Here is a 57,671-nt window from a genome sequence, read left to right as displayed (position 1 = left end):
CGAAAGCGAGGTTTCCGGGCTGAACAGCATGGTCATCAATTTCCTGGAATTCACGAGAAGCTCAGGGAAGACGCGGACCAAGGAAAAGCTCGCCACCATGCTGGAGAACACGCTGCGACTGATGCAGTCGGAGATTTCGGAAAAGCAGGTGGATATAAAACTGTCGCCTATGGAGGATCTGCCTGAAATTTTTGTGGACAAGCGCGCCATCAAGCAGGTGCTTTTCAATCTGATCCGCAACGCGGTACAGGCGGTGGCGCCAGCGGCGGGCGGGCAAATTGACATTGATGCGGTCGTCGATCTCAAAACCGTGCGGATCAGTATCAAGGACAACGGCGCTGGAATGGATGAAAATCAGCTCGAGAAATTGTTCCAGCCGTTTAACACGACGCGGGAGGAAGGCACGGGACTCGGGCTGTTCATTGCTTACAATATCATCCGGGAACATGGCGGAAGGATACACGCAAACAGTGAGCCAGGACGGGGCACGGAATTCGTGGTCGTCCTGCCGCTGGAAGAAGGGGCTGACGTATGAAGATCTTGATTTTGGATGATGAAAAAGGCATCAGGATGTCTCTGAAAATAAGTTTGTCCGCCATGGGCTACACCGTGTTTGAAGCGGAAGACGGCGAGGCTGCCCTTGAGCTGATTTCCAAAGAGGCACTTGAAATTGCTATCCTGGATATCAATCTTCCGGGCATCAGCGGCCTGGAGGTCCTGAAGCACTTGAGGCGCGTTCAGCCGGAGTGCCGCGTGATTATGATGACCTATCTTAGCGAGGTGAAGCTGGCCGTTCAGGCTATGAAGCTGGGGGCGTTTGATTATTTCACAAAACCGTTTGCCCTGAAGGAGATGAATGCTCTGGTCCAAAGCATGGCGCAGTATGTGGTTTCGGAAAGCGCCAATTTCAAGGACAAGTCTATAGCCGATGGTCACGAAAGCCAACTCATCGGCAACTCCGAGGCCATACGCAAAATCAGAGAAATCATAGCCAAAATCAGAACCCTCCAGCATCACACATGCATTCTAATTTCCGGCGAAAGCGGCACCGGCAAAGAAATCGTCGCCAGGGCAATCCAGGGTGGCGGCAGCGACAAACCTTTTATTGCCATCAACTGTTCAGCCATCCCTTCAACCCTTCAGGAAAGCGAGTTCTTTGGCTACGAAAAGGGCGCGTTTTCAGAGGCAAAAGCCCAAAAGAAGGGCTTAATTGAATACGCAGATGGCGGGGTCTTATTCCTGGACGAGATTGGCGACATGGATCCTGGCCTGCAGGCTAAGCTGTTAAGAGTCCTTCAGGAGAAGAAGTTCAGGCGCCTGGGCGGTGTGACAGAACTTTCCTTTGACGCCACCGTGGTCGCCGCGACGAACCGAAATCTTATGGATGACATCGAAGCAGGCAGGTTCCGGAAGGACTTGTTTTACAGGCTTAACGTCGTTCCAATCGAGCTGCCGCCGCTGCGGGAACGGCAAGGGGACATCCCCCTTCTGGTCATGCACTTTGTGGGGCAGTTCAATCAGCGCCTGGGCATGAAAGTCACTGGCGTAAGTGCCGTCGCCATGTCGGGCCTTATGGCCTATGACTGGCCGGGCAATGTCAGGGAGCTCAAAAATATGATTGAGCGGATTATGATCTTCATGGATTCGGGCGAAATCGAGCTGGCGGATTTGCCCTCTGAAATTTTGGAGACCTCAGACGTTAAAGAGGATGAGGATGGTTTGATTGACGCCGCCAGCCGTTCTGTCATCATGAAAACCCTGTCGAATACAAACTGGAATATTTCTCAAGCCGCTAAGGCCCTGGGGATTTCCAGGCTGACCCTCAGGCGGCGCATAGAGCGGTATGGCTTAATTAATCCGAATAAAAGTGGTAAAGATTGAATCCGGGTGGTTCAAACTTTACCACTTTTTTTAATGACGTTTGGTGGTTGGGGACAGGGACATATGGTTGGGGACAGGGACATATGGTGGGGGACTGGGCCGCACCAAAATTCCTGTTCTTGCCCCATAGATGCCACTGGTTCCCCGCGATTCAATTTCAAACTGCCCAAAGCCTTCAAAAAGCTGCCCAAAAGCAAGTACTCTGCCGATGGTTGCCCTCAGGAACAAAAAATCAACGCCCGCACACGCGACCTATCCTGCGATGTGTTAAATGTTTGGCACAAGAATTGCTTTATTTCTTGAACAAGTGAGCTGTCTGAAGCGAGGTGAGGTTCAAGCAGACCACGCAGAAGGCGGCAGCGTCAGAAATTTTGAGACAGGGGGAAGTTTTCATGAATCAAGCACTTGAAGGCATAAAAGTTTTGGATTTGACGAGGGTATTGGCTGGACCGTACTGCACCATGGTACTGGCGGATATGGGCGCAGAAGTCATTAAGGTCGAGGAGCCGGGCAAAGGCGATGACTCAAGACACTTTGGACCTTATGTGAACGGCGAGAGCGCTTACTTTATGAGTATCAACAGAAACAAGCACAGCGTGACCATGAACTTAAAGCACGAGCTTGCCAAGAAGGAATTTCTGAAGCTCGTCGCACAGGTCGATGTTGTGACAGAAAATTTCAAGCCAGGGACTATGGAGAAGCTGGGCCTTGGCTACGAAGAGCTTAAAAAGGTCAATCCACGACTTATTTATGCTGCCACCTCCGGTTTTGGGCACTCAGGCCCTTACAGCAAACGTCCTGCCTATGACGGCGTCGTTCAGGCTATGGGCGGGATCATGAGCATCACAGGGCAAAAGGGCGGGAAGCCTACCCGCGTTGGTCCTTCCGTGGGAGATATCATGGCGGGTCTGTTTACGGCGATTGGAATTTTAGGCGCGATTCGGTACAGAGACCAACACGGCGTCGGTCAAAAGGTGGATGTCGCCATGCTGGACTGTCAGGTGGCGGTGCTTGAAAACGCGATATCACGTTATTTCGTCAATGGGGTGTCTCCGAAGCCGGAGGGCAATCGACATGCATCGATTGTACCTTTTGAGCCATTTGACACCCATGATGGTGAGATCATGATCGCCGTAGGCAATGATAACATCTGGAAAAGCTTCTGCGCTCAAATAGGCCGTCCTGAGCTGGTTGATCATGAGCTCTTTTCTACCAATCCTCTGAGATCCAAGAACTATGATGCTCTCAGGCCTGTGATCGCAGAGGCGGTCGCACAAAAGTCCACTGCGCAGTGGCAGGAAATCTTTGACGCAAACGGCGTTCCAAACGGCCCTATCAATACCATAGAAATGGTCGTCGCGGATCCGCAGGTCAACCACCGGGAAATGATTGTCGAAGTGTCGCATCCTGTGGCAGAGAAGGTTAAAATTCCAGGGGTGCCTATTAAGATGAGCGAGACTCAGGGCACTGTGCGGAGGGCAGCGCCAGTCCTTGGGGCGGATACGGCAGAAATCCTAAAGAGAATGAATGGCCTCACAGATCAGGAAATTGAAATGCTTTTCAGTGAAGGCGCTGTATAAAACGTCAGGTAAAAACGTCAAAAGAAAGGGGTAAATTATGGAGATATTTGGTCTTGGTATTGTCGCTTTTTGCATGTTCGTGGGCTCGTTTATTGGCAGGTTCCTGGGAGACGTCCTTGGCGTCAAGGGGGATGTGGGCGGCGTAGGCTTCGCGATGCTGCTGCTGGTCGTGGTCAGCAATTATTTGGAGTCGAAAAACAAAGGTTTTTCAAAGAAAACAGAAAATGGAATCCTGCTTTTAGCGGCGCTCTATATCCCGATTGTCATAGCAATGGCAGCCATACAGGATGTGGTGTCGGCCTTTGCCGGAGGTTTTGTTGCGTTTGCGGCGGGCGGACTCGCGACTATCGGCGCAATGTTTTTGGTGCCTTTGATTTCAAAGCTGGACAAAGAAAATGGAAAAGCTGGTGCTAATGCTAAAAACGAACGCGTCGAGCCGCAATTCGACAGCGGGAACTAACAGGAGGTCAACATGGAAATTATAACGAAACTCTTTACGTCTTATGGACTCGTGGCGGCGTTTGGATCCGTCGCGCTGATTATGCTGGTTTCTTACAAATTCGCTGATTTGATTGGGCAAAAGCGCATGGGGTCTGCAATTGCGATTGTCGTCGCGCTGACCTTCGCTTATTTCTCCGGACGCTTCACAGGTGGATCCAAGGGGGTTTCTGATGTGGGGCTGTTTGCGGGCTTTGGGCTTCTCGGCGGCGGGATGCTGAGGGACTATGCCATTATTTCGACGGCCTATGGCGTCAAGCTTGAGAATCTCAAGAAAGCGGGTCTGTCGGGCGGCATTGCGCTCCTGATTGGCGTGGCGTTTTCGTTCATGGTCGGGGCGCTGGTGGCAGTGGCCTTTGGATTCAGGGATCCGGTGGACATCACGACTATTGGTGGTGGCGCCGTGACCTTTATCGTTGGTCCGGTGACGGGCACTGCCCTTGGCGCGAGCACGGGCGCGGTGGCGCTCTCTATTGCCGCTGGCGTCGTGAAGTCAGTCATTGCAATGATTTTAACCCCAATTATTGCGCCTATGATCGGTTTAAATTCTCCCACAGCAGCCATGGTCTACGGGGGCTTAATTGGCACGACAAGTGGTGTCGCCGGCGGTCTCGCGGCAACGGACGAAAGGCTCGTGCCTTATGGCGCCATGACGGCAACGTTTTACACCGGTCTCGGAAGCTTGCTGGTACCCTCTGTTGGATTCATGATTGTACGTGCATTAATGGCTTGATAAAATAAGTGAGTCTAACGACTGAAAAGGTAGAAATCCCCGCGTCCGCTTCACGGATGCGGGGATTTCTTTGCTATAAAGAGGTCGGCCACCCAGCATAGTTTGGTAGGGGACAGGGACGCGTGGCGGGGGACAGGGCCGGACCACGCGGCCCAGTCCCACGCCATGTGTCCCAGTCCCACACCACGTGTCCCTGTCCCTCACCAAAAACCCCCGCGAAATACTTTACATCTTTTTGGCGGCGTGTTACCGTCAGTATAAGGAAACAAACACTATGAGCAAACAAAAAGTCCCAAGCCTGAAACGGAGGGATTAAAATGCCGGACTATTCATCCATTGAGGCGGCGCGCTTATCAGCGGAAATCATGAAGCTGACCCGGGATTCCCTCATGGTTTCGCTTAGATTTATGGATATGGCGTTGTGTCAGTTGGTACCTATGCCCTTTGAGATGGAAGGGATCGCCTCAGACGGCGCGCATTTCTATTACAACACAGGTTATGTGCTGAATACCTATATGAAGGATCAGGAAACCCTGTCCAGAGACTACCTCCACAGTGTGCTCCACTGGGTATTCAACCACCCCTTTGTTGGCAGCGGCATTGAGCGGGAACGGTGGAACCTCGCCTGTGACATCACCGTTGAGAACCTGATGCTGGAGCTCGGTGTACATAAGAAACCGGATCCCAATGAAGCGGACAAGCTAAGGCACCTTGATGCTCTGAAAAAAGAGCTTAAGACCATGACCGCAGAGGTCATTTACAGGCATTTATCAGATCAGGCGCTTGAACGCGACGAACTGGCTGTATTAAGGCGCCTGTTTCACAGAGACCAGCACCAGACCTGGTATTTGGAGAGTCCCAAGGATCAGGACAGTCAGGACCATTCAGAGGACGACCTGGATGAAAACCGCCACCGTGAGCGGCATAAAGACCAAGCTCCAGGCGAGAACGATACCAGACCTGAACCTGCCCAAAATGACGACAGACAATCCTCTGAACTTGAACAACCAAAAAAGATGCCTATGCCAAGAACCTCAGAGTCAGACCATCAGGAAGCCTATGACAACTGGAAAAAAATCAGCGACAGGATTAAAATGGACATAGAGAGCTTTTCGAAGGCCTGGGGCGACCAGCCGAGCAGCCTGACCCACAATCTGAACGCGCTGCATAGGGAAACCTATGACTACAACGCCTTTCTGAGGCGCTTCGCGGTGCTGGGAGAGGAAATGCAGGTCAATGAGGATGAATATGATTACATCTATTATACTTATGGCCTCAAGCTCTACGAGAAAGTACCGCTGATTGAGCCGCTGGAATATAAAGAGACCCGCAGAGTCAGGGAATTTGTGATCGCCATCGACACCTCGGGCTCCTGCTCGGGCTCCGTGGTGCAGGCTTTCCTGAATAAGACCTATAATCTTCTCAAGCAGAGTGAAAGCTTTTTTTCAAAGATCAACCTCCACATAATACAATGCGACGACCGGCTTCAGAAGGATTCCAAGATCACCTCCCAGGTGGAGTTTGACCAGTTTCTCAAGGACCTTGAGCTTCTGGGTGAGGGGGGCACGGACTTCCGTCCGGTATTCAGATATGTGGATGAGCTTATAGAAGCTGGTGAGTTTGAGAACCTGAAGGGCCTGATTTACTTTACGGATGGCTTTGGCACTTATCCCAAGCGGCGTCCTGTTTATGATACCGCCTTCGTCTTTTTGGGGGATGAAATTACCAGTCAAGTCGACGTCCCACCTTGGGCCATCAAGCTGGTGCTGCCGCCGGAGTCCTTCGCGACATAAGCGAAAAAAAGGGGGCGTCTCCCAAAAGCGGGGCCCAAGGTTATGCGTCGGACAGCTGACCATAGCCCAGACAATCGGACTAAGGACTACCTCGGCGCCATGCCCTTCCACCAATTCGAGCAATTTTTTGGTTTGTCCCTGTCCCCCACCACGCGTCCCTGTCCCGCACCACGCGTCCCTGTCCCGCACCAGAAGTCCCTGTCCCCCACCAGAAGTCCCTGTCCCCCACCAACAACGCATCTCCAGTACAAGGAGTGACCCCCATGAACATAAAAGACGCCAAGACCCAGGTCAAAAATGCGGTCTTCGCCTATCTTTCCAAAGATGAGTTCGATGACTACAAAATTCCCATTGAAAAGCAGCGCCCCATTTTTCTCTATGGCGTTCCAGGAATAGGCAAGACCGCCATCATGGAGCAGGTCGCCCAGGAGCTGAACCTTGGCCTCGTGTCCTATTCCATGACCCACCACACCCGCCAGAGCGCCCTGGGGCTGCCCTTCATTTCCCGCAAGACCTACGGCGGTGTGGAGGTTGACGTCTCCGAGTACACCATGAGTGAGATCATAGCCAGCATTTACGACACCATGGAGGCCTCTGGCGTTCGCGAGGGGATCCTCTTTCTGGATGAGCTCAACTGCGTCTCTGAGACATTGGCCCCGGCTATGCTTCAATTTCTTCAGTTCAAGATCTTTGGAAGACATAAGGTGCCCGATGGCTGGATCATCGTCACCGCCGGAAATCCCCCGGAATACAACAAATCCGTCCGGGAATTCGACATTGTCACCATGGACCGGATCAAAAAAATTGACGTCGAGCCCAACCTTAAAGTCTGGAAGGAATACGCCTACCAGCAACAGGTTCACGGCGCCATCCTCTCCTACCTGGAGCTGAAAAATCACAACTTTTACTCCGTCGAAACGACGATAGACGGCAAAGCCTTCGTCACCGCCAGGGGCTGGGAGGATCTCTCCAAGATGATCCAGCTCTATGAGGGCGCAGGCATCCCTGTAGACGAAAACCTGATCATCCAGTACCTCCAAAACGACAAGATTGCCAAGGACTTCGCCGTCTACTACGACCTTTACAACAAATACAAATCTGACTATCAAATCCGCGAAATCCTTGAGGGCACCGCTTCTGAAACCCTTCTGGAACGGGCGGCCGCCGCGCGGTTTGACGAGCGCCTGTCACTGCTTGGACTCCTCATAGACGCCGTGACGGTGGAGATGCGGGATGCGGTGCAGGCAGAAATGGTGGTATCGGAGTTGGTCAAGCTTCTGAAAGACATAAAGCACCAGCTTCTTGGAACCCTCGGCACCACTGCTTCAGCGGTTACCCGGGCTCAGGGAAAAGCGGCCAAACTGGTGGAAGCCGTCATACAGAGCCAACATCAGGCCATCTATAAAGAAAAGATGACAGGCGCTGTCTCCCAGGAGCGCAAAGCGATCCACCTCAAAATCATCCAGGCCCTTGAGAGCTACAAAGCAAGAGTCGCGCTTGAGGGGGCCCGCAGTCCAGAGGATGAATTTGCAGCCATCAAAGCCGGTTTCGATCAGGATGTGTCTGGACTCAAAGCCAGGGTCACCGAGGTCCAGAGCAATCTCGACCACATGTTCGCATTTGTGGACGAAGCCTACGGCGCCGGAAACGAGATTTTGATCCTCGTCACGGAACTCACCGCCAATTGCCACAGCGCCAGATTCATAGGCCAATTTGGCTGCGACGCTTATTTTAAACACAACAAGGCGCTCCTGTTCTACGAACGTCAGCAGGACATTGTGCAGCGCATCGAAGCCCTTGACGCGGACATCGGGAGGTGAACCCATGGAAAACGCCGGCTTTCACGTGGATCTGGCCCAGGGCCTTTTAATCCGCTACAAGGGCCACGAGCCCCACGTCGTGGTCCCGGAGGGCATTCGCATCATAGATGAGTACGCCTTTGCCAATCATAAAGACCTGCTCAGCGTCGAGCTGCCCTCTACGGTGACGGAAATTCGCAGCTGGTCCTTCGATCGCTGTGAGCGCCTTGGAAGTATTAAGCTCCCTGAGGGTCTGGAGCGCATAGGCAACAACGCCTTTTACGCCTGCTACAACCTCTCCGCCATGGCCTTGCCCGCCACCCTCAAGTACCTTGGCGAAAGCGCGTTCTGGGGCTGCATCAATTTGCACAGCGTCTCGCTGCCGGCGGGCCTCCAGGAGATCAGCCACTGCACCTTCAAAATGTGCCTGAAGCTAAAGGAAGTCGAAATTCCAGAAAGCGTCAAAAGCATTGGCCGATGGTCATTTTCCGACTGCGAAGCCCTTCAAACCCTCACACTGCCCCAAAGTCTCGAGGGCATCTCGGACCACATGCTGAGCGGCTGCAAGTCCCTTTCCCATCTTGACCTGCCAGAAGGCATCACAAAAATTGGCGAATGGGCTTTTTCCGGTTGCAGCGCACTCGAGGGACTGACCCTGCCAGAGCGTCTCGAGGACATTGGCGAATGGGCCTTTAAGGGATGTGAGGGTCTCGAGACCATACGCATTCCTGCCAAGGTTCAACGCATTGGGTCAAATGCCTTTCATAGGTGCAGTGCACTCAAACGCATTGAGGTTTCTGAAGCCAACTTAGTCTACGAATCAAAAAAAGGCGTTTTGATGGACCGTGCCCAAAGCAAACTCATTCGGTTCCCTATGGCCTCAGGGGTTTCTGAGTATGAAATCCCTTATGGGGTGACGCACATTCATGACCGGGCTTTCAGTGACTGTGCCCACTTGGAAAAAGTCGTCATACCGGAAACCGTCCAGTCACTTGGCGACTTTGCCTTTGAGAATTGCAGCCGGCTAAAAGGCGTCTATTTTAGAGACGTTCTGCCTCGGGTTAGGGAAGATACTTTCAAGAAGTGCCCTGAGCTAAAACTGCATCTTGGTCTGAAGGTTTTTAACGGATCAAATCTCCATGAGGTTGTACGCTGTCACATAGAGGATCCCGAACGTGTTCTTTTTCCCTTTGTCTCAGTATGGGCCAAGGTTCCAGCGTCACGGAGACTGGAGCTTGAGGCTTGTATTGAATCGGATGAAACTGAGATTCGGCTTGATTATGCCGCTTATGTCAGATTGTTTAACGTCGTCGACATTATGGATGAAAAGTACGATCTCGCGCTCAAGCGCATGGTATATTCTATTGCGCTCAGTCCTGATAACTATGAAATTTACCATCTCTACCTCCGAAATAATCTTAAAAAAAGTGTCTGGCACTTTATAAAGCGTCATGACACGCAGGCACTCCTTCAGTTAATTGAGCATGGGGTGATCCATTCGGATAATATCGATCAAATGATTGAGCTGGCGAATACGGGGAAACATGCGGAGTTAATGGCACTGCTGCTGCAATATAAATTTGAGCACTCAAGCTTCGAGGAAGACAAGTATGCGTTATAGACTGATTTTGAGGAGTGAGCAGGATGAAAGTTGACATTGAGGCGCTCGCCAGCGAGCTGGAAATGAGTTTTGACGAATTGGACAGGTACCTGGATATGGAAACTGGTGAAGTCATTATGGTCAGCGATGTGGAAAAGCGCCTCGCGGATCAGATCGTTAAAGCGAAGGAGGGGCCTTCGAATACCTCGGAGAAGGTCAAAGATCTGTCTTCTTTTTCTGAGTATGAACGTGAGGCAATCCAATTTGCCATAAATATTGTTGGCAATCCTGTGCGATATAAGCTTCTCCCCAAAATGACCTCAACTGAGAAATATGACATGATGGAAACGTTCTGCCATCAAGTCAAATCAGGTCAGGCCAGGGAAGCGCTCCTTAGCGCCATCCAAGGCAAAGGGGCCTTCGGACGTTTCAGGGAAACACTGCTCAGGCTTGAGATTGAGCAGGAATGGTTTGCTTATCAAAGTGCCGAGACTGTGAAATTTGCGGTCCAGTGGTGTGAGAAGAATAAGGTGCCGTATGAATAGTCGGGTCCGGTGAGGGACAGGTAAAGTGAATTGACAAAAAATCAGGAAAGTCGGCGGTTTGTGGTGGTTGAATCACAATCGGCCGACTTGTTTTTATGCAAAAAAATCTATTCAACTTGCATTTTGTCCTTGAAAACTTTCAGAAAATAGTGTAATATTATACATAATTAATGATTAAATAACTATTCTCAGAAAAATCTGTCAGGGAGGTGCCTTATGGCTAAGAAGCCTGTTATGGTGAGACCAGCAACTAAAGAAGACGTGCCAGCGATCCGTCAAATCATGCAGGAGGCTTTTTCCTTCTATGCCATGAAGGTGGGGATCTCGTCGCCGGGGTCTGTTCAGGCACTTGAGGAGACCTGTGCGGATATTGAAAAGCAGCTGGAAGAAAAGATCATCCTCGTCGCTGAAGTGGAGGGTGTTGTGGCAGGCAGCGTCAGGCTTGAGGTCATGGCGGATGGCAGCGTCTATTTCAGCCGTTTTGGAGTGCTTAATGTCTTTAAGGGCAAAAAGATTGGGGACAGGCTGATGGCAGCTGTAGACGATTACATGGAGGATAATGGCTTTGACCGTTTGATCCTGCACACTGCTGCGTGTCTGCTTTCGCTGATTCGCTTTTACTATAGCAAAGGTTTTGTGATCGTCTCTTCGGATGCGCCGAGAGGCTACACTCGAGCGCTCCTTTGTAAGCATTACGAGAACACACAGTCGCAATATGCTGTCGGTGGCAGCTGGTGAAGTTTTCTCAATAAAAATAATCAAGGAAGTCGATGCCAATAGGGTTTGTAAACCAAATTGGTGTCGACTTCCTTTTGCTTATCTGGCTTCCGCCACAATTTGTGCTTTAAGCTGGTGATCCGCTTCCCATTTTCGCTCAGCAGCAGCGTATACTGTTTCAAGCTGCTCTGCGGGAATAACGACGACGCCGTTTTCGTCGCCGGCAATGTAGTCGCCAGGACGGATGTTGAGACCGCCGCATTCCACAGGAACCTGGATCTCTCCAAGCTCACTGTCGTGATAGGAGGCGGGGGAGATATATCTGTAAAAAACGGGGAGCCCCATTTCGGTGATGCGGTTGACGTCCCGGATGGGTCCGTCTACAACGACACCACTGACGCCCTGCCTCAGGGCCATGGTGGTGCGGACATCGCCCCAGACGGCCCGGTGCTTGGTGTGACTTGTAGATATGACTATCACACTGCCCTGCGGCGCTTCAAGCACAGCATCCATAGTCTTTTTGCCGTTTTCAAAGGGCAAGTGGATGGTGAACGCGGGACCGGCCATTTTCATGTTGAAGTGGATGGGTCGGATTTCGACATCCATGACATTTTCGCCGCGCATGGCATCCGCCAACTCGGCTGTGGAGAATTTACCCAGCATTTCCTTTGTTGTCATTGTTTATAACCTCATATCTCTCAGTTAGTGGATTTCGAAGATATTATAAAATATACTGGTTTTTTGTTGGGGTGTCAACCCAAGCGCTGGAAAGAAGAGGCTGCGGAAGTCAATTATGAGTTAATGAGGACTGTGGCAACCCGGTTTTACCGCACAATTTAAACAGAGGGTAAATAAAAAGGGAAAAGGAGCCAATAGCCTCTCCTTTTCCCTTTTTATTAATATAAGGTTATTCTCTTTGATTACTGAGCAACCGTAGACGTTGAGCCCGTGATGCTGCTTGTTTCATCCTTGGTGAAGGATGCAGCAGCTTCAGCGTTCATGAAGATCAGGTTGCCGTCAATCTTTGAGCTTGTCATTTTAAAGTTTGGCGTGCTGACGTAAACGTTGCCAACCACAGTTGTCTTGACGAGCTGGAAGTTTTCTCCCTTAGCGTAAACGTTGCCGTCGAAGATGCCGCCCTGAATGCGTGCATTCGGGCTCTTGACCGTGATGCGCTGAGCCATCAGCGTGAAGTTTCTCGTGATGTTGTGATCAGCGTCCTGGCTGTAGAGCGCGAGCTTTCTTGCAACTGCAGGCGGTGTTTTGGTGTTTTCGAAGTCGCCGTCCATAACCAGTGCCTTATTGACTGCAAGGTCTCTGGAGAGGGAAACGATCCAAGTACCTTCAGTGCTGATGCCTTTTTCAAGGTCAGCAACATTGTCGACGAGGGAAGCGTTTGTAACGGCGTCAACCTGGATCAGGACTTTTTCACCGTTGACTTTGCTGACCGCGTCAGTCTTGAAGGTATCCTTTGCTTCTTGCGTCATAAAGTAGATATTGCCGTTGACTGTCTGTTTAACAAGGTTGAAGCCTTTAGCGTTGACGTAAACATCACCGTTAAAGATGCCGCCCTGGAAGACAGTGTTCGGGCTGTTGACCCAGACTTTTGGAGCAGTCAGCGTGAAGACGCGGGTGATGTTGCGCTTGTCGTCCTGGCTGTAGAAAGCGAGCTTTCTGCGGATGACATCATTGCCCTCAGCGTCTTTTTTGCCATCTGTGAAGGTGCCGTTGATGACGACTTCTTTGTCTGTCGTGATGTCACGGATCGCAGCGACGATCCATTTGCCGTCAGCTTTAAGACCGGCCATCATGGCGTCAGCATTGTCAACGAGGGAAGCCGTTGTAACGACATCTGGCTGCATCAGGGCGATATCGCCTGAAACGGTGCTCTTGGCATCGATCACAGCGCCATCTTTAGCAGCTTGAGTTGTGTAGAAGACGTTGCCTTCAACTTTGGCATTGGTAAGTTTGAAGCCGGCTTCAGAGACATAGACATTGCCGATGACCTTTGTGCCGCGGATCTCAAACTTCGCTGCATTGACGTAGAGATCACCGACGAAGCCGCCATTCTGGAGGCGGCCGCTTGGACTCTGAATCGTGAGCTTAGGCGCGGTCAGGGTAAAATTGTCAATGACGTTGCGGTTTTCATCTTGGGTGTAAAGCGCGATCTTGCGGGCTTCCTTGCCGTCGTCATTGACGAAGTTGCCGTCGAGGACTAAAGGCGCTGTGAAGGTCAGGTCCTTAAGGGTAGCTGCAAGCCAGAAGCCCTCTGTGCCAATAGCCTTCTCAAAGTCTGCGTTGTTGTCGACGATTGAAGCCGTGGCAATTGTATCCACTGCCGGTCCAACAGTCTTTTCAGCCTCGGCAGGTGCAGCTGGTGCCAGCTTGCCAAGTGTTTTCGGACCGACAATGCCATCTGCTGCCAGACCGTTGACACCCTGGAATTCTCTGACAGCCGCAGCAGTCAATTTTCCAAAGATCCCGTCGACAGAAAGCTTATAACTGATGTTGTTCAGCATAGTTTGGAGGAGCTTGACATCTTCGCCAAATGAGCCTTCCATGAGCAGTCTGAAGATTCCGGTGACTGAGGTTTCCACGGGTGCAGATGTAGAAGGCTGGCTTGGGGCTGGAGTCGGACTTGGGGCTGGTGCAGGCTTTGGAGCTGGAGCTGGAGCCGGAGCTGGAGCTGGAGCCGGACTCGGTGTCCAGTTAGATGCGCCTGTTGTGGTGTCCGCGGCAAAAACGCCTGTAGACGTCACGGCAGGAAGCATGGTCACTGAAACCGCTGCAGCCATGGTGAGTGCAATGAGCTTCTTGTGTCTAATCATAGTGTCCCCCTTAATTTTTTTGTGAAAGAACGCATATCCTGGATGCTGGACTGTTGGGTCGCTGTCACCCTTTTGTAACGATGCGTTTTATTTTTCACATACTCATATTATATTCAAAAGCTTCCACCACGTATATGATTACGCTCAAACTTCTCCATAAACAATATTGTCAAAACATTAATAAACATTAATTCCAATAAATAACATCTAAAAAGTTCAACAGAATGCACTGTGCTGTTCAAGGTGGGATGATAAAAAAATGAGTATTAATACCGTTTTTTAAGGTAAATTTGAAACGTGTGGTCAAAAAAATATGCAATAATATTCAAGATGACCTATCTCAAATTCATGAATTCGAGCATCGCTTTCTGGTCCAAATTTCAGGGGGTGGTGTGTTTACATAACGTCTGAAGCTTGACAATTTTTTTTTAGCCGACTCTATTGAAAATATTATGTTTTTAATATAGAATCCTGAATTGTATGTAACGGCAAGATAAGATAGAATTAAAGCAGAAAATAATCAAAGGGGATTGAAAATTATGAAAGCTTTAGTTAAAAAGTACGCCAAACCTGGCCTTTGGCTGGAGGACGTGGAAATGCCGGAGGTTGGCAAGAATGACGTCCTGATCAAGATCAAGAAGACTTCAATCTGCGGTACGGACGTTCACATTTATCAGTGGGATGATTGGTCCCAAAAGACGATTCCAGTTCCAATGCATATTGGTCACGAGTTTGTAGGCGAAGTCGTTGGCTTTGGCGAAAACGTCCATGATGTCTACATTGGTGAAATTGTTTCCGGTGAAGGACACTTGGTTTGCGGACGCTGCAGGAACTGTCTCGCTGGCAGACGTCACCTCTGTATGAATACAAGTGGTGTAGGGGTCAACCGACCAGGCGCTTTCGCGGAATATCTCTCAATCCCTGTAACGAACGTTTGGCACTGCGATCCTGAAATTCCCCTCGAGATCCTATCCAGCTTTGATCCGTTCGGTAATGCTGTTCATACGGCCCTCAGCTTTGACCTGCTTGGCGAGGATGTGCTGGTGACAGGTGCCGGTCCAATTGGCATCATGGCGGTAGCGGTCGCGAAGCATGCCGGCGCTCGCAATGTCGTCATTACAGACGTGAACGAGTACAGACTTGACTTGGCAATGAAAATGGGCGCGACACGCGCAGTCAATATTTCAAAGACCAGCATTGAAGAGGTCATGAAAGAGTTGAAAATGAAGGAAGGCTTCGACGTAGGCCTCGAAATGTCAGGCAACGCATCTGCTCTGAACAGCATGATCAAGAATATGTGCCACGGCGGCAAGATCGCTATGCTGGGCATTCAGCAGCCAGGAACCTCTGTGGACTGGAACACAGTTGTCTTCAATGGTCTCACAATCAAAGGCATCTATGGCCGCGAAATGTATGAGACGTGGTACAAGATGACGGCGCTTCTCCAGTCTGGCCTTGACCTCTCCCCAATCATTACCCATCAGTTCCGCTATACCGAGTATGAAAAAGCATTCGAGCTGATGATGTCAGGCAATACAGGAAAAGTCGTCCTTAACTGGGATTAGGAAATACTGCAATATTTTTTTAACGTCTCTGCAAATTTGACGTATTATTGACGCTTCGCCCGTATACTTCAAAACAGAAAGCTGCACGGGCGAAGCTTTTTTAACAGCTTTGGCGCGGTAAAGCAACTACAAACTGAACTTCAGGTCCAGACCAAAGGAGAGAATATTATGTCAAGAATCAACATCAATGGAAATCAGTTGACGATCGAGCAGGTTGTCCAGGTAGCGCGTTACGGTTATGAAGTTGAAATTGAGGCCGCTGCACAAGCTGCGATTACACGTTCAAGAGAGATTGTAGATAGATTCGTCGAAGAAAAACGGAACGTTTACGGGATCACAACAGGTTTCGGAAAGTTTTCTGACATAGCGATCTCCAAAGAGGAGACCAAGGAGCTTCAGCGCAACCTGATCATCAGCCATGCATGTGGTGTGGGTCCTTTCCTCAGCGAAGAGATTTCAAGAGCCATTATGCTTCTTCGTGTCAACGCGCTTTCCAAAGGATTTTCCGGTATTCGTCTTTCTACAGTCATGACACTGGTCGATATGATCAATAAAGGCGTTACGCCTTTGATTCCAGAGAAGGGCTCCCTTGGCGCCAGTGGAGACCTCGCGCCTCTGTCGCACATGGTTCTTGTCATGTTGGGTTTGGGTGAAGCGCTTTACAAGGGCGAACAGCTCTCCGGCGCAGAAGCTATGTCAAGAGCGGGGATTCCGGTCGTCGAGCTGACCTCAAAAGAAGGGCTTGCTCTCATCAACGGCACTCAAGTTATGACGGCAGTAGGCTGCATTACGGTATATGATGCCATCAATGCGTTAAAGCTTGCAGATATCAGCGCAGCCATGACTATGGAAGCCTTAAACGGCATAACGGATGCGTTTGATCCACGCCTTCACGCAGTGCGCCCGCATCAGGGACAAATGGATACGGCGTCCAATCTCCTCAGAATTTTGAGCGACAGCGGTTTGACGACGCGCCAAGGCGAAATGCGTGTTCAGGATGCTTACTCCCTGCGCTGCGTCCCGCAAATTCACGGCGCAAGCAAGGATGCCATCCGCTTTGTCAAAGAGAGAGTAGAAATTGAAATCAACTCAGTGACTGACAACCCTATCATTTTCCCGGATGATGACGCAGCGATTTCCGGCGGCAATTTCCATGGGCAGCCAGTGGCGCTTGCCTTCGATTTCCTTGGGATTGCGATCGCAGAAATGGCAAATGCTTGTGAGCGCAGAATCGAAAGACTGGTCAACCCTCAGCTCAGCGGCCTGCCGGCGTTCCTGACACCAAACGGTGGCCTGCATTCCGGCTTTATGATTGCTCAGTACAGCGCTGCGGCACTGGTTTCTGAAAATAAGGTGCTGGCGCATCCTGCAAGTGTTGATTCCATTCCGTCTTCTGCCAACCAGGAAGATCACGTCAGCATGGGGACAATCGCAGCCAGAAAAGCAAGGGATATCCTTACCAATACTATTCACGTCCTCGCGGTAGAGCTGCTTGCGGCTGCTCAGGGCATTGAGTTCAAGGATCCTGAAAAGCTTGGCAAAGGCACTGCGGCAGCATTTGAGATCGTTCGCGGCTCTGTTCCAAAGTGGGTAGAGGATCGTGAGATGTACATTGATCTTCGAAAGGGCGAAGCGCTTGTGCGTGACGGGGAGATTGTCAAAGCGGTTGAAGCGGTTATTGGTGAGTTGAAGCTCGGTTAATTTATTAATATAGGGAGCACGGCGCTGGGCGCTGTGCTCCCTTTTCTATTAAAGTTACACTCTATCCTTCCGGCACTAACCATAATTCTGCGTCAAAAAAAGCAGCTTTTGTAAAAATCCTTTTACTTAAACAGAACGAAATAATATTTGGATTTCCAGCTTTGTTTTTTCCATTCTGTAATAGGAAGCTTGCAGCGCTTAATATTACTGTGTTAGCCAGACTGATCAACAGGATTCGAAAAATTCAGTTTAATATGAGTTATGGCATGCAATTTGCTTATATTATAATGAGAATTAGTTTGGGCAACATAATAAGAGCGAATGGACCGGAATGAATAGGAGGCAAAAAAGATGAATGAAATTATGGCGGCTGCCAAAGCGACAGAAGACAAAATTATTGAAAACCGGAGAGTATTGCATCAAAATCCGGAGCTGGGATTTGATTTGCCGGAGACGGCGGCGTATATCAAAGCGCAGCTTTTAGAGATGGGCATTGAGCCTCAGGACTGCGGTGGGCCGGTTGATCCGGAGATCCGCACCAAATTCAGGTCGGCAGGTTTTCCGGATATGGCGGCTTGTACGGGAGTGGTTGCGACTATAGGCAAAGGGGCACCATGTATACTGCTTAGAGGGGACATGGACGCGCTGCCCATGATGGAGACGTCCGGGCTGGACTTCGCTTCGAGAAACAATTTCGCCCATACCTGCGGTCACGACAGTCACGCGGCCATGCTGCTCGGAGCGGCCAGGATCCTCAAAGCCCGTGAGTCGGAGCTGAAGGGTACGGTGAAGCTGATGTTCCAGCCAGGTGAGGAGCTGGGCTATGGCTCGAAGCTGATGATTGACGCAGGTCTCATGGAGAATCCCAAAGTGGATGCCGCGCTTGCGATCCATGTCATGTCGGACATAGAGTCGGGTGAGGTGCAGTATGTGAAGGGGATCGCGTCAGCGGCCATGGACACGTTTATGCTGAAGATCAAGGGTAAGGGCGGTCACAGCTCCATGCCCCATAAGGCCGTCGATCCGAATATTATCATGACGCAGCTTTACACGGCGCTGAATTTGCTGCCTGGCCGGGAGGCTGATCCACAGGAGACGGTGATCCTGACAGCGGGCAAGGCGTCCGGAGGTTCGGTGGCGAACATCATTCCGGATACGGCGGAGCTTCAGGTCGGGGTAAGGTCTTTTAACCGCCAGGCCAGAGACCACATTGTGAGCCGGATACCGGAAATGATTGACCATTACGTCAAAGCATGGCGCGGTGATTATGAGCTGTCAAAGTTCGCGACGCCGTCAACTTATAACGACGCGGCCTTTGTCGAGGCCCTTTTGCCGGCGATCAAGGAAGTCGCAGGGGCGGATCAGGTGGTTGAAGTGGCGAAGCCTCTGCCGGGGTCCGAGGACTTCAGCTATGTCAGTGAGCTTGTGCCGGGATTTTTCATTATGTTAGGCGCGGGGAAGCCGGGTGCTTACCCAATGCACAATCCAAACATGGTCTTGGATGAGACGGTGTTCGCGACAGGCGCGGCGATTTATGCGAACTGCGCAATGACTTGGCTGGAAGTGAATGGGGCGTAAAATGGAAGTCTTGATCCCCAAAAAATATTGGAAGAAACAAGCCTATCTCACTATAAGTTGGCTTCAAAAAAAGAAATAAGGATTCAAAAAAAATGCTTTTATGACTCAAAAACGTTATTTGAATGCAGGTCGGAAACACATCTTAGATATGTGCGAATTTTATTAATGAAAATACGTAAAATTGTTCGTGTATTATTTTATAAATTGATACATTGAGAAACTTTGGCACACCTGTTTTAACGAAAACAGTCAAAAAAAGCAATGCTGAGCCTGTTGACAAGAAATTGTTTTGGTGACGCATCAATTGTCAGAAAATTGCGCAATCGGCTTAAGATGAATAGCTGCTGAAGTATGCGCAGATTTTATAAACACGGATGATCCGCTGGAGGGTCATCCGTGTTTTTTTATTTATACAAGAGAATAAGAATGCAACCTCTGTATAAGATTCCGCTTATCACACACATGAAAATTATGGGCATAGATCAATGAAAAACTTGGAGATTTGTAAAATGTACACAATTATAGTCTGAGCAGTATTCGATTTTCTAAAAAAAGTGTATACAATCATACTAATATTATTGAAATTAAGTCATTGTATTATCTTGAGACTCGGTATAGAATAGCAGCATTATATTTTTAAATATACATTCCAGCATGAGATTTCCAAAAGAAATCCCATCAAAGAGATCCAAATTAATTTTACCGACGCGTTGGGGAAGCATGTATAAGATTTGATACAAAATGAAAGAAGCGCATAACAATCTGTCATTTTGTTCAGGCGAAAGATGAACTATGATCTGTGAAGGCTGGTTCCGCAAAGCAAGCCAACAAAACGGAGATCTTGGAAAGGAGAGAATGAAATGAGTGAAATGAGAATCAACGGTTTACCCTCCAGACAGGGTCTCTATGACCCTCGGTTTGAACACGACGCCTGTGGTATTGGTTTTATTGCCAACATTAAAGGGGTCAAGTCCAACGACATTATCCGTCAGGCACTGACAGCCCTGATCAATCTCGATCACCGGGGTGGTCAGGGTGCGGAGCAAAATACCGGTGACGGTGCCGGGATCTTGATGCAAATCCCACACGCGTTTATGGTTCAGGAATGTTCGGCTATGAATATTCAGTTGCCGGAAATGGGACAATATGGTGTGGGCATGCTCTTTCTCCCTCGGGACCCTGAACGTCGTCAGGCCTGCGAGCGCGTTCTGGAGAGACTTATTTCTGAAGAGGGTCTGACCCTCCTTGGCTGGCGAACGGTTCCAACGGACAATACCCTTTTAGGCAATGGGGCCAAAGCGGTTGAGCCGTATATCCGGCAGATCTTCATTGAGGCGGATGCGGGGACCAAGCAAAAGCTGGCAAATGGCGACGACCAAGCCGTCGAGCGCAAGCTTTACATTGTTCGAAAGGCGGCTGAAAATGCCATTCGCCACTCCGGTATGCCGGGGGTCGACAGCTTCTATTTCTCGAGTCTCTCCTCAAGGACTATTGTTTACAAAGGCATGCTGACGCCATTTCAGGTCGACAAGTATTTTCTCGAACTGAAGGACCCGGTTATGGAGACGGCGCTTGCGCTGGTTCATTCCCGTTACAGCACCAACACCTTTCCATCCTGGGAACGTGCCCACCCCAACCGCTATATGATTCATAACGGCGAAATTAATACGGTCCGCGGCAATGTCAATTGGATGTTCGCCAGACAAGCCATGTGCGATACAGAGCTATTCGGAGAAGATTTGGCCAAGGTTATGCCAGTGATTGATATGAATGGCACAGATTCTGCCATGTTTGACAATTGTCTCGAGTTTTTATCGCTGACAGGCAGATCCATGCCACATGCCATGATGATGATGGTCCCGGAGCCGTGGGAGAAAAATGATACTATGAGCCCTGATAAAAAAGCGTTCTACCAGTATCACAGCTTCATGATGGAGCCTTGGGACGGGCCGGCGGCGGTTGTCTTCTCTGACGGCAGATACATAGGCGCGTCCCTGGACAGAAACGGACTTAGGCCAGCGAGATATTACGTGACCAAGGATGATCTCATCGTCATGTCTTCTGAGGTGGGCGTGATCGAGCTTGCGCCAGAGGACATCGTGCTGAAGGAGCGGATTCGTCCTGGACGCATGCTCCTGGTGGATACGCTGGAGGGGAGGATTGTCAGCGATGCGTCTTTGAAACGCGAGATGGCCAGTGAATATCCTTATCAGGAATGGCTTAAGACACACATGATGAACCTCGAAGATCTGGAAGAAGCGCCTGAAATTCCGGGGACATGCTTTGAAACTGTACTGCAGCGCCAGCACGCCTTTGGCTACACCTATGAAGAGATCATGAAAATTATTGAACCCCTGGCGAAAGCGGGTGAAGATCCTGTAAGCTCAATGGGTTATGATGCCCCCCTCGCCGTCCTCTCGGACAAGCCGCAGCTCCTCTACAATTATTTCAAACAACTCTTTGCGCAGGTTACCAACCCACCCATTGATTCTATTCGCGAGGAACTGGTGACGGCAATCAGTACAACCATAGGACCAGAAAAGAATTTGCTGAAACCTGAACCGGACAGCTGCCGGCAGATCCGCGTCGACATGCCTGTGATCACGAATGAAGAGCTTGCCAAACTTCGGTACATCCGGCGTGAAGGCTTCAAATCAGAAACCCTGCCGATTGTCTTTGGCATCAACGAAGGCAGTCTCGGACTCAAGCTCGCGCTGGACGGTCTTTGTGAACGTGCGGATCGCGCGATCGCCGCGGGCGCCAACGTTCTGATCTTATCCGATCGAGGCGTCAGCAAGTCTAAAGCGCCTATTCCGTCCCTTCTTGCTGTGTCCTGTCTGCATCATCATCTGATCAAAAAAGGCACTCGCCTGCAATCTACCCTGTTGCTCGAGTCGGCTGAGCCAAGGGAGGTACATCATTTTGCGGCCCTGCTCGGTTATGGCGTCAGTGCGGTAAATCCTTATTTTGTGTATGAAACCCTTGAGGCTATGATTCAGGAGGGGCTGCTCGAAGATCTCACCCCACTTGAGGCAATCTATAACTACAATAAGGGCATAACAAAGGGTGTTGTAAAAATATTGTCTAAAATGGGTATTTCAACGATTCAAGGGTATCGCGGCGCTCAAATTTTTGAATGTGTCGGGATCAACCAGGAGGTTGTTGACCGTTATTTCACAGGAACACCTTCCAGGATTGGCGGTATTGGTCTCGAGGAAATCGCAAAAGAGGTCGAAATGCGTCATTGGAGAGCTTTCAATGATCAACCGGGCCGCGATCTGACCCTCGACAGCGGTTCGGTGAGTCAGTGGCGTTCTGGAGGGGAAGAGCACCTTTACAATCCTGAATCCATCACAACCCTTCAATCATCTTGCCGACTTGGGGATTACAGGATGTTTAAACATTTTACGGAGGCGACTGATAATCAGACACAGAAGCTAAAAACCATTCGTGGCCTGCTTAAGTTTAAAAATCAAAATCCTATCCCAATTGAGGAAGTCGAGCCGGTCGAGTCAATTTTAAAACGTTTTAAAACGGGCGCGATGTCCTTTGGATCCATCAGCCAGGAAGCACATGAGACCCTTGCGATCGCTATGAATCGTATTGGCGGGAAAAGTAATACGGGTGAGGGTGGAGAGGATCCGGCGCGATTTATCAAAGAGGCTAATGGTGACTGGAAACGAAGCGCGACAAAGCAGGTGGCATCAGGGCGATTTGGCGTCAACAGTCATTATCTGGTCAATGCAGATGAGCTCCAAATCAAAATGGCGCAAGGCGCCAAGCCTGGTGAGGGCGGTCAGCTTCCGGGTGGAAAAGTTTTCCCTTGGATTGCAAAAGCGCGCAGGACGACCGCTGGCGTGGGGTTGATTTCGCCGCCGCCGCACCATGACATCTACTCCATAGAAGACTTGGCGGAGTTGATCCACGACTTAAAGAATGCCAACCCAAGGGCCAGGATTAATGTCAAACTCGTGTCAGAGGTTGGCGTTGGCACAATAGCGGCAGGTGTTGCCAAAGGTCATGCGGATGTCGTCGTCATATCAGGTTATGATGGCGGTACGGGCGCTTCGCCCAAGACCAGCATCCGCCATGCCGGACTGCCTTGGGAATTGGGGGTTGCAGAAGCCCATCAAACTTTATTGCTAAACCGACTGAGAGACAGGATTGTTATAGAAACAGACGGTAAGCTTCTGACGGGTCGTGATGTCGTTATTGCGGCAATGCTTGGGGCGGAGGAGTTTACCTTTGCCACAGGTCCGCTGGTTGTCATAGGCTGCGTCATGATGCGGGTCTGTAATTTGGATACTTGCCCAACGGGCGTCGCGACCCAAAATCCTGAGCTTCGAAAGAAATTTTCTGGAAAGCCGGAATACGTCGTCAATTTCATGAGGTTTATAGCCCAGGAAATGAGAGAACACATGGCAGAACTGGGTTTCAGAACCATTGATGAAATGGTGGGAAGGACGGAGTACCTGGAGGTCAATGAGGCGGTCAAGCACTGGAAGTCAAAACACGTGGATCTAGCCCCGCTTCTTTTCAAACCGGACGTTCCGGTGACTGTAGACCGCTACTGTACAAGAAAGCAAGACCATGGCCTGGAAAAATCCCTGGATGCCAGGGAGCTCATTCCAATGAGCCGCCGTGCGCTGGAACGCGGGGAACGCGTTGAGGCGAAGCTGAAAGTACGAAATACTGACCGTGTCGTCGGAACCATGCTTGGCAGTGAGGTCACACGCCGTTATGGCGAAGAGGGACTTGCTGAGGACACGATTACGTTAAAGTTTGAAGGCTCGGCAGGACAAAGCTTTGGTGCTTTTGTTCCGCGGGGGATGACCATGATGCTTGAGGGTGATGCGAATGATTACTTTGGCAAGGGGTTATCAGGCGGAAAACTCATTGTCTATCCGCCCTCAAAAGCAACCTATGACTCTGAAAACAATATTATTACCGGCAATGTGAATCTTTACGGCGGTACAGCTGGAGAGGCTTACATCAGCGGGATCGCAGGCGAACGGTTTTGTGTGCGCAATTCTGGTGTCAAAGCAGTGGTCGAGGGTGTCGGAGACCACGGCTGTGAGTATATGACGGGCGGCAGAGTGGTCGTTCTTGGGAAGACGGGACGCAATTTTGCGGCCGGAATGTCTGGAGGCATCGCTTATGTTTGGGATCGGGACGGCGCTTTCAAAAGCTGCGTCAATCAGGAGATGGTCTTGATTGAAGCCCTTGAAACAGAGGAGGAAAGTCAAGCGGTAAAGCACATGATCGAAAAGCATGTGGCTTACACAGGCAGCCGCGTAGGCAGCCAAGTGGTTGAGGCGTGGGAAAATGTAAAAAAGCAAATAGTCAAAGTCATACCGGTGGACTATAAGCGCATGCAGGAGGCTATTGGGCTTGCGACAGCCAACGGTTTATCCGGAGAAGACGCGGTTATGGCGGCGTTTGAAAAGAACAGGGACAGTCATGCGCAAAACGGTAAGCATTAAGGAGGGTCAACCATGGGCAAACCGACTGGATTCATAGATTACGCGCGTCAGCAGCCCGCGGACCGGGAACCGCTGGAGCGCATCAAAGATTGGGAAGAGTTTCATTTTAATTTGCCTGACGACGCGTTGAAGCGTCAGGGCGCAAGGTGCATGGATTGTGGTGTCCCATTTTGTAACTCTGGCATCATGATTGCGGGGATGGTTTCTGGCTGCCCACTGCATAATTTAATGCCGGAATGGAATGAGCTGGTGTATCGCGGGTTGTGGAAAGCTGCCTGGTCGCGCTTGAGGAAGACGAATAATTTTCCTGAATTTACTGGACGGGTGTGTCCGTCTCCTTGTGAAGGGGCCTGTACAGCCGGGCTTGCTATAGAGCCAGTGGCCATCAAAACTATTGAATGTGCTATTGCGGATCAAGCGCATGCGTCAGGCTGGAGCCTGCCAAACCCGCCTGTAAAGCGGACGGGCTTTAAAGTCGCGGTGGTGGGGTCGGGACCTGCGGGGCTTGCTGCGGCTGACCAGCTCAATCAAGCCGGCCACAGTGTCACCCTCTTTGAACGCTCAGACAGGATTGGCGGACTGCTGATGTATGGCATTCCAAATATGAAGCTGGATAAGCGTGTTGTACAGCGGCGCGTGGACTTGATGGCTGCGGAAGGCGTCACCTTTGTTACGGGCTGCGAGGTTGGAAAAGATTATTCTGCAGGTAAGCTAAAGGCGGAATTTAGTGCTGTCGTCCTTTGTGGCGGCGCGACCAAACCTCGTGATCTCGTCGTTGAGAACAGGGCGCTGAAGGGGGTTCATTTCGCGATTGATTTTCTGGCGGCAAATACAAAAAGTGTACTGACGGGTGAACCTGCGGCCATAAGTGCACAAGGCAAGCATGTGATTGTCGTTGGTGGCGGGGATACTGGAACGGACTGCGTGGGCACTGCGATTCGTCACGGATGCGCCAGTGTCGCGCAGCTTGAGATCATGCCAAAGCCGCCGCTGGAGCGTATGCCTGAGAACCCGTGGCCGCAGTTTCCCAGAGTGCTCAAGACGGATTACGGACAGGAAGAAGCTATAGCGCTTTATGGGGCTGATCCCCGCAGCTACAACACGACGGCTAAAAAATTTACTGGTGATGAACATGGAAACGTTAAAGAGGTTCACGCGGTTGCGGTCGAATGGATCCGGGATGATCAGGGCAGGGCTGTGCCCCGTGAAGTTACTGGCAGCGAAGCGGTCTGGAAAGCTGATCTGGTGCTTCTTGCCATGGGCTTCCTTGGGCCTGAGGACCAGCTGCTTGGCCAGCTGGGCGTTGTCCGGGATCACCGCAGTAACGTTAAAACCGGTGAAGACACGTTTGCCACCAATGTGGACGGCGTTTTTGCAGCAGGAGACATGCGGCGGGGACAGTCCCTGGTGGTTTGGGCTATCAGTGAAGGCCGCCGCGCTGCAGCGGAGGTTGATCGCTACTTGATGGGCTCCAGCAATTTGTAAATAAACAAAAGTGCGTTTGCCGATGGTCTCATCCATCAGCACATGATTTTTAGTGTGAAATTCGTGACCATCGGCATAAAAAAGATGAAAATGTGGCGCAGGCGAGGTGGTGACATGCCATACTCTCAGGTGTTACAATACTTGACTAATTTGGAGGTGTCTTTATGTACAATTTGCTTCACGTAATTCCAAAGGACAAGCACGATGCAGTGTCGCTCAAGGGGCTGCTTGAGGACAACCCGCAAATCAAATTCGTTTCGCTGATGGCGGTTGATCTTGGCAACAACAGCACGGATGAGAAAATTCCGATTTCGGTCATGCTCAGCGACATAGACGGTTTTTTGAAAAATGGTGCTCAAACAGATGGCTCCAGCGTCTATTTGCCAAAGATTGCAGAAATCAACAATGCCAAGGTCGACTTGATTCCGGATTTAAACGTCAAATGGATCGTGGACTATAATATGGCCCACAAAGATCCGGAGTCCCAAAGGCCTGTAGGGACCCTGGTGATTCCTGCCTATCTGTACCACGACGGGATACCGGTCTGTTCGCGCTCGGTGCTGAAGCGCTCCACGGATTTTTTCAAGGAGACGCTCAAGAACGCGCTAAACACTAATGCCTACGCCCGTGACGTTCTTGGCATTCGAACGGACGAAATGATCGATGAGGTTTATATGACCATGGCGACTGAGCTTGAATTTTGGGTCAAGACACCGAATCAAAAGTCTGACTATGAAAAGCTCAGCGCATCCCAGACACTCAAGGAGCAATATTGGAAACGGACGGTAGGACCGGTACGTACGGCGCTGGAGCAGGCATTGATAAGTTTGGACCGACTGGGCTTCGAAGCGGAAATGGGACATAAGGAAGTGGGCGGCGTTCCTGCGCAGCTCGGTGGGGAAGGACAATTTTCCCATATCATGGAGCAGCTTGAAATCGACTGGAAGTATGATGAAGCCTTACAATCCGCGGATCATGAGCTGTTTGCCCGTGAGGTTATCCAGGAAGTCTTTTTCAGACACGGTCTCAAGGTGACCTTCAGAGCCAAGCCTATTGAAGGTGTTGCGGGCAACGGCGAGCATCACCATTTAGGAATTGCGGTGAGGTTGAATTCTGGCAGGAGGCTCAATCTCTTCGCGCCAAAAGATATGAAGGCTTCTTACATGAATGCGTTTGGATGGGGGGCTTTGATGGGTGTCCTCAAGAATTACGAGGTCGTGAACCCTTTCGTCACTTCGTCCAATGATGCTTTCAACCGTCTCAAGCCAGGGTTTGAAGCGCCGGTTTGTACGGTAGCCTCTGTGGGGCATACACCTGAGATGCCGGCAAGAAACAGGACGGTCCTGATCGGTCTGGTCCGCGATACGGAAAATCCTTTGGCGACACGCTTTGAGCTTAGGGCGCCAAACCCGCTTTCCAACACTTATCTCCTGGGAGCCGCGGCTTACCAGGCAATGCTGGATGGGATCCTGTATGTTCTGAAGTCCGAATCGACGGCAGCAAATCTGGAAAAGGAAATGTCTAAAGCTTATGGCGAAGAGGCTGGCTATCTGGAGAAAAATCGCGCTTATAGAAGCGAAGAAGACGTCTTTGAGCACTACGACGCTGAGGAACGCAATAAGCTTTTTGGTGTTCCGCCCAGAACGGTCTGGGAGAACCTTTGCGCTTTTGGCAGAGCCAACGGGAAGCTTGCGGTTCTGAAGCGCGGGGAGGTGTTCCCGGCAGCCATCATTGATTCCTATCAGGCGACCATTTTGAGTCAATGGGTTTCAGAGCTTTCAAATCGTGTCATCCCATCCAACGAAGATTTAATCAGACGCTACGTCAAGCTGCATGACATTGAAGAGATCACGGATTTGGATGTCGTCAATTGGGAAAAAATACGTTCGCTGCGCAATGAGCTTATGAAAAACAGTCTCGCTGAAAGCGCGCTGTTCTCCAGGATCAAGCAAGCCATGGAAGTGGCTGATTACGAGACTGCCAGTGCCCTGCAGGTCGAAATGATGTCCAAAATGACACAATTGAAGGCGCTGTATCAGGAATACCGCCACAACCTGTTTACAGAGGCTTAATAGCGGATATATATAACACAATTCGGGGTGGGGGATCTGTTGAGGTGCCCCACCTTTTCTGTTTTGTCATTTGTTTTGTGCTTGATGGCGGGCTGAACAGGTGCAGCTGCGTCAGCAACAGTCACTACATAGGTATCAAAGGAGGTCGTCAGCTTGGCAGAGACTTTGGGCAGTATGAAGCGCAGTCATTACTGCGGTGAAATCAGGGAAACGGACATTGACTCTGGGGCGGTGCTGATGGGCTGGGCCCAGCGCAGGCGGGATCTTGGCGGGGTAATATTTATTGACCTCAGGGACCGGACTGGACTGGCTCAGATCGTCATTGACGCGAAGTATGTGGATGAAGAAGACTTCATTAAGGCAGAGCGAATACGCAGCGAGTATGTCATAGCCGTTGAAGGGGTGATTGAAAAACGTGATCCTGAAACGGTCAATCCGCTGCTTGAAACCGGTACGGTGGAGCTCCGGGCAAGAAAGCTCAAAATCCTGGCGGAAGCTAAAACGCCCCCTTTCGCCATTGAAGAAAAGAGCGGCGTACGGGAAGAGCTTCGACTGAAGCACCGTTATCTGGACCTGCGGCGGCCGGATCTATTACAGAATCTCAAGCTGCGCCAGCAAATGACCCAGGCTGTACGGGATTTTTTGATCCGTGAGCAGTTTCTTGAAGTGGAGACGCCTGTGCTGACCAAAAGCACGCCAGAGGGTGCCAGGGACTACCTGGTACCGAGCCGTGTGTTCAAGGGCAGCTTTTACGCTTTGCCTCAGAGCCCTCAGATCTACAAGCAGCTCCTCATGGTGGGGGGCGTCGACCGTTATTTTCAGGTGGCCCGCTGTTTCAGGGATGAGGATCTCAGGGCAGACCGTCAGCCTGAGTTCACGCAGGTGGATCTGGAGATGAGCTTCGTGGATGAGGAAGATGTTCAGGCGCTGCTTGAGGCCTTGTTTGCAGATATCTTCCAAAATGTCCTGGGCCAACACATTCCGCTGCCTATGCGGCGCATGACCTGGCAGGAAGCCATGGACAAGTATGGCGTGGACAAGCCGGACCTGCGCTTTGGCATGGAAATTGTGGAGCTTACGGACATAGCCGCGTCCTGCAGCTTTGAGGTCTTCAGAAAGGTCGCTCAGTCGGGCGGTGTCGTCCGGGCCATCAATGCCAAGGGCTATGGGGATCTTACGCGGACGGAAATTGAATTTCTCACCGAGAAGGCCGTTTCTTACGGTGGAAAAGGCATGGCCTGGATTGCCATTCGGGAAAACGGCGAGCTGTACTCGGTGTTAACCAAATACTTTAAAGAAGCAGAGCTTGTTGAGATGATCCAGCGCCTTGGCGGCGAACCGGGGGATTTCATTATTTTCAGCGCGGATCAGTTGGAGGCTGCCCGAACCATCCTTGGAAACCTCCGGCTCGACCTGGCGGATCTTAAGCACCTGAGGAAAAAGGATGCGTTTGCCTTTGTCCTTGTAACGGACTTCCCGCTTCTGGAATGGGATCTTGAAGCTGGTCGCTATGTGGCCATGCACCATCCGTTTACCATGCCAAAAGAAGAGGATATGCTGCTTTTGGAAAAGGAGCCCCTCAAGGTTCGGGCCAAAGCTTATGACGTCGTCCTGAACGGCGTGGAGCTTGGCAGCGGCAGTATCCGGATTCATCAGAGAGAGCTGCAGAAGCGGATGTTCAAGCTTTTAGGCTTTTCGGAAACCAGTGCCCAGGAACGCTTTGGCTTTATGCTGGATGCTTTTCAATATGGCGCGCCACCTCACGGTGGCTTTGCCTTTGGTCTCGACCGTCTGATGATGCTGGCGACCGGGGCGGACAGCATCCGGGACGTCATAGCGTTTCCAAAGATGCGGGATGGGTCCTGCGCTATGAGTCAGAGTCCTTCAAGGGTCAGTCGGAGCCAGCTCAAAGAACTGGACCTGCTGTCCGGCCTTAAAGATTATGTTCACGTGGAGCCGGAAAAACCTGTGGTCTCAGAGGCGGACGTGGATTACGTCGCAGCCCTGGCACGTCTTGAGCTGAATGACGAGGAGAAAGAAGAGCTGACACGCAACCTCAGGGATATCATAGCTTTTGCGGATAAGCTGAACGAGCTGGATGTCACGGGGCTGGACCCTATGGCTCACGTCATGCCAATTGAAAATGTTTTCCGTCCGGATCTCCTTATGCCGTCAGATGACCGGGAGCGGATCCTGAAGGTGGCGCCGGCTCAAAAGGACGGCTGCTACTTTGTGCCAAAAGCTGTGGAATAGAGAGGGGGCCTGAAGTGTATGAAAAAACTCAATACCTATACCTTATCTGAGCAGCTTGAGCTTCTCGGCAGCGGTCAAATTTCGAGTCGGGAGCTCGTGAGCGACTATCTTGACCATATTGATCGTGTCGATGGGGAAATAGGCGCGTGGATTACGGTGGACCGACAGGGGGCGCTGCGGCAGGCGCTGAGGATTGATGAACGCAGGCAAAAAGGAGAGGCTTTGGGGGCTTTGGCGGGCATTCCAGGCGGACTCAAGGATAATTTGTGTACCGTGGATTTGCCTACAACGTGCGCCTCAAAAATGCTGATCCAGTATACGTCGCCCTTTGACGCGACGGTAGTTGATAAGCTCAGGGATGCCGGGGCGGTGATCCTTGGGAAACTCAATATGGACGAGTTCGCCATGGGGTCCTCCACGGAGAATTCTTATGTGAAACCCGTGCGGAATCCCGTGGATCCTGGCAGGGTGCCCGGGGGGAGCTCGGGGGGCTCCGCGGCGGCAGTGGCGTCTGGGCAGGCGGCCTTCACGCTGGGGTCAGATACCGGGGGATCCATACGGCAGCCTGCGGCCTTTTGCGGCGTCGTGGGGCTGAAGCCTACCTATGGCGCGGTTTCAAGGTATGGGCTGGTCGCCTTTGCTTCCTCGCTGGACCAGATTGGTCCATTGACCAGGGATGTGACGGATCTCGCTTATGTTATGAATGCTATTGTGGGCCATGACCACAGGGACTCCACCTCCGCGCCGGTGGACTGGCCGGACTTCAGGGACAGCCTGAGGGCGGACGAGAAGGGCATGAAGGGCATGAAGATCGCGCTGCCTAAGGAATATTTTGGGCCGGGGCTCCACCCGGAGGTCAAGGCGTCCGTGCTGGAGGCTGCCCGCCGGTTTGAGCTGCTGGGCGCGGATGTGGATGAGGTCAGCGTCACCACTATGGAATATGCGCTGCCGGCCTACTATTTAATTTCCTCAGCGGAGGCGTCCTCGAATCTGGCGCGGTTTGACGGGGTGCAGTACGGCTTTAGGGCGGATGAGTTTGAGGATCTCAGGGATCTGTATGTCAAGAGCCGCAGCCAGGGCTTTGGCAAAGAGGTCAAGCGACGGATCCTGCTTGGAACTTATGCCCTCAGCTCAGGCTATTACGACGCCTATTACAAGAAAGCTCAACAGGTCAGGGGACTTATCCGCAAAGAATTCAGCGATATTTTCAGGGACTACGACCTGATTCTGTCCCCAGTGGCGCCTACGACGGCCTGGAAGCTGGGCGAGAAGAGCAAGGATCCCCTCGAAATGTACATGGAGGACGTTTACACCGTGCCTATAAACATTGCGGGCGTCCCGGCGATTTCTCTGCCTTGCGGGCGGGATGCCAGTGGTCTTCCTATAGGCTTCCAGCTCATTGGAAAAGCTTTCGACGAAAAAACATTGATAAAGGCAGCATATACCTACGAACAGTCTGTGGGGGGGTGGCGATATGACGGCTAAGGATTTCGAAATAGTCATGGGACTTGAGGTCCACGTGGAACTTAATACGGAGACAAAGATCTTCTGCGGCTGTTCGACAGCTTTTGGCGCGCCGCCGAACACCCAGGTCTGCCGGGTTTGCCTTGGCTTGCCCGGCGCCCTGCCGGTGCTGAACGAAAAGGTCGTGGACGCGGCGGTCAAGGCGGGGATCGCCACCAACTGCGAAATCACCCTCTATGGGAAACAGGACCGTAAAAACTACTTTTATCCGGACCTGCCAAAGGCCTATCAAATCAGCCAATACGACCTGCCCCTCTGCCACGGCGGCTACATAGACATTGAAGTCCGTGGGGAAACCAGGCGCATAGGCATTACCCGCATTCATATTGAAGAGGATGCCGGAAAGCTGATTCATGACGGTGAAGGAACCCTGATCGATTATAACCGGGGCGGTGTGCCGCTGATTGAAATTGTATCCGAGCCGGACTTCCGCAGCCCGGAAGAGGTCGGTGCCTATCTGAGAAAGCTGCGGGCCATTCTGATCTATGCGGGTATTTCGGATTGTAAGATGAATGAGGGCGCCTTCCGCTGCGACGTGAACTTGTCCGTCCGTCAGCGGGGCAGCTCGGCCCTTGGCATTCGCACGGAAATGAAGAACCTCAACTCCTTCAGCTTTATTCAGAAGGCAATCGAACACGAGGCTCAGCGGCAGATTGCTTTGGTGCTGTCTGGCGGGAAAGTCGTTCAGGAAACCCGTCGCTGGGATCAGGCCGCCGGAAAGTCCGTTTCCATGCGGACCAAGGAGGATGCCCACGACTATCGCTATTTCCCTGATCCGGATCTTATGCCTATAGTCATCTCCACCACCAAAATCTCACAGCTTTCCTCTGAACTTCCCCAAATGCCTGATGCCCGCAAAGCCCATTATATTCACCATTATGGCCTAAGCGCCTATGATGCGGAGCAGCTGGTGTCTTCCCGGGCCATTGCGGACTATTTTGAAGAGGCCGCTAAGGGGTGTTCAAATGTCAAGCTGCTGGCCAATGTCATGACAACGGAAGTGTTCAGACTCCTTGGAGACCAAGAGGCCAGTGACAGCGCGCCGCCGTTTGACGCCACGCTTCTCGCGGCGCTGGTGAACCGCATTGAGGACGAGACCATTCATATGGGCATTGGCAAAAAAGTGCTCGGCGTGATGTGGAGCGGCGGTGATCACCCGGACGCCATTATTGAAGCTCAGGATCTGCGGCAAATCAGCGATTTGATTCTGCTGCAGTCAATTGTAGATGAGGTCGCAGCATCCAATTTGAAAGCGGTCACTGAGTATAAGGAAGGAAAAGAGAAAGCGTTTCAGTCTTTGGTGGGTCAGGTTATGGCTCGGACAAAGGGCAAAGCTAACCCGAGGTTGGTAGGGGAGCTCCTGGAAAAGGCGATTGGAAAAGAGCGTTGAAATAGAGCGCTGAAAAAGCTACCCACGGAATCCTCTGGGGAAATTTCGGTGTCAGATTTGGGAAATGGGCCTTCGGGCAGGCGGTGAAAGTAAAATAGGTTAGTTTTGTTGAAGTGATGAAATAAAATTTGATGATTTCCGCTGGATGGCATAAATCCGAACATTAACTCTGCTCAAGAGGTAATGTTCGGATTTTTTGTTTGGGCAAGAGTGGTGTTGTAAGGAGAGGGCCTTGAATTTTATAAAAAAATCAAGCTTCTGTAAGCCTGTAATTTCAAAGTGTATGTACAATCTGTAATGAATAGTGAATTTTATAACGTTAAAAATTGCAATTTTATAAAAACGCTTTTATGCAAAAGATGAATATATTTGCATTTTGGTATAATTGCATACAATTATTATACATCCCAAAAGATTCGTAAACGAAGGTGTAGAATTTCAACGTTTTGTTTAAAATCAGTACAATTCAAGTGGTTTAGAAGCTTGTATCTGCAAAAAGACAAAATATTCTCGCAATTAAGCCTTGACACATTCGTGTTTAGCCTTTAGAATCTGTAATTAATCATACAGTATACGGTTGATAAATATACACAACCGGAAACGTAAATTTGAATGGAGGTTTTATAAAATGAATTATCTTGAGAAGACACTTGCAAACGTAAAAAAGAGGAATGCCCATGAACCAGAATATATTCAAGCGGTCGAGGAAGTGTTCATGTCCATTGCACCAGTTCTTGAACAAAGACCAGATTATGTAGAAGCGAATATTCTCGAAAGAATGACCGAGCCGGAGCGCACGATCATCTTCAGAGTACCGTGGGTCAACGACAAAGGCGAGCTGGTGGTCAACCGCGGCTTCAGAATCCAGTTTAATGGCGCCCGCGGCCCTTATAAAGGCGGGCTGCGCTTCCACCCAACCGTCAATCTGAGCATCCTTAAATTCCTTGGCTTTGAGCAGACTTTTAAAAATACGCTGACGGGCAGACCTATTGGCGGCGGCAAAGGCGGCTCAGATTTTGATCCAAAAGGAAAGAGCGACAAAGAGATCATGCGTTTCTGCCAAAGCTTCATGACAGAGCTCTACAGACACATTGGTCCGGACGTCGACGTTCCAGCCGGTGACATTGGTGTCGGATCCAGAGAAATTGGCTTTTTATATGGTCAGTACAAAAGAATTCGCGGGGCCTACGAAGGTGGCGTCCTGACGGGCAAGCACATTGAGTACGGCGGTTCTTATGTCAGGACAGAGGCAACGGGTTATGGCCTGCTTTATCTGACCAAAGCCATGTTCGACCATCACAATATTCCACTGGCGGGTAAAGTCGCGGTAATCTCCGGTTCAGGCAACGTGGCGCTTTACGCCGCACAAAAAGCCATTGAGCTGGGCCTTAAAGTTGTCGCTATGAGTGATTCTTCCGGCTATGTCTATGACGCTCAGGGCATTGATCTTCCTTACATGATTGATCTTAAAGAAGTTAAGAAGGGCCGCATCAGCGAATACATCAAAACCCACCCGCATGCTCAATATGTTGAGGGCTGGGAGAATATCTGGAACGTCAAATGTGATGTGGCCTTCCCGTGCGCGACGCAAAACGATATCACCCTTGAAAAGGCTGAAAAGCTCGTCGCTAATGGTGTCATTGCTGTCGCAGAGGGTGCCAATATGCCAACCACGAACGAAGCTCTTGAATACCTCAAGAAAAATGGCGTCCTGATCACGCCGGCGAAGGCCAGCAACGCAGGCGGTGTCGCGATCTCTTCTGTCGAGATGACTCAGAACTCAATGCGCCAGAGCTTGACTTTCGAAGAAGTCGACAACATCCTTAAAGATATCATGGACACCATCCACAAGGATTGCGTCGAGGCTGCAGCGCAGTACGGCTTTGGTTACGACCTCGTCGCTGGCGCAAACATTTCAAGCTTTATGAAAGTCGCAGACGCTATGCTGCTGCAAGGCGACTACTAAAATTGTAAGTATCCCATTTTGATGGCCGCCCGGATTCTCCCCCGAATCTGGGCGGCTTTGTTTTTTTATGGTGTGGGACAGGGCCGCGTGGCGCGGCCCTGTCCCACACCATAAAAACGTCCAACCTTAACGCCGCTTCATTTTGCGAGAACTGACAATCGTTGGGTATTATTAAGAAGAAAGTTAATTTATCATACGCAAATAACAATATCTTCAACTCGAGGGGGGATCAGCCATGCGTTATAAAGGCAGAAGAGGCAGCAGCAACGTGGAAGACAGACGCGGCATGGGTGGCGGTGGAAAGAAAGCGATTGGCGGCAGTGTTGGCATTTTGCTCATCATCATAGTCGCCCTGCTGGGTGGTGATCCGAGCCAAATCCTCGGCGCGACAGATATTTTAGGGCCGGGCTCAGATCAGGCTTATGAGGCCACTGCAGAGGAGCAGGAGCTGGCGGAATTTGTTTCCGTGGTTCTGGCGGATACGGAAGTCGTTTGGAATCAGATCTTTGAGGACGCGGGCATGGATTATGAAGAGCCTGGACTGGTGCTCTACACGGGGACTGTTGAATCCGCTTGTGGCACGGCGGGATCATCCACTGGGCCATTCTATTGTCCGGGGGATAATAAAGTCTACATTGACCTAAGCTTCTATGAGGACCTGAGGACGCGCTTCAATGCACCGGGGGACTTTGCCATGGCTTATGTCATAGCCCACGAAGTAGGGCACCACGTGCAGAACCAGCTGGGCATACTCAAACAGGTTCAGGACCTGCGCACCCAGCTGAGTGAAAAAGACTACAACGAGTACCAGGTCAGGCTTGAGCTCCAGGCAGATTACCTCGCCGGCGTCTGGGCAAATCACGTCAAAGGCATGGGCTATCTTGAAGAGGGTGACCTCGAGGAAGCCCTGAACGCCGCCAGCGCCGTTGGCGACGACCGAATCCAGATGCAGAGTCGGGGCTACGTGGTGCCTGACAGCTTCACCCACGGTACTTCAGAGCAGCGCAGCACCTGGTTCTATAAAGGCTTCAAGGCCGGTGACCTCAGCGAAGGGGACACGTTTAACGCCAATGACCTGTAGAATTGAAGCCGCAGCCTAAGTCTCTCTGCAAAAAAACGAAAAGGTGCCAAGCGAAAGTCCTGTAACAAGACTTTTGCTTGGCACCTTTATTGTTTAAAAAAGTTACCGCTTCAGCGCGTCAATAATCCTTCTTCCCATTTCTTTTGTGCCAATGGTTCTCTCGCCCGGCTTCGCGATATCCCCTGTGCGCCATCCGGCTTCCAGCACCTCTTTCACGGCCTGATCAATGGTCGCGGCCTCGGACTCAAGACCAAAGGCATGGCGCATCATCATGGACAGGGAAAGGATCGTTGCAATTGGGTTTGCCACATCCTTGCCAGCGATATCTGGCGCGGATCCGTGGATGGGCTCATAGACACCCGGCATCCCGGCGCTGCTGAGGCTCGCGCTTGGCAGCATCCCTATGGAGCCCGTCACCATGCTGGCCTCGTCGGATAGAATATCTCCAAAAATGTTGCTCGTCAGGATGACGTCAAACTGCTTGGGTGCCCTGACCAGCTGCATGGCCGCGTTGTCGACAAACATGTGCTCAAGGGTGATGTCCGGATACTCAGCGGCCACACGGATGACCACTTCCCTCCACAGCCTGGAGCTCTCTAAGACATTGTTCTTGTCTACGCTGGTGACCTTTTTATCTCTGCCTCTGTTCCTGGCAGCCTCAAAGGCAGCGCGGGCGATCCGCTCGACTTCCATTTCGCTGTAGCACTCAACGTCGTAGGCTTCAGGTCCGTTCGGGCCTTCCCGCCGGCCTTTCTCACCAAAGTAAATGCCGCCGGTGAGCTCTCGCATGACCAGAATGTCGAGGCCGCCCTCGACCAAATCCGCGCGGAGAGGGCAAGCCTCTTTCAACGCGTCGTAAAGGATCGCCGGCCGCAAGTTCGCGTAGAGGTTCAGGGATTTTCTGAGCTTGAGCAGACCCGCCTCAGGTCTCAGGTGCCCCGGCATGCCGTCCCACTTGGGACCACCTACAGCGCCTAACAGCACCGCGTCAGATTCTTTCGCGATCTCAATGGTCTGATCCGGCAGTGGCTCGCCAAATACATCAATGGCTGCGCCCCCAGCCAGGACGTGGGTCGTGGCGAACTCGTGGCCAAACAGCTCGCCGAGGCGGGCCAGAACCAGCTCCGCCTGGGTGGTGATTTCGGGTCCTATGCCATCTCCGGGGATGACGGCTATCTTATATTTCACTAGGCTTCACCTCTCGACTTCTTTATGGAGGCGATCAAGCCGCCGCCGTCAATGATGTCGCGCATGAAGGCTGGGAGAGGCTGGGCCTGGTAGGTTTCGCCCTTTGTGACGTTGACGATTTCACCGCTTTCGAAGTTCACGCGGATCTCGTCACCATCGGCAATCTTCTTTGCGGCTTCGGCACATTCAATGATGGGAAGGCCAATGTTGAAGGAATTCCGGTAGAAAATGCGGGCGAAGGTCTCGGCAATGACGCAGGAGACGCCGGCGCCCTTGATGGCAATGGGGGCATGCTCCCGGGAAGAGCCGCAGCCAAAGTTGCGGCCGCCTATGATGATGTCGCCCTTCTGGACTTTGCCTGCGAAGGTGTCGTCTATGTCGATCATGCAGTATTTCGCCAGGATTTCCGGGTCGGCGGTGCTCAGGTAGCGAGCGGGGATAATGACGTCTGTATCAATATTGTCGCCAAACTTAAAGGCGCGGCCAGTCGTGTTCATGGGTTGTCCTCCTCAGTAACTTTCGTTTCGGTCTAGTGGGTATTCGTTTTTCATCTCTGTCAGTGATTTTTTTGCCGATGGTCTTCTGTTCAACAATAAGCCAAACGTCCTTGTTTCAGGGGGCCATTTTTCGTTGTCTGTCTTGGTTAAACCTTAAACCCGCTCCGGATTCGCAAGTTTGCCTGCGACAGCAGAGGCCGCAGCGACAGCAGGGCTGGCAAGGTAGATCTCGGACTCCGTATGCCCCATGCGGCCAACGAAGTTGCGGTTGGTGGTGGCCACGGCCCGCTCGCCTTTAGCCAGGATACCCATATGACCGCCGAGGCAAGGACCGCAGGTCGGTGTGCTGACAATGGCGCCAGCTTCAATAAAGATCTCTATGAGGCCTTCTCTCATGGCGTCCAGATAAATCTTTTGAGTGGCAGGGAAGATGATGACCCTGACGCCCTTGGCGACTTTTTTGCCCTTCAGGTATCTCGCCGCGATCCGCAGGTCGTCCAGGCGGCCATTGGTGCAGGAGCCTATGACGACCTGATCTATAGTGAGGGCGCCCTTTTCTTTTTCCATAGCCTCGACTTCATCGATAGTGCGGGTGTTGTCAGGGGAGTGCGGGAATGAAACCGTAGGGCGAATCTTTCCAAGATCAATCTCAATGACCTGAGCGTACACCGCGTCCGCGTCCGCCTCATAGATGACGCTTGGGCGCTTGCCGCGGTTTTCGAGGTATTCTTTTGTGCGTTCGTCCACAGGGAAGATGCCGTTCTTGGCGCCGGCTTCAATGGCCATGTTGGCAATGGTAAAGCGGTCGTCCATGGTCAGGCTGGAAACGCCTTCGCCCACGAACTCCATGGACTGGTAGCGGGCGCCATCCACACCAATTTTGCCGATGATATGAAGGATGACATCCTTGCCGCTGCAGTGCTCCGTAAGCTGGCCCTTCAGCACGAACTTGACCGCTTCCGGTACTCTGAACCAGCACAGCCCGGTGGCCATGCCGGCCGCCATATCTGTGGAACCTATACCGGTGGAGAAGGCGCCCAGGGCACCGTAGGTACAAGTGTGGCTGTCTGCCCCTATGACGACGTCGCCGGGGACGACGAGGCCTTTTTCAGGCAGAAGCGCGTGCTCAATCCCCATCTCACCAATCTCAAAATAGTTCTCGATGGCTTGATCGTGGGCAAACACGCGCATTTGGCGGCACTGCTCCGCGCTTTGAATGTCTTTGTTAGGTGTGAAGTGATCCGGAACGAGGGCAATTTTCTTGTTGTCGAAAACGGCAGGCTGGCCAAGCTTAACGAATTCCTTGATGGCCGGCGGCGCAGTGATGTCGTTGCCGAGGACCAGGTCGAGCTTCGCCTGGATGAACTCTCCTGGGGCGACAAAGTCTTTGCCCGCGTGTGCCGCGAGGATTTTCTGAGTCATTGTCATAGGTTGTGCAGACATAAGTGTTGGCTCCTTTATGGTTGGATTTGTGAGGGATCCAGGCCTTTTCACTTGCGGCCTGGACCCCTGTTTTTAAAAGTAAGGCTTGCTCAGTTTGAGAGCTGAGTCGTGCGCAGCGTTCTCGGACTGCCCGGTTGGCTTTAGGTTAAGAGATCACGCGGATGGGTGGCTCATCTGAGATAGACTCGAGCTTTTGTGCAGCGTTCAGATAAGCGAGGATGCTGGCCTCAATGATGTCCGTGGAGAGTCCGCGGCCTGTGACGGCGCGGCTGCCTTTTTTGAGTTTGACGACCGCTTCGCCCTGAGCGTCCTCCGCTTCGGTGATGGACTGAATCTTATAGTCCTCCAGAGTGGCGCCAGTCTTGATCATTTTTTCTACGGCTTTATAGGAGGCGTCTACAGGACCGTCCCCGGCGGAGACTTCTTCAAAAACCTTGCCTTCAATTTCCAGAGCAATCGTCGCGGTGGAAGTGATCGTGTTGCCGCTGTTGATGATGAAGCGCTGGAGCTTGTACTTGTTGTGCTCCTCGAGGTTCATCACGTCGTCCTGCAGGAGTGCTTCGATATCCCGGTCATCAACCGTCTTCTTCTTGTCAGCCAGCATTTTGAAATCATCGAAAGCGCGATTGATCTCTTCTTTAGAAAGCTCATAACCCAAAGTCTTGAGTCTGTCTTCAAAAGCGTGGCGACCTGAGTGCTTGCCAAGGACCATAGCGTTGGTTCTCAGGCCTACGGACTCCGGGGTCATGATTTCGTAAGTGGAGGCGTTGGCCAGCATGCCGTGCTGGTGAATTCCGGACTCGTGGGCAAAGGCGTTGGCGCCAACAATGGCTTTGTTCGGCTGGACGCTGACCCCTGTGATCGCCGTCAGAAGTTTTGAGGAACGGGCGATTTGTGTGGTGTCAATGCCGGTCTTGATGCCATAGTAATCGTAACGTGTTGCGAGGCCCATGGCAATCTCTTCGAGAGCGGCGTTTCCTGCCCGCTCGCCTATGCCGTTGACGGTACATTCCACCTGAGTGGCACCGGCCTTGACAGCGGCAAGGGAGTTGGCCACGGCCAGACCAAGGTCGTTGTGGCAGTGGACGGAGATGTCGACTTTATGGATGCCATCCACTTTTTCGCGGATGCCGCTGATCAGGCTGCTGTATTCCATAGGCGTCGTGTAGCCTACCGTGTCCGGTACGTTGAGGGTCGTGGCACCGGCCTTGATGACCGCTTCGAAGATGCGGTGAAGGAACTCTGGGTTGGAGCGCGTCGCGTCCTCAGCGGAGAACTCGATATCCTCACAGTAGCGCTTCGCGTATTTGACCATGGCGACGGCGCGTTCGAGGACGGCTTCCGGATCCATTTTGAGCTTATACTGCATATGTATGTCGCTCGTGGCTATGAAGGTGTGGATCCTTGGGCGTTTTGCGTATTTGACAGCTTCCCAGGCGGTGTCAATGTCTTTTTCGAGAGCCCTTGCCAAACTGGCTACACTGGTTTCTTTCAGCTCTTTGGCTATGGTCTGGACGGACTCAAAATCTCCAGGGGATGCTATGGCAAAGCCGGCTTCAATGATGTCTACTTTCATTTTTTCAAGCTGCCTTGCCATGTCAATTTTTTCTTTTAAGGTCATACTGCAGCCCGGGGATTGCTCTCCGTCCCGAAGTGTCGTGTCAAAGATTTTAATGGTTTTTTCCGGCTGAATAATTGTGCTCATGATTTGACCTCCTTGATTTGGATGAATTCAATTTGAGTTCAGCGACTTTAAGTGAAAACGATTGACCGTAAGTTTTCCTAAAAAGTGTTTGACTGCAACAAAAAAGAGCGCGTCCTATGCAAGGACGAGCTCTATGCCCGCGTTACCACCTTTTTTCTGCCGCTGGCAAAGGGCCAGGGCAACTCTCTACGGTTCCAACAAACCTGTGCCGTTAACGGGGCCACCGGACGCTCTTACTGACGAAGCCCTAAAAAGAGCCGCCGTTCATAAAGTTCAGAGCATCTGCTCAGGAGCGAGAGTCTCACTGGTGCCACTGCCGGCTTTCACCAATCCCGGCTCGCTTTGAATGACGGTGCAGCAAGAGTATGTCTCCATCAGCGCATGAATTGCTTATCCATTTAAGATAAGAATTTTGAGAATATTTATTAAACGCATCTTAACAGCTGGCGCACATAATGTCAACACCTCTGAAGAAAATTTATAAAATATTTTTTGTCCGGGCGCAGTGGGCTTCCTGAGCTGGATTGAGGCTAAGAGCTCTTGTTCAGAAATGCATACATTTCTGTTCGTGACCTGAAAACCAATTTGCTGAAAATTCTGAAGTCGGTTTGGAGAGAATTAGAGGTATAATGTAAGCAGAGCATAAAGTGTGTAAGCGAGGTCATTGATTGGGTTTAAAGGTGGTTGTACTTTTGGGGGGGAAGCGTGTGAAGCGGATTGAAGTGACTGCGGCTATAATACGCCGGGAAAACAAGCTTTTAATCTGTCAGCGGGACTCGAAAGACGAGCTGCCGGATTTATGGGAGTTTCCCGGGGGTAAGTTAGAGCCAGGGGAGACTTTGGAGGATTGTATCCGCCGCGAAATTGAGGAGGAGCTCTGTTTGAAGATTGAGCCGCTGAGTGTTTTTGGCACCACGGGGTACAGTTATAAAGACAAGCTGCTGCATTTTACTTTTTATAACGCCGTGATTTTGGGTGGCGAAATGACGCTGGAGGTTCACCGGGACGCCAGGTGGATTGACTTGAAGGACCTTGGAAATTACGAATTCATGCCGGCGGATGTGCCGGTTGTCAGGCAACTGATGGGCCTTTTGCGCGCGGTCGCTGGTGTTGATGGTGATGATGATGATGGTGATGGTGATGGTGGCAGCTGGCCTGAGATGCCCTTTGAATTTGAGAACGTAAGCATTGAAGTTGGGGAGTGAAGACGTTGGCTGAAAGAACTGCAGAAACCACGGGACATCCAATGTCAAGGAATGAGACAGCGGAGCGTACGGTATCGACGGCTTGTCCGCTGGACTGCTGGGATGCCTGCTCGATCCTGGCGACAGTGGAAAAGGGAGAATTGATTTCGCTCAAAGGCAACCCGGTGAATTCGGTGACGGGTAAAGGTCTGTGTTCAAAAGGGCTGGCGCATATGGCCCGGAGGGACCATCCGGAGCGTCTGCGGCGTCCGCTTGTCAGGCGTACTGACGGTCAGGGGTTTAAAGAAGTGACCTGGGAGGAAGCCCTGGACCTGGTGGCCGAAAAACTGGAGGTCATACGCCGTGAGGGACCTACAACTGCAGTATTGCACTGTACTCACGCGGGGAGTGTAGGGATTCTGAAGAAACTGGAATCCAGGTTTTTCAGTGCTTATGGCGGCGTGACCACCTCGGTGGGGAGCCTTTGTGAGGGCGCGGGACATCAAGCGCAAAGCTATGATTTTGGAAGCGCCATCAGCCATGAGATTTCGGATGTGGTAAACGCGAAGGTGGTCCTGATTTGGGGCAGGAATCCTGCGGAGACGGGCATTCACGCTATGCCTTTTTTGAAGGAAGCAAAGGCAAACGGTGCTGAGATGGTTGTGATTGACCCCAGAGGTTCCGCGACGACGAAGGCTTTGTCCGCGTGGCAGGTGTCGCGAGGCCGGGGACGGATGGCGCCTTGGCGCTGGCTTTGGCCCATGTGCTGATCGAGGAAGATCTGGTGGATGCGGCGTTTATCCGAAAGCACGTGAAGGGTTTTCTGGCTTTTAAAGAGGTCGCGAAGGTCTGGACTCCGGAGGCAGCGGCGGAAGAGACGGGGCTTGAAGCTGAGGCAATCCGGCGTCTGGCGCGGCTTTATGGGCAGTCGAAGCCTGCCTGCATCCTGGTGGGCTATGGCGTGCAGCGTTATACCAATGGCGGAGAGACGGTCCGGGCCATTGACGCTTTGGCGGCGATTACCGGCAACATTGGGATCCCCGGGGGCGGTGTGAACTACAATAATGACCGCATGGACGGGCTTGTGGATGAGGAAGTCCTAAGTGGGAAATCTCTCAGGGTGTTCCACAGGACGTATCCGCGGCCTATGATGGCGGAATTCATTTTGACGGCGGATGAGCCAAAAGTGAAGGCAATATTTTGCACCAGGGCCAATCCGGTGACGCAGTACATGGATACCGGGAAAATGCTCAGGGCTTTTGAGTCCGTGGATTTTAAAGTAACTATAGACCATTTCATGACGGACACGGCTCTGGCGTCAGATGTGGTGCTGCCCTGCGCGCATTTTCTTGAAACCACGGATGTGATCCTGCCGCCGGCGGTGCATTCCTATTTGACGTATTGTTCGCCGGTGGTTAAAGCGGACCCTTGGATCCCTTCAGAACACTGGATATTCACGGCGCTGGCTAAGCGGCTCGGGCTCGCGGCATTTCCGTCGCTTTCTGAAGAGGCGTGGCTGGAGCTGGCGCTGAGGCCGTTTCTCAAGGCTGAGGGGCTGAGTCTGGAGGAGTTGAAGGCGGGTCCTGTGCTGGTTTCGAAAGAAGGACTTGTGGCGTGGACAGATTTGAAATTTGGGACGCCCAGCGGCAGAGTTGAGCTATGGTCGAACCGGGCAGGCATGGATGGGTTTGAGCCAACGGCGGACTATAGGCGGGTGGTTGTGCGACCATCGGCTAAAGCACCTTTTTATCTTTTGACGCCTCACATTCAAGGGTCTCTGCACTCCCAGCATTTCCTGGACCTGCACGAGGCGGGTGAGCGGCCGGTGGTCTACCTTGGTCTGGGGGCGGCTAAAGGCCTTGGGATTGACAGTGGCGATCTGGTCGAGGTTCGTACGGATACCGGGCGGCTGGCATGTACGGCGGCCGTGGATGAGGCTCAGAGGGCGGATTTGGTGGTCATTCACGAGGGCTGGTGGCTTCAGAAGGGCGGCGGCGTGAACCAGCTGATTGGGGAGCGGGCGGCCGGGATGGGGCTGCTGGCGGTGTATTATGAAGTGGTGTGCAGTGTGGAAAAGCTTCAGGGATAGGAGGTTATGTCTGTGAAAATTTCGAGTACGGGTATTGTGAATGGGAAAATAGAAGACCGCTTTGGTAAACGCGGCAATGAATTTTTTGAGGGGAAGATTGCGACGCGGTCGCTGCCGTTTAAGATTGAGGCGGCGCCGGTGGGGACGCGGTCCTTCGCGTTTGTTCTTGAGGACAAGGACGCGGTGCCGGTATGTGGGTATTCCTGGATTCACTGGGTGGGGGCGAACCTGACCCGGGGGGAAGTGGCGGAGAACGAAAGCAGGATGGCTACGGACTTTGTCCAGGGGGCGACGAGCTGGTCGGGGCTGATTTACAAGATGGACCGGCTGGCGACGAGCTTTTATGGCGGGATGGCGCCGCCGGACAAGGCCCATGTGTATGAACTGCATGTCTATGCGCTGGATACGCTGCTGGAGCTGGAACCAGGGTTCTATATGAATGAGCTGTACAAGCAGATGGAGGGGCATATTCTGGGCTGCGCGACGCTGAAAGGGGTTTATGACGCTTAGGCAGGCGGCGCGTAAGTCGTAGATGATGCCTCTTGGATGAGAGGACCTGATTTAGGATGCTCTTTTGGGGGTGATTGTCGTGACGGAAAAGGAATTGTTGACGTTTTTCAAGAATCTCGACCGTGCGTATTTTATTGACGGTCCTTCTAAGGCGATGGCTGGTCTGGATCATGCACTGCCTATAGGATATGGTCAGACAATCTCTCAGCCCAGCTTGGTTTTTGAGATGACGTGGCATCTGGCCCTGGAGCCGGGGAGCAAAGTGCTGGAGATTGGCACAGGGTCGGGATATCAGACGGTGTTTCTGGCGGCGTTTGGCGGCACGGTTTATACCATTGAGCGGCTGGAGGCCCTTGGGGTTCCGGCGCGGGCTCGGCTCGAAGCCCTTGGCTATTCGAATATTCATTACCGCATTGGGGATGGCAGCTGTGGATGGCCGGAAGCCGCGCCTTTTGACCGGATTATTGTCACGGCGGCGTCTGCGGCGGTACCGGCGGAATTGGTGGCGCAGCTGGCCCCTGGCGGCAGGATGATCCTGCCGGTGGGCGTACCTGGAGATCAGGACCTGCTTTTGGTGACCAAGGATTCGGAAGGTGAGGTGTCGCGGCGGGTGCTGGGGAAAGTCGTCTTTGTGGAATTGGTTGGGAAGTATGGCTTTGGGGATGTGCTGGATTGAAATGCCGGGGTTTGTTGTGATATTATGGACAGCAGATTAATTATTTTTCTATTCGGGAGGTTTCAATGAAAGACGGCATTTCGTTTTCGAGGGCTGAGACCTGTATGGTTATGGAGCCGCGACACAGTAATATTATGGGCAATGTTCACGGTGGTGAACTGATGATGATGATGGATAACGCTGCGGGTATTGCAGCCTTCAAGCATGCCAAGGGCGACGCGGTCACAGCCAGGGTGGACGAGATTGTCTTTCTGAAGCCTGTTCACATTGGGGATATAGTGACTTGTGTTGGGCAGCTGACTTATGTGGGCAAAAGCTCTATGCAGATTATGGTCAGCATTTATGTCAATGACTTCAGTGCAGAGAGCATGCCAGAGGCGTCGCTGACGGCGTTTTTCACCATGGTACATCTGGTGGATGGCGTGCCGACGGAGGTCCCGCGACTGGTGCCCAGGACGCCGGAGGACCATGCACTCTATCAGCTGGGTGAGAAGAAGTATTTTGAGATTAAGGCGAAGCTTTAGAGGCTAAGGAAAAATCAGGGCTGGAAAGTAGAACACTTTCCGGCCATGATTTTTTTTGTTTGCAGTAGGGGACAGGGACTTATGGTGGGGGACAGGGACTTATGGTGGGGGACAGGGACTTATGGTGGGGGACAGGGACTTATGGTGGGGGGCTGGGTCGCCTTGAAAGTTGTAATACAAAAAGCGGTTCCTTTCACTGTGATGTGAAAAGAACCGCTTTTGATTGAGATGGATCAAATCTGGTATTTGTTTTTTACTTTACAGGAAATGCAACTTCAACTCTGTTTTTGTAAGCTTCGCCGACTGCGCCGAGGAAATCACCGTGTGAGTCGCGGATGGACATGGTAGCGCCGGAAACGACATCAGCCAGGGCTGCTTTTTCTTCTTCGGTCAGTTTCGCGAGTTTCGCAAGGTCGTCTTCATTAGTCGTTGTCGCTTTAATTGGTCGGCCAGCTGCGGTTGTGTTTTTAGCGAACCACTGCTCGAGCTCCATGACAGTTTTGCCTTTAAAGAACTCCTGGAAGAAGTCCATTTGCTTGTACCATTCGTTGGCTTCGTTCATATGATAGGAGTCGCCGCGCTGGCGCTTGGTGAGCCAGTTGTTGACTTCAGCAGCTGCGGACTCCATGGTGTTTGTGGAAACGCCAACAACCTTCTCTGTTGCATGGTCTGTTACGTTGTAGCCTGCTTGCTCCGGCCAACCGGAGAAGTGAGGCATGGAAGCGCCGTCATAATTTGGTGTGGAAACTTCGTAGCCGTCTATGTAGACATTGAGGATTCTGCCGGCTGAGTCAAAGGTCGCAGCCGCCATGGCGACGTTGAAGCTGTAAACTGGAACGCCTTCGCTGTCTTTGCCAGGGCCGTTTCTGAAGGCGACTTTGTAGCCCATGCCTTGGTAGACCTTCATGACGCTGTCAGTTCCGACCGGCACTGCAGGTACAGGCGCGGTGGCATCTGCTTTAAGAAGGAGCTTTTGACCAACGTAGATCAGGTTGATATTCTGGACTTGCGGGTTGAGTGCAACCAGCTGGTCCAGCGTCATCCCATGCTTTGCAGCTATTTTGTACATGCTGTCGCCGCTGACGACTGTGTACATTGTGCCGCTTGCGACTGGCGCGCTGATTGGTGTCGCTGTGACAGGCGCAGTTGGAGCAGGCGTCGGTGCGGTTGGTGCTGCTGGCTGTTCTGGTTCGACCCATGGTGGTGATGCTGAAGTAGTGGTGTCAGCGGCTAATGACATTGGTGCGAAGACAATCGCAGATGTCAGAAGCATAAGTAATGCCAGGGCTTTTGCGAGATTCCTTTTCAAACGTATGACCTCCTCTTAATTTTTTTTGGGTCCACCACGGCGTGATTGAAGGATGGCAACAATCTAATGTTGTGAAATCATTATCAATAAAAGCCAGGCAAAACCCGATTTACACTTAAAATTGTAACATAGCTGTAATTGTTTAACCACAAATTGACTTTATTTCCTTAGAAAACAATATGACCAAAATGGCGAAAAAGCATGCTGTTATCAGTGTTGTATTGATTACAGCAATGAAATTAATATTCAGAATTGTCAGAATTATAAAGATAAATTAATGTCAAACAATACGATCCATCAATTGCAAATGGGAAATAAGTGGTGTAACCTTTCTGTAATAAGCGTTTCAGACTAATGGATTATAATGAGACTGCATGAGGGATTTTTTTCGTTTTCAAAGGTTGTTCTTTACAAACTGAATTCAACTGTACAACTTCAACAAAATATGAATCAGGAAGGTGACTCATGAACAAATTTAAGGATTTTATAAGGCGCAGGCTTTGGGGGCTCATCGCTGCAGCAGCGCGTTTTCCGGTTTCGGTCGCGGGCTTTGTGGCTGCGGCGGTTGTGGTGTATAGCTTAATTGAGGGAAGCGGCGCTTCGGAACTCATACTGCAGAAATGGCTTTTTACCCTGATAGTTGGATCGATCCTGGGAATGGCGCTGCAATTTGCCATGGAACGTTTTGAAAAGCTGGCAATGCGGAGGGCACTGGTCTATGGGGTGGGACTGCTGCTGACGGCAGGATATTTCCTGATCCTGCTGCCGGTACCGGAAATCAGTGAAACGATTGGGATTCGCAGTGCGGTAGCGGTTTTTTCAATGCTTTGCATGGTGCTGTGGCTGCCGTCCTTTGGCAAAGCCGCGGATTTTAACAAGGTGGCCCTGACCCATGTCAAGACTTTCGCAACGTCCTGGTTGTATGGCGCGGTGCTGTCAGCGGGGATTGCGGCGGTAATTGCGACGGTGGATGCGTTGCTTTTCAGTGTGAATGATGACGCGTATGCCTATGCCATGACTACGGTGTGGATTGTTTTTGCGCCAGTGTATTATTTGTCGCTGCTGCCGTTATTTGACCATCGGCAAAAGCAGTTTTTGGAAGAGGGATTTGAAGGTGTGCCAGTCTCCTCGGATAATGCGGCGGTAATGCCTAAATTCTTTGAAATTCTGATCTCCTACATAGCGGTGCCGCTCGTGGCGGTTTATACGGCGGTGTTGGCGGCGTACTGCGGGAAGATTCTGATGACGCAGGCCTGGCCCTCAGGGCAGCTTGGACCAATGGTTCTCGTCTATTCCGCCGCGGGGCTGGCGGTCTTTGTGCTGGCGAGCCTCCTTGACAACGGCTTTGCCCGGGTTTACACAAAGGTGTTTCCAAAGGCATGGATCCCGGTGGTCATCATGCAGCTGATTTCCGTAGGTATTCGCCTGAACGCCTACGGGATCACAGAATCCCGGTATTATGTTGCGCTGTTTGGCGTGTTTTCGCTGGTGGCCGCGTTGATGCTGAGCTTCAGTCCTGTATCGAAAAACGGGCGGGTCGCGCTCCTGGCCGCTGTGTTTGCCCTGGTGTCCATAGTGCCGCCGGTGGACGCTTTTACGGTGTCGAGAAACAGTCAGATTGAGCGGCTTGAAGTGATTTTGACTGAGGAGGGGATGCTGGCGGACGGCGCGCTTGTCGCAAAAGCGACGGCCTCGCAGCATACCCGGGAGGAGACCACCAGCATTGTGAATTATTTGAGCAACAGTGGGTCGCTTTCTTATGTACGCTGGCTGCCGGAGGACTTTAAGTCCTATGAGGATTTCACTGGGACCTTTGGCTTTGAGCGGACGTATGCAAGTGACCGGTCACAGCGGTACGCCATGGTTTCCCTGGATCCGGAGGCGCCTCTCAATGTCGCTGGTTATGACCGGATGATGGCTTTTCATCTCTTCAGACACAAGGAAGCCAGGGAGGTGTTGACCCGGCAGGTCTTGATGGAAGGTAAAGCTTATAATGTTGTGGTGACGCGGACATCTTCTGTGGATGGGCAGGTGGCCCTGATGTCTTCTGGTGGTGAAGAGATGCTTACGCTGCAGCTCTACGAGGCTGTGGAAGGCTTCTTGCCACAAATGGGCGCGGACAAGCCGGTCATGCCGCCGGAGGCTTTGACAATTGAGGCTGAAGGAAGCGGCCTTAAAATGGCCGTGGTGTTTGAAAGCGTGAGTCTGTTCGAAATGGATCAGGGTGAGCGCGTCGCGGATTATGGATTCTATGTTCTAGTGGGGACTGGGCCGCAATAAAAAATGGAGCAAGTCAGTGTCTTGTGGGTCAATAAAGGGCCCCAAAGATGCTTGACTTGCTCCATTTTTTATTTTTTAGAGATCCACGACGGTGTTGAGGCCTTTGTCTTTCAAGAGCTGAAGCGCTTTTTCCTGGTCGTTGGTCTTGAAGACGACATAGGGCATTTCGCGCTTTCGCATGACGAAGGAATAGATGTATTCAATGTTGATGCCGTTGTCGCCTAAGATGTGGAAGAGCTCGTTCAAGCTGCCGGGTTTGTCGATGGGCTCGACGGCTATGACTTTGGAGAGCTTGGCGACGAAACCATCGGCAAGCAAGTTTTTTAGGGCTTCTTCCGGTTTGTCAACCACAATGCGCACAATGCCAAACTCGGTGGTATCAAAGACTGCAATTGCCCGGATGTCGACGCCGTAGCTCAGGAGGGCGTCGGTGACGCTGGCCAGGGCGCCGTGGCGGTTTTCTACGAAGACGGATAATTGATCGATCAGCATTATTTTACCTCCCTCATGTCGATGACGCGTTTGGCTTTGCCCTCAAAACGTGCCAGGGTGCGAGGCTCGTGCAGGTGGATTTTGGCGTCGACGCCTAAGACGGTGCGGAGCCTTGAACGGATATTTTGCTTAAGCGCTTCCAGCTGGCCAAAGGATTCCAGCAGATTTGCATCTATGAGTTCAACGTCAATTTCGATTTTGTCCAGGTAGCCTTTTTTGAAGACTTTGATCTGGTAGTGCGGGCCTATGCCTTCGATGTTGAACAGGACTTCTTCGATCTGGGACGGGAAGATGTTGACGCCGCCCAGGATCAGCATGTCGTCCGTGCGGCCCTGGATTTTGGACATGCGGACGGTGGTGCGGCCGCAGTCGCAGGTCTCGTAGTGGAGGGAGGTGATGTCCTTGGTGCGGTAGCGCAGGAGCGGCAGGGCCTCCTTGGTAATGGTGGTGATGACCAGCTCGCCTACGGCGCCTGGAGGAAGGACCTCGAGGGTCTCGGGGTCAATGATCTCCGGAATGAAATGGTCCTCGCAGATGTGCATGCCAGTGAGGGCTTTGCATTCGCCTGCCACACCCGGTCCGATCAACTCACTCATGCCATAGTTCTCGGTGGCGAAGATACCCCAGGCGTCCTGGAGTTCCCGGCGCATGGCTTCGGTGGAGCCTTCGCCGCCAAAGAGGCCCCATTTGAGCTTCAGGTCTTTTTTTGGATCGAGGCCCATGGACTTGGCGACCTCGGCCATGTGCAGGCCATAGGATGGGGTGCCGATGAGTGTTGTCGTGCCAAAGTCCTGCATGATCATGATTTGCTTTTCAGTGTTGCCGCTGGACATTGGGATGACGGAGGCGCCAACGCGTTCGAGGCCTTGGTGGAGGCCAAAGGCACCGGTGAAGAGGCCGTAGCCGAAGGAGACTTGAGCGGTATCATCTGCAGTGACGCCGGCCATGGTGACTATGCGGGCGATCAGCTCGGTCCAGGTGTCCATGTCGTTCTTGGTATAGCCCACCACGGTGGGCTTGCCGGTGGTGCCTGAGGAGGCGTGATAGCGGACGACGTCCTTTTGGGGTACGGCGAACAGACCAAAGGGGTAGTTGTCCCGGAGGTCGTTCTTGACTGTGAGGGGGAGCCGTTTCAAGTCGTCGAGCGAGGTGATGTCCTCGGGCTTGATGCCGAGCTCGTCCAGCTTTGCACGGTAATGTGGGACGCGTTCGTAGACGCGGCGCACGGTCTGCTGGAGGCGTTCGAGCTGCAGTGCCTCCATCTGATCCCTGGCCATGGTTTCGTAGGTGCTCCAGATCATAAATCATGTACCTGCCTTTCTTATGTAAGTCTGTAAGTCTGTAAGTCTTCATGCTGAAATTCAAATTGAGTTTAATGTGTCATTCTTTAAAGAATACCTTTTTGCGGCAGGGATTGACAAGGAAGGAATTTGAAAAGTTGTGAAAGAATTTTGAATTGTGCTGAAATTGTTTGAGTGCCTGTCCCTGACCAGGTGGTGGGGGACAGGGACGGATACTTTTGGATCGAGCCTGTTTGGCTGGGCCCAGTCCCCCACCAAAAACTATTGCAGGACAGGGTTGTATTGAAATTCAAACAAGAGACTGTAAATATTATGAAAACCATGTAATAGCATAGGTTTCAGCGTGTATACAATCTAATAAATGCAAGTTTAAATGCAAAAACGAGCAAATACGATGACAAAACAATAAATTTATGAAATATTACTTGCAAAATTCTCAATGTGTGATATTCTCTTATCAAACAACAACTCAAACAACACCCACTTCTAAACGTCCACTTTATAAGGGAAAACGGAGGCATTGAGAATGACGAATACGGTAGTACTTGGAGTTATTGGCGCAGACTGCCACGCAGTCGGCAACAAAATTTTGGATTACGCGTTCAGCAAAGCGGGCTTCAATGTGGTCAACATTGGCGTTCTATCCTCGCAGGAAGAATTTATAAGCGCTGCTGAAGAAACTGGCGCGAAGGCCATGATCATTTCATCGCTCTACGGTCATGGCGAGATCGATTGCCGGGGTCTCAGAGAGAAATGCGACGAGGCCGGCCTTAACGACATGCTGCTTTATGTGGGCGGCAATCTGGTCGTCGGCAAGCGGGATTGGGACGAGGTCAAGCAAAAATTCCTCGCTATGGGCTTCAACCGCGTTTACCCGCCGGGTTCAGACCCTGAGCAGGGCATCCGAGACCTGAGAGACGACCTGAAGCTTCCAAAGCCTGAATAGCCTCGAAAGGGGTCATAAATGTGAATGCTTACTTATTGATCGACTTTGGCAGTACCTACACGAAGCTGACCGCGGTGGACCTCGTTGCCGAAGCTATCCTGGGAACCGCCAAAAGCTATACAACCGTAGAAACAGACATCATGACGGGCTACGAGGCAGCCTTGGCGCAGCTGAGGGAAAGCCTCGCAGCCAAAGGTCTGAGAGACCTTGAATTTGTCCGAAAGCTGGCATGCTCCTCGGCGGCAGGTGGCCTGAAAATGGTGGCCATAGGACTGGTCCAGGAGCTGACAGCTGAGGCGGCCAAACGGGCGGCCCTCGGTGCCGGCGCCAGGGTGCTTCAGGTCTTCGACCACGACCTGACTCGCAGGGACATCGAAAAAATTGAAGCTTTAAAGCCTGACATGCTCCTGCTCGCAGGCGGCACGGATGGCGGCAACCAGACCTGTATCCTGCACAACGCAAAGCGCCTTGCAGAAGCCAAGCTCCCTGTGCCGATAGTCGTCGCCGGCAACAAATCCGCCGAAGACGACATTGAGGACTTATTTAAAGAAGCGGGCCTGATTTACAGCATAGCAGACAACGTCATGCCAAAGCTCAATGCCCTCAATGTAGATCCAGCCCGGGAGGAAATCCGGGAGATCTTCATGGATCGCATCACCCACGCCAAAGGCATCCACACCGCCACCGGCATGATTGACGACATCCTCATGCCAACGCCGGCAGCGGTCCTCAAGGCTGCTGAGCTTCTCGGAAAAGGCACTGACCTGGAGGATGGCATAGGCCCTCTGGTCATGGTAGACATAGGCGGTGCGACCACAGATGTCTACTCCATTTGCAGCGGCGAACCGACCCAGCCAGGTGTCACCCAGAAGGGACTCGAAGAACCCTACGCCAAAAGAACTGTTGAAGGTGACCTGGGCATGCGCTATTCGGCCCTGTCCCTGAAGGAAGCGGCCGGCACCAAGCGGATCCGCGGCTATCTTGGAGATGACACTGCAGATGTGGAAGCTGCCTGCAAATACCGGAGCCTCCATACAGCTATGCTGCCTCAGACCCCTGAAGACCGCCATATGGACGAAGCCATCGCGAAAGCGGCGGTGGCGCTCTCGGTAGAACGTCACGCGGGGTATCTGGAATCCTATTACACACCCATGGGTGTCGTCATATCACAGCTTGGGAAGGATCTCAGCGATATCAAGGCCCTGATTGGAACCGGCGGCGTTTTGGTCGCCAGTGAAAATCCGGCGGCCATCCTGAAAGAGGGTCTCCACGAACAGGAAACACCCATGAGTTTAAGACCAAAATCACCGGCGTTCATGCTGGATCAGGACTACATCCTGTCGGCCATGGGACTGTTGTCTCAGGATCATCCCGACATTGCGCTCAGAATCATGAAGCGGCACATTGTGACGCTGGAATCATAGGGGGATATAAGATGGAACTGAAAAATAAGAAATTGTCCATGGACGAATTTTTACGCATCCGCCAGGAGGTCCTGAAGCAGTGGCCTACAGGCGAAGGCATAGACCTCGAAGCAAACGTCGCTTACCTGAAGCAAATCCCGGAGCACAAAAGCTTCCCGGCCAAGCTCAGATGGGCGAAGGAAAACGGCATCACGCTGGCTCAGCCAAGAGCCGGGGTCGCGCTGATCGAAGAGCACATTGAGCTCCTCAACTTCCTCGACAAAGAGGGTGGCGCGGATCTGCTCCCAAGCACCATTGACAGCTACACACGCCAGAACAAATACAACGAGTGCGAGCGTGGCATCACCGAGAGCCGCAGAGAGGGACGGTCCCTTTTGAATGGCTTCCCGGGCGTCAATCATGGTGTCCATGGCTGCAAAAAAGTCTTTGAAGCTGTAAACCTGCCGCTTCAGGCGCGCCACGGCACGCCGGACGCAAGACTCCTCTCCGAAATCATCCACGCCGCAGGCTGGACTTCGAACGAAGGCGGCGGCATTTCCTACAACATTCCTTACGCTAAAAAGGTCAGCCTCGAGAAGACCATCACGGACTGGCAGTACTGCGACCGACTCGTGGGTTACTATGAAGAGCAAGGCATTTCCATCAACCGCGAGCCGTTTGGTCCGCTGACAGGCACCCTCGTGCCGCCGAGCATGTCCAACGCTGTAGCAATTATTGAAGCCCTTCTTGCCGCGGAGCAAGGCGTCAAGAACATCACCGTGGGCTACGGCCAGTGCGGCAACATAGTCCAGGACGTGGCAGCGATCCGTGCGCTTGAAGAGCAGTGCAATGAATATCTGACAGCCTTTGGCTATAAGAATGTCTACTTGACAACGGTCTTCCACCAGTGGATGGGCGGCTTCCCGCAGGATGAGTCCAAAGCCTTTGGCGTCATTTCATTGGGCGCGATTGCGGCATCGTTGGCCGGCGCGACAAAAGTTATTGTCAAGACGCCGCACGAAGCTTATGGCGTTCCAACGAAAGAAGCGAATGCTCAGGGCATCAGAACCACGAAGATGGTCCTCAACCTGCTTCGCGAGCAAAAGCTCCCGCTCAGCGTCCAGCAGATCAACGAGAGCCGCATGATCAAGGCGGAGACTCAGTGCATCATTGACAAGGTCCTTGAGCTTGGAGACGGCGACCTGGCTGTCGGTACGGTCAGAGGCTTTGAAGCGGGCGTCCTTGACATCCCATTCGCGCCTTCTGTCTACAACGCAGGCAAGATGATGCCAGCCCGGGACAATGACGGGGCAATCCGTTACCTTGACTTTGGCAACATTCCTTTCAGTGACGACATCAAAGCGTTCAACCGAAACAAGCTTGAAGAGCGGGCCGAGTTTGAGGGCCGCGAAGTCGACTTCAAAATGACCATAGACGACGTCTATGCCGTCAGCAAAGGCAATCTGATTGGTCGCCCGGAAGTTGAAACTGAAGCGGCGAAGAGCATCAAAAAATACCTCTATAAAACTGAGTAACAACTGAGCAACAACTGAGCAACAATTGAGGAACAGCTCAGCAATAGCTCAACAATATCTGAACTTCAGAAGGGTAGGATGAAAGTTATGAAAATTATAGATGTGGTTTGCGCTCCAGGACGTACCGGCTTCTATTTTGATGATCAGCGCGCGATTAAAAAAGGCGCGTCACTGGACGGCTTTGCCTATGAAGGCGAGACCATGACTCAAGGCTTCAACGCAATTCGCGTGGCTGGAGAAGCAATCTCCGTCATGCTGATTCTCGAAGACGGCCAGGTCGCCCACGGCGACTGTGCGGCAGTGCAATATTCCGGTGCCGGTGGACGCGACCCACTCTTCATTGCAGCGGACTTCATTCCGGTGATTGAAAAGGAGATCGCGCCTAAGCTGATTGGTACTGAGCTCAACTCGTTCAAAGCTTTGGCAGAGACCTATGACAAAATGGAAATAAACGGCAAGCGTCTCCACACAGCCATCCGCTATGGCATCACCCAGGCGCTTCTCGATGCGGTGGCCAAGGCTCAGCGCATCACCATGGCTGAGGTCGTCAAGAAGGAATACAATACTGGCGTTGAGATCAAGCGCATTCCAATTTTCGCCCAATCCGGCGACGATCGCTACAACAACGTAGATAAAATGATCATCAAAGGCATTGATGTCATCCCGCACGCCCTGATCAATCACGTGGAAACGAAGCTGGGCCTGCGTGGGGAGCTCCTTCTTGAATATGTCGCGTGGCTGAGAGACCGGGTTATCAAACTTAGAGCGGACGAGAGTTATAATCCGGTGTTCCATATTGATGTTTACGGAACCATCGGCATAGCCTTTGAAAATGATCTGGCAAAAATGACGGATTATCTTGAGACGCTGGCAAAAGCGGCAGCGCCGTTCCAGCTCCGGATCGAGGGTCCTATGGACGTTGAGGAGCGCGAAAAGCAGATGCTGGCGCTGAAAGACCTCAGTGCCAGGGTGGACGCGCGGGGCATCCCGGTGGAGATCGTTGCAGATGAATGGTGCAACACCCTGGATGACGTGAAGTACTTCGCGGACAACAAGGCGGGGCATATGCTCCAGGTTAAGACGCCGGACCTCGGCGGCGTCAACAACGTCATTGAAGCGCTGCTCTATTGCCGCGAGAAGGGCCTTGGGGCTTACAGCGGCGGCACGTGCAACGAGACGGCCCGCTCGGCGGAGATCACGACGCAGATCGCTATGGCTTGCGGCGCGTCCCAGGCACTTGCCAAACCGGGCATGGGGGTTGACGAAGGCTTCATGATCGTCAATAATGAAATGAACCGGGTGGTGGCGCTCGTCAGCCGCCGTGCTCACGCGTAATTTCCCAATTTAAGAAAGTGTTTTTATACCAGGGTCTGGGTAAAGGTGAACCGTCAGGAGATGACGGCTTAACCCACCCAGGCCCTGTGTCTGTTGGCGGCAGAAAATTGGTCGCGAGACCATGCCACCTGAGTTTAAAAGCTCAAAACATCTGCCGATGGTCACGTTCACACAGCATCACTATAAGGAAAACCCATTTTGAATGAGGTGAAGCGATTGAAACTGATCCAAGCAAACGAAATTACAGAAGCTGTGAAAAACAGCTGTCTGGAAGCAAACTACAGACTGCCCTCCGACGTCATGGGGGCACTTGAAACGGCTGCGGCCTCCGAGCCTTTTAAGCCAGCGGCCGGCATTTTAGACCGAATAGTCGAAAACCATCATCTCGCTGCCAAAGGTGTCTACCCCATTTGTCAAGATACCGGGATGGTCTTTGTCCTGGTTGAGCTGGGTCAGGAGGTTCATGTTGAGGGGGGCTCGCTCGAAGAGGCCATCAACGAAGGTGTCCGTCAGGGTTACGGTCAGGGCTTCCTGAGAAAGTCCGTCGTGAGCGATCCCATTCAGAGGGTGAATACCGGTGACAACACGCCGGCATCCATTCTCTGGCGGGTGGTGCCGGGAGACCAGCTCAGAATCGTCGTTGCGCCCAAGGGCTTTGGCTCTGAGAACATGAGCCGGCTGAAAATGCTCAAGCCTTCAGATGGGCTTCAGGGCATAGAGGACTTTATCCTTGAAACGGTGGAGCTGGCAGGCTCCAATCCGTGTCCGCCCATCATTATAGGCGTTGGCATTGGCGGGACCTTTGACATGGTGGCAGGCCTTGCGAAGCGGGCGCTGATGCGGCCGCTGGACGAGCCTCATCATGATCCGTACTATGAGGCGCTGGAGGCGTCGCTCCTTGAAAAAGTCAATGCCACTGGCATAGGCCCTCAGGGCTTTGGCGGCAAGACTACGGCGCTGGCGGTGCGGATTGAAGCGTACCCTACCCATATCGCGGGGCTTCCAGTCGCCGTGAACATCAACTGTCACGCGGCCAGGCACGTGGAATTCACTTTATAAGGAGGCGCTCGGTTAATGATGACTATAGCGGATATAGCAGCAAAGATTATTCCAGATCTCGGATCTGAGGATAAAAAAGATATTCATATCACGGCGCCCCTGACGCTGGAAGAAGCAGTGGCG

At 52.0% G+C, this 57,671-nt stretch carries 43 protein-coding genes and 1 other annotated feature (2 of these 44 cut by a window edge); of the genes, 34 read left to right on the top strand and 9 right to left on the bottom strand.

Annotated elements, in window-relative coordinates:
* The 10 genes from BLP63_RS09420 to BLP63_RS09375 all read left to right on the top strand — a co-directional run.
* Positions 1-535: the end of a PAS domain-containing sensor histidine kinase gene (locus BLP63_RS09420; protein WP_170829384.1), read on the top strand. Its footprint begins 1,700 nt before the window's first position; the window shows 535 of its 2,235 coding nt (coding positions 1,701-2,235); its start codon lies off the left edge, out of view; it ends in the stop codon at positions 533-535.
* Positions 532-1,881, top strand: coding sequence for a sigma-54-dependent transcriptional regulator (locus tag BLP63_RS09415; protein WP_092590860.1), 1,350 nt, complete (start codon positions 532-534; stop codon positions 1,879-1,881). Before BLP63_RS09420 ends, BLP63_RS09415 begins: the two co-directional genes overlap by 4 nt.
* A 392-nt stretch (positions 1,882-2,273) precedes the next feature.
* Positions 2,274-3,461, top strand: a complete 1,188-nt coding sequence (locus BLP63_RS09410; RefSeq protein ID WP_092590858.1) for a CaiB/BaiF CoA transferase family protein — start codon at positions 2,274-2,276, stop codon at positions 3,459-3,461.
* Between the two features lie 37 nt (positions 3,462-3,498).
* Positions 3,499-3,921 carry a malonate transporter subunit MadL gene (madL, locus tag BLP63_RS09405; protein WP_092590856.1) on the top strand — a complete coding sequence of 141 codons (423 nt, stop codon included), beginning with the start codon at positions 3,499-3,501 and terminating at the stop codon, positions 3,919-3,921.
* A gap of 12 nt (positions 3,922-3,933) precedes the next feature.
* Complete coding sequence (gene madM, locus BLP63_RS09400) at positions 3,934-4,692, top strand: malonate transporter subunit MadM (RefSeq protein ID WP_092590854.1); 759 nt, start codon at positions 3,934-3,936, stop codon at positions 4,690-4,692.
* Positions 4,693-5,009: 317 nt separating this feature from the next.
* Complete coding sequence (locus tag BLP63_RS09395) at positions 5,010-6,485, top strand: vWA domain-containing protein (RefSeq protein ID WP_242870863.1); 1,476 nt, start codon at positions 5,010-5,012, stop codon at positions 6,483-6,485.
* A 263-nt stretch (positions 6,486-6,748) separates the two neighbouring features.
* Positions 6,749-8,305 (top strand): ATP-binding protein, encoded by a 1,557-nt coding sequence (locus BLP63_RS09390; RefSeq protein WP_092590852.1) that lies wholly within the window; start codon positions 6,749-6,751, stop codon positions 8,303-8,305.
* Between the two features lie 4 nt (positions 8,306-8,309).
* Positions 8,310-9,905 carry a leucine-rich repeat domain-containing protein gene (locus tag BLP63_RS09385; RefSeq protein WP_092590850.1) on the top strand — a complete coding sequence of 532 codons (1,596 nt, stop codon included), beginning with the start codon at positions 8,310-8,312 and terminating at the stop codon, positions 9,903-9,905.
* Positions 9,906-9,928: 23 nt separating this feature from the next.
* Positions 9,929-10,429 (top strand): UPF0158 family protein, encoded by a 501-nt coding sequence (locus BLP63_RS09380; RefSeq protein ID WP_092590848.1) that lies wholly within the window; start codon positions 9,929-9,931, stop codon positions 10,427-10,429.
* A gap of 216 nt (positions 10,430-10,645) precedes the next feature.
* Positions 10,646-11,167 (top strand): GNAT family N-acetyltransferase, encoded by a 522-nt coding sequence (locus BLP63_RS09375; RefSeq protein ID WP_092590846.1) that lies wholly within the window; start codon positions 10,646-10,648, stop codon positions 11,165-11,167.
* Positions 11,168-11,245: 78 nt separating this feature from the next.
* Here BLP63_RS09375 and BLP63_RS09370 read toward each other — a convergent pair whose 3' ends face one another.
* Both BLP63_RS09370 and BLP63_RS09365 read right to left on the bottom strand, forming a co-directional pair.
* Positions 11,246-11,824 carry an RraA family protein gene (locus BLP63_RS09370; RefSeq protein WP_092590844.1) on the bottom strand — a complete coding sequence of 193 codons (579 nt, stop codon included), beginning with the start codon at positions 11,822-11,824 and terminating at the stop codon, positions 11,246-11,248.
* A gap of 242 nt (positions 11,825-12,066) precedes the next feature.
* Entirely contained in the window at positions 12,067-13,974 is a 1,908-nt protein-coding gene (locus BLP63_RS09365) for a peptidoglycan-binding domain-containing protein (protein ID WP_207646447.1), read from the bottom strand.
* Between the two features lie 539 nt (positions 13,975-14,513).
* Here BLP63_RS09365 and tdh point away from each other — a divergent pair.
* From tdh to ypfJ, 11 genes are all read left to right on the top strand, one after another.
* Positions 14,514-15,539 carry an L-threonine 3-dehydrogenase gene (tdh, locus tag BLP63_RS09360; RefSeq protein ID WP_092590842.1) on the top strand — a complete coding sequence of 342 codons (1,026 nt, stop codon included), beginning with the start codon at positions 14,514-14,516 and terminating at the stop codon, positions 15,537-15,539.
* A gap of 168 nt (positions 15,540-15,707) precedes the next feature.
* Positions 15,708-17,240, top strand: coding sequence for a histidine ammonia-lyase (hutH, locus tag BLP63_RS09355; protein WP_092590840.1), 1,533 nt, complete (start codon positions 15,708-15,710; stop codon positions 17,238-17,240).
* A 351-nt stretch (positions 17,241-17,591) separates the two neighbouring features.
* Positions 17,592-18,818: a M20 metallopeptidase family protein gene (locus BLP63_RS09350; RefSeq protein WP_242870862.1), complete on the top strand. Its 1,227-nt coding sequence runs from the start codon at positions 17,592-17,594 to the stop codon at positions 18,816-18,818.
* A gap of 860 nt (positions 18,819-19,678) precedes the next feature.
* On the top strand, positions 19,679-24,301 hold the full coding sequence (gene gltB / locus BLP63_RS09345; protein ID WP_330387128.1) for a glutamate synthase large subunit: 4,623 nt from the start codon (positions 19,679-19,681) through the stop codon (positions 24,299-24,301).
* 12 nt (positions 24,302-24,313) lie between these two features.
* Positions 24,314-25,786: a glutamate synthase subunit beta gene (locus BLP63_RS09340; protein WP_092590838.1), complete on the top strand. Its 1,473-nt coding sequence runs from the start codon at positions 24,314-24,316 to the stop codon at positions 25,784-25,786.
* Positions 25,787-25,950: 164 nt separating this feature from the next.
* On the top strand, positions 25,951-27,858 hold the full coding sequence (locus BLP63_RS09335) for a type I glutamate--ammonia ligase (protein WP_092590837.1): 1,908 nt from the start codon (positions 25,951-25,953) through the stop codon (positions 27,856-27,858).
* 153 nt (positions 27,859-28,011) lie between these two features.
* Positions 28,012-30,111 carry an aspartate--tRNA ligase gene (gene aspS / locus BLP63_RS09330; RefSeq protein WP_207646446.1) on the top strand — a complete coding sequence of 700 codons (2,100 nt, stop codon included), beginning with the start codon at positions 28,012-28,014 and terminating at the stop codon, positions 30,109-30,111.
* 18 nt (positions 30,112-30,129) lie between these two features.
* Entirely contained in the window at positions 30,130-31,596 is a 1,467-nt protein-coding gene (gene gatA / locus BLP63_RS09325) for an Asp-tRNA(Asn)/Glu-tRNA(Gln) amidotransferase subunit GatA (protein ID WP_092590835.1), read from the top strand.
* The gene (gene gatB / locus BLP63_RS09320; RefSeq protein WP_092590833.1) at positions 31,586-33,025 is read left to right on the top strand and encodes an Asp-tRNA(Asn)/Glu-tRNA(Gln) amidotransferase subunit GatB; all 1,440 of its coding nucleotides are present in this window, start codon (positions 31,586-31,588) and stop codon (positions 33,023-33,025) included. Before gatA ends, gatB begins: the two co-directional genes overlap by 11 nt.
* Before the next feature lie 628 nt (positions 33,026-33,653).
* On the top strand, positions 33,654-34,991 hold the full coding sequence (gene gdhA / locus BLP63_RS09315; RefSeq protein ID WP_092590831.1) for an NADP-specific glutamate dehydrogenase: 1,338 nt from the start codon (positions 33,654-33,656) through the stop codon (positions 34,989-34,991).
* A gap of 235 nt (positions 34,992-35,226) precedes the next feature.
* Positions 35,227-36,072: a KPN_02809 family neutral zinc metallopeptidase gene (ypfJ, locus tag BLP63_RS09310; protein WP_092590829.1), complete on the top strand. Its 846-nt coding sequence runs from the start codon at positions 35,227-35,229 to the stop codon at positions 36,070-36,072.
* Positions 36,073-36,174: 102 nt separating this feature from the next.
* Here ypfJ and leuB read toward each other — a convergent pair whose 3' ends face one another.
* The 4 genes from leuB to BLP63_RS09290 form a co-directional block, all read right to left on the bottom strand.
* Positions 36,175-37,260, bottom strand: a complete 1,086-nt coding sequence (leuB, locus tag BLP63_RS09305; RefSeq protein WP_092590828.1) for a 3-isopropylmalate dehydrogenase — start codon at positions 37,258-37,260, stop codon at positions 36,175-36,177.
* Positions 37,260-37,757, bottom strand: a complete 498-nt coding sequence (locus BLP63_RS09300) for a 3-isopropylmalate dehydratase small subunit (protein ID WP_092590826.1) — start codon at positions 37,755-37,757, stop codon at positions 37,260-37,262. Before BLP63_RS09300 ends, leuB begins: the two co-directional genes overlap by 1 nt.
* A gap of 153 nt (positions 37,758-37,910) precedes the next feature.
* The gene (gene leuC, locus BLP63_RS09295; protein ID WP_242870861.1) at positions 37,911-39,200 is read right to left on the bottom strand and encodes a 3-isopropylmalate dehydratase large subunit; all 1,290 of its coding nucleotides are present in this window, start codon (positions 39,198-39,200) and stop codon (positions 37,911-37,913) included.
* 145 nt (positions 39,201-39,345) lie between these two features.
* The gene (locus tag BLP63_RS09290; protein WP_092590824.1) at positions 39,346-40,905 is read right to left on the bottom strand and encodes a 2-isopropylmalate synthase; all 1,560 of its coding nucleotides are present in this window, start codon (positions 40,903-40,905) and stop codon (positions 39,346-39,348) included.
* Positions 40,906-41,022: 117 nt separating this feature from the next.
* Positions 41,023-41,292 (bottom strand) — a binding site (T-box leader).
* Positions 41,293-41,612: 320 nt separating this feature from the next.
* Here BLP63_RS09290 and BLP63_RS09285 point away from each other — a divergent pair.
* From BLP63_RS09285 to BLP63_RS09260, 6 genes are all read left to right on the top strand, one after another.
* Positions 41,613-42,110 carry a (deoxy)nucleoside triphosphate pyrophosphohydrolase gene (locus BLP63_RS09285; RefSeq protein ID WP_207646445.1) on the top strand — a complete coding sequence of 166 codons (498 nt, stop codon included), beginning with the start codon at positions 41,613-41,615 and terminating at the stop codon, positions 42,108-42,110.
* Between the two features lie 5 nt (positions 42,111-42,115).
* Positions 42,116-42,859, top strand: a complete 744-nt coding sequence (locus BLP63_RS17200) for a molybdopterin-dependent oxidoreductase (protein ID WP_092590822.1) — start codon at positions 42,116-42,118, stop codon at positions 42,857-42,859.
* A complete protein-coding gene (locus tag BLP63_RS17195) occupies positions 42,796-44,178 on the top strand; it encodes a molybdopterin-containing oxidoreductase family protein (protein ID WP_092590820.1) in 1,383 nt (460 codons plus the stop codon). Before BLP63_RS17200 ends, BLP63_RS17195 begins: the two co-directional genes overlap by 64 nt.
* Positions 44,179-44,190: 12 nt before the next feature.
* Positions 44,191-44,688, top strand: a complete 498-nt coding sequence (locus tag BLP63_RS09270; protein WP_092590818.1) for a YbhB/YbcL family Raf kinase inhibitor-like protein — start codon at positions 44,191-44,193, stop codon at positions 44,686-44,688.
* A 79-nt stretch (positions 44,689-44,767) separates the two neighbouring features.
* Entirely contained in the window at positions 44,768-45,364 is a 597-nt protein-coding gene (locus BLP63_RS09265) for a protein-L-isoaspartate(D-aspartate) O-methyltransferase (RefSeq protein ID WP_242870860.1), read from the top strand.
* A gap of 65 nt (positions 45,365-45,429) precedes the next feature.
* Complete coding sequence (locus BLP63_RS09260; protein WP_092590817.1) at positions 45,430-45,888, top strand: acyl-CoA thioesterase; 459 nt, start codon at positions 45,430-45,432, stop codon at positions 45,886-45,888.
* A gap of 253 nt (positions 45,889-46,141) precedes the next feature.
* Here BLP63_RS09260 and BLP63_RS09255 read toward each other — a convergent pair whose 3' ends face one another.
* Positions 46,142-47,197, bottom strand: a complete 1,056-nt coding sequence (locus BLP63_RS09255; RefSeq protein ID WP_092590815.1) for a LysM peptidoglycan-binding domain-containing protein — start codon at positions 47,195-47,197, stop codon at positions 46,142-46,144.
* Between the two features lie 465 nt (positions 47,198-47,662).
* Between BLP63_RS09255 and BLP63_RS09250 the strand changes: the two genes are divergently transcribed.
* Entirely contained in the window at positions 47,663-49,477 is a 1,815-nt protein-coding gene (locus tag BLP63_RS09250) for a DUF4153 domain-containing protein (RefSeq protein WP_092590813.1), read from the top strand.
* Positions 49,478-49,552: 75 nt separating this feature from the next.
* Here BLP63_RS09250 and BLP63_RS09245 read toward each other — a convergent pair whose 3' ends face one another.
* Both BLP63_RS09245 and BLP63_RS09240 read right to left on the bottom strand, forming a co-directional pair.
* Positions 49,553-49,969: an ACT domain-containing protein gene (locus tag BLP63_RS09245; protein ID WP_330387127.1), complete on the bottom strand. Its 417-nt coding sequence runs from the start codon at positions 49,967-49,969 to the stop codon at positions 49,553-49,555.
* Positions 49,969-51,270 carry a phenylacetate--CoA ligase family protein gene (locus BLP63_RS09240; protein WP_092590811.1) on the bottom strand — a complete coding sequence of 434 codons (1,302 nt, stop codon included), beginning with the start codon at positions 51,268-51,270 and terminating at the stop codon, positions 49,969-49,971. Before BLP63_RS09240 ends, BLP63_RS09245 begins: the two co-directional genes overlap by 1 nt.
* A 526-nt stretch (positions 51,271-51,796) precedes the next feature.
* Between BLP63_RS09240 and glmS the strand changes: the two genes are divergently transcribed.
* The 6 genes from glmS to BLP63_RS09210 form a co-directional block, all read left to right on the top strand.
* Complete coding sequence (gene glmS / locus BLP63_RS09235; RefSeq protein ID WP_092590809.1) at positions 51,797-52,216, top strand: methylaspartate mutase subunit S; 420 nt, start codon at positions 51,797-51,799, stop codon at positions 52,214-52,216.
* A 20-nt stretch (positions 52,217-52,236) separates the two neighbouring features.
* The gene (gene glmL, locus BLP63_RS09230; protein ID WP_092590807.1) at positions 52,237-53,640 is read left to right on the top strand and encodes a methylaspartate mutase accessory protein GlmL; all 1,404 of its coding nucleotides are present in this window, start codon (positions 52,237-52,239) and stop codon (positions 53,638-53,640) included.
* 11 nt (positions 53,641-53,651) lie between these two features.
* Positions 53,652-55,154, top strand: a complete 1,503-nt coding sequence (locus tag BLP63_RS09225) for a methylaspartate mutase subunit E (protein ID WP_092590805.1) — start codon at positions 53,652-53,654, stop codon at positions 55,152-55,154.
* A gap of 87 nt (positions 55,155-55,241) precedes the next feature.
* Positions 55,242-56,489 (top strand): methylaspartate ammonia-lyase, encoded by a 1,248-nt coding sequence (locus BLP63_RS09220; protein WP_092590911.1) that lies wholly within the window; start codon positions 55,242-55,244, stop codon positions 56,487-56,489.
* Between the two features lie 216 nt (positions 56,490-56,705).
* Entirely contained in the window at positions 56,706-57,548 is an 843-nt protein-coding gene (locus BLP63_RS09215) for a fumarate hydratase (RefSeq protein ID WP_092590803.1), read from the top strand.
* A 15-nt stretch (positions 57,549-57,563) separates the two neighbouring features.
* Positions 57,564-57,671, top strand: partial view of a Fe-S-containing hydro-lyase gene (locus BLP63_RS09210; RefSeq protein WP_330387126.1) — the 5' end (the start) only. 576 nt of this gene lie beyond the right edge of the window; the window shows 108 of its 684 coding nt (coding positions 1-108); it begins with the start codon at positions 57,564-57,566; its stop codon lies beyond the right edge, outside the window.

The organism is Acidaminobacter hydrogenoformans DSM 2784 (genome assembly GCF_900103005.1).
Taxonomy (GTDB): domain Bacteria; phylum Bacillota; class Clostridia; order Peptostreptococcales; family Acidaminobacteraceae; genus Acidaminobacter; species Acidaminobacter hydrogenoformans.
This window is presented reverse-complemented; position numbering and strand designations above follow the sequence as displayed.

Bases quoted from the DNA above. Each gene is read 5' to 3' on its own strand.
- BLP63_RS09225 (WP_092590805.1), top strand. From the start codon at position 53,652: ATGGAACTGAAAAATAAGAAATTGTCCATGGACGAATTTTTACGCATC.
- BLP63_RS09260 (WP_092590817.1), top strand. From the start codon at position 45,430: ATGAAAGACGGCATTTCGTTTTCGAGGGCTGAGACCTGTATGGTTATG.
- madM (WP_092590854.1), top strand. From the start codon at position 3,934: ATGGAAATTATAACGAAACTCTTTACGTCTTATGGACTCGTGGCGGCG.
- BLP63_RS09370 (WP_092590844.1), bottom strand. From the start codon at position 11,824: ATGACAACAAAGGAAATGCTGGGTAAATTCTCCACAGCCGAGTTGGCG.
- BLP63_RS09250 (WP_092590813.1), top strand. From the start codon at position 47,663: ATGAACAAATTTAAGGATTTTATAAGGCGCAGGCTTTGGGGGCTCATC.
- BLP63_RS09240 (WP_092590811.1), bottom strand. From the start codon at position 51,270: ATGATCTGGAGCACCTACGAAACCATGGCCAGGGATCAGATGGAGGCA.
- BLP63_RS09375 (WP_092590846.1), top strand. From the start codon at position 10,646: ATGGCTAAGAAGCCTGTTATGGTGAGACCAGCAACTAAAGAAGACGTG.
- leuC (WP_242870861.1), bottom strand. From the start codon at position 39,200: ATGTCTGCACAACCTATGACAATGACTCAGAAAATCCTCGCGGCACAC.
- BLP63_RS09415 (WP_092590860.1), top strand. From the start codon at position 532: ATGAAGATCTTGATTTTGGATGATGAAAAAGGCATCAGGATGTCTCTG.
- BLP63_RS09365 (WP_207646447.1), bottom strand. From the start codon at position 13,974: ATGATTAGACACAAGAAGCTCATTGCACTCACCATGGCTGCAGCGGTT.
- BLP63_RS09290 (WP_092590824.1), bottom strand. From the start codon at position 40,905: ATGAGCACAATTATTCAGCCGGAAAAAACCATTAAAATCTTTGACACG.
- ypfJ (WP_092590829.1), top strand. From the start codon at position 35,227: ATGCGTTATAAAGGCAGAAGAGGCAGCAGCAACGTGGAAGACAGACGC.
- BLP63_RS09385 (WP_092590850.1), top strand. From the start codon at position 8,310: ATGGAAAACGCCGGCTTTCACGTGGATCTGGCCCAGGGCCTTTTAATC.
- BLP63_RS09335 (WP_092590837.1), top strand. From the start codon at position 25,951: ATGTACAATTTGCTTCACGTAATTCCAAAGGACAAGCACGATGCAGTG.
- BLP63_RS09245 (WP_330387127.1), bottom strand. From the start codon at position 49,969: ATGCTGATCGATCAATTATCCGTCTTCGTAGAAAACCGCCACGGCGCC.
- BLP63_RS09350 (WP_242870862.1), top strand. From the start codon at position 17,592: ATGAATGAAATTATGGCGGCTGCCAAAGCGACAGAAGACAAAATTATT.
- BLP63_RS09395 (WP_242870863.1), top strand. From the start codon at position 5,010: ATGCCGGACTATTCATCCATTGAGGCGGCGCGCTTATCAGCGGAAATC.
- tdh (WP_092590842.1), top strand. From the start codon at position 14,514: ATGAAAGCTTTAGTTAAAAAGTACGCCAAACCTGGCCTTTGGCTGGAG.
- BLP63_RS09410 (WP_092590858.1), top strand. From the start codon at position 2,274: ATGAATCAAGCACTTGAAGGCATAAAAGTTTTGGATTTGACGAGGGTA.
- madL (WP_092590856.1), top strand. From the start codon at position 3,499: ATGGAGATATTTGGTCTTGGTATTGTCGCTTTTTGCATGTTCGTGGGC.
- gltB (WP_330387128.1), top strand. From the start codon at position 19,679: ATGAGTGAAATGAGAATCAACGGTTTACCCTCCAGACAGGGTCTCTAT.
- gatA (WP_092590835.1), top strand. From the start codon at position 30,130: ATGAAAAAACTCAATACCTATACCTTATCTGAGCAGCTTGAGCTTCTC.
- BLP63_RS09340 (WP_092590838.1), top strand. From the start codon at position 24,314: ATGGGCAAACCGACTGGATTCATAGATTACGCGCGTCAGCAGCCCGCG.
- BLP63_RS09390 (WP_092590852.1), top strand. From the start codon at position 6,749: ATGAACATAAAAGACGCCAAGACCCAGGTCAAAAATGCGGTCTTCGCC.
- hutH (WP_092590840.1), top strand. From the start codon at position 15,708: ATGTCAAGAATCAACATCAATGGAAATCAGTTGACGATCGAGCAGGTT.
- gdhA (WP_092590831.1), top strand. From the start codon at position 33,654: ATGAATTATCTTGAGAAGACACTTGCAAACGTAAAAAAGAGGAATGCC.
- gatB (WP_092590833.1), top strand. From the start codon at position 31,586: ATGACGGCTAAGGATTTCGAAATAGTCATGGGACTTGAGGTCCACGTG.
- BLP63_RS09380 (WP_092590848.1), top strand. From the start codon at position 9,929: ATGAAAGTTGACATTGAGGCGCTCGCCAGCGAGCTGGAAATGAGTTTT.
- glmS (WP_092590809.1), top strand. From the start codon at position 51,797: ATGACGAATACGGTAGTACTTGGAGTTATTGGCGCAGACTGCCACGCA.
- BLP63_RS09300 (WP_092590826.1), bottom strand. From the start codon at position 37,757: ATGAACACGACTGGCCGCGCCTTTAAGTTTGGCGACAATATTGATACA.
- BLP63_RS09220 (WP_092590911.1), top strand. From the start codon at position 55,242: ATGAAAATTATAGATGTGGTTTGCGCTCCAGGACGTACCGGCTTCTAT.